This window comes from uncultured Halopseudomonas sp., assembly GCF_963977355.1.
Classification (GTDB): domain Bacteria; phylum Pseudomonadota; class Gammaproteobacteria; order Pseudomonadales; family Pseudomonadaceae; genus Halopseudomonas.
This window is the reverse complement of sequence record NZ_CAXBOV010000031.1, coordinates 1-44,693: the sequence shown is the minus strand read 5'-3', so window position 1 is coordinate 44,693 and position 44,693 is coordinate 1. Positions and strand designations below refer to the sequence as shown.

Annotated in this window: 38 protein-coding genes, 3 tRNA genes and 2 pseudogenes; 24 read left to right on the top strand and 19 right to left on the bottom strand. The window is 54.8% G+C overall.

The genetic code is table 11. The annotated features are described in order from the left end of the window. Positions 1-66 precede the first annotated feature (66 nt). Positions 67-3,387: pseudogene (locus AAC076_RS15405) on the top strand (LysM peptidoglycan-binding domain-containing protein); the annotation flags it as partial. Between the two features lie 26 nt (positions 3,388-3,413). Beyond that, positions 3,414-4,400, top strand: coding sequence for a sel1 repeat family protein (locus AAC076_RS15400; protein ID WP_339847349.1), 987 nt, complete (start codon positions 3,414-3,416; stop codon positions 4,398-4,400). A gap of 218 nt (positions 4,401-4,618) precedes the next feature. Here the strand turns inward: AAC076_RS15400 and AAC076_RS15395 are convergent, their stop codons facing one another. The 8 genes from AAC076_RS15395 to AAC076_RS15360 all read right to left on the bottom strand — a co-directional run bounded on the left by AAC076_RS15395 (position 4,619) and on the right by AAC076_RS15360 (position 12,406). Beyond that, entirely contained in the window at positions 4,619-5,188 is a 570-nt protein-coding gene (locus tag AAC076_RS15395; RefSeq protein ID WP_339847347.1) for a histidine phosphatase family protein, read from the bottom strand. A gap of 85 nt (positions 5,189-5,273) precedes the next feature. Further along, positions 5,274-6,326 (bottom strand): hypothetical protein, encoded by a 1,053-nt coding sequence (locus AAC076_RS15390; protein ID WP_339847346.1) that lies wholly within the window; start codon positions 6,324-6,326, stop codon positions 5,274-5,276. Positions 6,327-6,543: 217 nt separating this feature from the next. Further along, positions 6,544-7,008, bottom strand: coding sequence for a universal stress protein (locus tag AAC076_RS15385; RefSeq protein WP_339847344.1), 465 nt, complete (start codon positions 7,006-7,008; stop codon positions 6,544-6,546). Continuing rightward, positions 6,980-8,080, bottom strand: coding sequence for a BCCT family transporter (locus AAC076_RS15380; RefSeq protein ID WP_339847342.1), 1,101 nt, complete (start codon positions 8,078-8,080; stop codon positions 6,980-6,982). Before AAC076_RS15380 ends, AAC076_RS15385 begins: the two co-directional genes overlap by 29 nt. Continuing rightward, on the bottom strand, positions 8,005-8,604 hold the full coding sequence (locus AAC076_RS15375) for a BCCT family transporter (RefSeq protein ID WP_339847340.1): 600 nt from the start codon (positions 8,602-8,604) through the stop codon (positions 8,005-8,007). The genes AAC076_RS15380 and AAC076_RS15375 overlap by 76 nt, the downstream gene beginning before the upstream one ends. Before the next feature lie 315 nt (positions 8,605-8,919). Further along, complete coding sequence (locus AAC076_RS15370) at positions 8,920-10,296, bottom strand: autotransporter outer membrane beta-barrel domain-containing protein (protein WP_339847337.1); 1,377 nt, start codon at positions 10,294-10,296, stop codon at positions 8,920-8,922. A 263-nt stretch (positions 10,297-10,559) separates the two neighbouring features. Continuing rightward, complete coding sequence (locus AAC076_RS15365) at positions 10,560-11,885, bottom strand: Na+/H+ antiporter NhaC family protein (RefSeq protein ID WP_339847334.1); 1,326 nt, start codon at positions 11,883-11,885, stop codon at positions 10,560-10,562. A 98-nt stretch (positions 11,886-11,983) separates the two neighbouring features. After that, entirely contained in the window at positions 11,984-12,406 is a 423-nt protein-coding gene (locus AAC076_RS15360) for a hypothetical protein (protein ID WP_339847331.1), read from the bottom strand. 137 nt (positions 12,407-12,543) lie between these two features. Here AAC076_RS15360 and AAC076_RS15355 point away from each other — a divergent pair, with 137 nt between their 5' ends. The 7 genes from AAC076_RS15355 (at position 12,544) to AAC076_RS15325 (ending at position 18,912) form a co-directional block, all read left to right on the top strand. Then, positions 12,544-13,215 (top strand): glutathione S-transferase, encoded by a 672-nt coding sequence (locus AAC076_RS15355; RefSeq protein ID WP_339847329.1) that lies wholly within the window; start codon positions 12,544-12,546, stop codon positions 13,213-13,215. Between the two features lie 80 nt (positions 13,216-13,295). Next, the gene (locus AAC076_RS15350; protein ID WP_339847326.1) at positions 13,296-13,844 is read left to right on the top strand and encodes a hypothetical protein; all 549 of its coding nucleotides are present in this window, start codon (positions 13,296-13,298) and stop codon (positions 13,842-13,844) included. Continuing rightward, the gene (locus tag AAC076_RS15345) at positions 13,844-14,182 is read left to right on the top strand and encodes a transcriptional regulator (RefSeq protein ID WP_339847323.1); all 339 of its coding nucleotides are present in this window, start codon (positions 13,844-13,846) and stop codon (positions 14,180-14,182) included. Before AAC076_RS15350 ends, AAC076_RS15345 begins: the two co-directional genes overlap by 1 nt. An 11-nt stretch (positions 14,183-14,193) precedes the next feature. After that, positions 14,194-15,111, top strand: a complete 918-nt coding sequence (locus tag AAC076_RS15340; RefSeq protein WP_339847321.1) for a MotA/TolQ/ExbB proton channel family protein — start codon at positions 14,194-14,196, stop codon at positions 15,109-15,111. Between the two features lie 2 nt (positions 15,112-15,113). Beyond that, positions 15,114-15,548, top strand: a complete 435-nt coding sequence (gene exbD, locus AAC076_RS15335) for a TonB system transport protein ExbD (protein ID WP_339847318.1) — start codon at positions 15,114-15,116, stop codon at positions 15,546-15,548. Further along, a complete protein-coding gene (locus AAC076_RS15330; protein ID WP_339847315.1) occupies positions 15,548-16,282 on the top strand; it encodes a TonB C-terminal domain-containing protein in 735 nt (244 codons plus the stop codon). The genes exbD and AAC076_RS15330 overlap by 1 nt, the downstream gene beginning before the upstream one ends. 14 nt (positions 16,283-16,296) lie before the next feature. Further along, on the top strand, positions 16,297-18,912 hold the full coding sequence (locus AAC076_RS15325; RefSeq protein WP_339847312.1) for an ankyrin repeat domain-containing protein: 2,616 nt from the start codon (positions 16,297-16,299) through the stop codon (positions 18,910-18,912). 71 nt (positions 18,913-18,983) lie between these two features. Here the strand turns inward: AAC076_RS15325 and AAC076_RS15320 are convergent, their stop codons facing one another. Together AAC076_RS15320 and cls are read right to left on the bottom strand one after the other, a co-directional pair. Next, complete coding sequence (locus AAC076_RS15320) at positions 18,984-19,352, bottom strand: DUF6746 family protein (protein WP_339847310.1); 369 nt, start codon at positions 19,350-19,352, stop codon at positions 18,984-18,986. Positions 19,353-19,504: 152 nt separating this feature from the next. After that, complete coding sequence (cls, locus tag AAC076_RS15315; RefSeq protein ID WP_339847308.1) at positions 19,505-20,947, bottom strand: cardiolipin synthase; 1,443 nt, start codon at positions 20,945-20,947, stop codon at positions 19,505-19,507. Positions 20,948-21,042: 95 nt separating this feature from the next. Here cls and AAC076_RS15310 point away from each other — a divergent pair, with 95 nt between their 5' ends. Continuing rightward, positions 21,043-23,013 (top strand): ion channel DMI1, encoded by a 1,971-nt coding sequence (locus AAC076_RS15310; RefSeq protein WP_339847306.1) that lies wholly within the window; start codon positions 21,043-21,045, stop codon positions 23,011-23,013. 30 nt (positions 23,014-23,043) lie between these two features. Here AAC076_RS15310 and AAC076_RS15305 read toward each other — a convergent pair whose 3' ends face one another. The 5 genes from AAC076_RS15305 to AAC076_RS15285 all read right to left on the bottom strand — a co-directional run bounded on the left by AAC076_RS15305 (position 23,044) and on the right by AAC076_RS15285 (position 25,164). Continuing rightward, positions 23,044-23,382: a TusE/DsrC/DsvC family sulfur relay protein gene (locus tag AAC076_RS15305; RefSeq protein WP_339847303.1), complete on the bottom strand. Its 339-nt coding sequence runs from the start codon at positions 23,380-23,382 to the stop codon at positions 23,044-23,046. Continuing rightward, the gene (tusB, locus tag AAC076_RS15300) at positions 23,379-23,690 is read right to left on the bottom strand and encodes a sulfurtransferase complex subunit TusB (RefSeq protein WP_339847301.1); all 312 of its coding nucleotides are present in this window, start codon (positions 23,688-23,690) and stop codon (positions 23,379-23,381) included. Before tusB ends, AAC076_RS15305 begins: the two co-directional genes overlap by 4 nt. Then, positions 23,687-24,040 carry a sulfurtransferase complex subunit TusC gene (gene tusC / locus AAC076_RS15295; protein WP_339847300.1) on the bottom strand — a complete coding sequence of 118 codons (354 nt, stop codon included), beginning with the start codon at positions 24,038-24,040 and terminating at the stop codon, positions 23,687-23,689. The genes tusB and tusC overlap by 4 nt, the downstream gene beginning before the upstream one ends. Position 24,041: 1 nt before the next feature. Further along, positions 24,042-24,431, bottom strand: coding sequence for a sulfurtransferase complex subunit TusD (gene tusD, locus AAC076_RS15290; RefSeq protein WP_339847297.1), 390 nt, complete (start codon positions 24,429-24,431; stop codon positions 24,042-24,044). A 67-nt stretch (positions 24,432-24,498) separates the two neighbouring features. Then, positions 24,499-25,164, bottom strand: coding sequence for a Bax inhibitor-1/YccA family protein (locus AAC076_RS15285; protein ID WP_339847351.1), 666 nt, complete (start codon positions 25,162-25,164; stop codon positions 24,499-24,501). Between the two features lie 163 nt (positions 25,165-25,327). On the opposite strand from AAC076_RS15285, the gene AAC076_RS15280 reads away from it, so the two are divergent. Further along, positions 25,328-25,405: transfer RNA gene (locus AAC076_RS15280), tRNA-OTHER, on the top strand. Positions 25,406-25,711: 306 nt separating this feature from the next. Continuing rightward, positions 25,712-27,088 carry an NAD-dependent succinate-semialdehyde dehydrogenase gene (locus AAC076_RS15275; RefSeq protein ID WP_339847295.1) on the top strand — a complete coding sequence of 459 codons (1,377 nt, stop codon included), beginning with the start codon at positions 25,712-25,714 and terminating at the stop codon, positions 27,086-27,088. Between the two features lie 94 nt (positions 27,089-27,182). On the opposite strand, the pseudogene AAC076_RS15270 reads toward AAC076_RS15275, so the two are convergent. Further along, positions 27,183-27,485 (bottom strand): annotated as a pseudogene (locus AAC076_RS15270) (PAS domain-containing protein); the annotation flags it as partial. 334 nt (positions 27,486-27,819) lie between these two features. On the opposite strand from AAC076_RS15270, the gene AAC076_RS15265 reads away from it, so the two are divergent. From AAC076_RS15265 to AAC076_RS15255, 3 genes are all read left to right on the top strand, one after another. Continuing rightward, positions 27,820-29,316, top strand: coding sequence for an ATPase domain-containing protein (locus tag AAC076_RS15265; protein ID WP_339847294.1), 1,497 nt, complete (start codon positions 27,820-27,822; stop codon positions 29,314-29,316). Then, positions 29,306-31,387, top strand: coding sequence for an ATP-binding protein (locus AAC076_RS15260; RefSeq protein WP_339847291.1), 2,082 nt, complete (start codon positions 29,306-29,308; stop codon positions 31,385-31,387). The genes AAC076_RS15265 and AAC076_RS15260 overlap by 11 nt, the downstream gene beginning before the upstream one ends. Before the next feature lie 172 nt (positions 31,388-31,559). Beyond that, positions 31,560-31,823 (top strand): YebG family protein, encoded by a 264-nt coding sequence (locus AAC076_RS15255; RefSeq protein ID WP_339847288.1) that lies wholly within the window; start codon positions 31,560-31,562, stop codon positions 31,821-31,823. Between the two features lie 286 nt (positions 31,824-32,109). On the opposite strand, the gene AAC076_RS15250 is transcribed toward AAC076_RS15255, so the two are convergent. Continuing rightward, positions 32,110-32,826 carry a 3'-5' exonuclease gene (locus tag AAC076_RS15250; RefSeq protein WP_339847286.1) on the bottom strand — a complete coding sequence of 239 codons (717 nt, stop codon included), beginning with the start codon at positions 32,824-32,826 and terminating at the stop codon, positions 32,110-32,112. Next, positions 32,823-34,757, bottom strand: a complete 1,935-nt coding sequence (locus AAC076_RS15245) for a putative nucleotidyltransferase substrate binding domain-containing protein (protein ID WP_339847285.1) — start codon at positions 34,755-34,757, stop codon at positions 32,823-32,825. The genes AAC076_RS15250 and AAC076_RS15245 overlap by 4 nt, the downstream gene beginning before the upstream one ends. 153 nt (positions 34,758-34,910) lie before the next feature. Here AAC076_RS15245 and AAC076_RS15240 point away from each other — a divergent pair, with 153 nt between their 5' ends. The 9 genes from AAC076_RS15240 (at position 34,911) to AAC076_RS15200 (ending at position 43,271) form a co-directional block, all read left to right on the top strand. Next, the gene (locus AAC076_RS15240; RefSeq protein ID WP_339847283.1) at positions 34,911-36,818 is read left to right on the top strand and encodes a propionyl-CoA synthetase; all 1,908 of its coding nucleotides are present in this window, start codon (positions 34,911-34,913) and stop codon (positions 36,816-36,818) included. A gap of 135 nt (positions 36,819-36,953) precedes the next feature. Continuing rightward, the gene (gene uvrY / locus AAC076_RS15235) at positions 36,954-37,598 is read left to right on the top strand and encodes a UvrY/SirA/GacA family response regulator transcription factor (RefSeq protein WP_339847281.1); all 645 of its coding nucleotides are present in this window, start codon (positions 36,954-36,956) and stop codon (positions 37,596-37,598) included. A gap of 1 nt (position 37,599) precedes the next feature. After that, positions 37,600-39,429: an excinuclease ABC subunit UvrC gene (gene uvrC / locus AAC076_RS15230; protein ID WP_339847278.1), complete on the top strand. Its 1,830-nt coding sequence runs from the start codon at positions 37,600-37,602 to the stop codon at positions 39,427-39,429. A gap of 33 nt (positions 39,430-39,462) precedes the next feature. Beyond that, complete coding sequence (gene pgsA, locus AAC076_RS15225; RefSeq protein WP_339847276.1) at positions 39,463-40,032, top strand: CDP-diacylglycerol--glycerol-3-phosphate 3-phosphatidyltransferase; 570 nt, start codon at positions 39,463-39,465, stop codon at positions 40,030-40,032. Between the two features lie 62 nt (positions 40,033-40,094). Then, positions 40,095-40,170, top strand: a tRNA-Gly gene (locus AAC076_RS15220). Positions 40,171-40,383: 213 nt separating this feature from the next. After that, positions 40,384-40,641, top strand: coding sequence for a DUF4212 domain-containing protein (locus AAC076_RS15215; protein ID WP_335607283.1), 258 nt, complete (start codon positions 40,384-40,386; stop codon positions 40,639-40,641). A 5-nt stretch (positions 40,642-40,646) separates the two neighbouring features. Next, positions 40,647-42,410, top strand: a complete 1,764-nt coding sequence (locus AAC076_RS15210) for a sodium:solute symporter family protein (protein WP_339847274.1) — start codon at positions 40,647-40,649, stop codon at positions 42,408-42,410. A 98-nt stretch (positions 42,411-42,508) separates the two neighbouring features. Continuing rightward, on the top strand, positions 42,509-43,015 hold the full coding sequence (locus AAC076_RS15205; RefSeq protein ID WP_339847272.1) for a hypothetical protein: 507 nt from the start codon (positions 42,509-42,511) through the stop codon (positions 43,013-43,015). Positions 43,016-43,197: 182 nt separating this feature from the next. Further along, a tRNA-Cys gene (locus AAC076_RS15200) sits at positions 43,198-43,271 on the top strand. A gap of 652 nt (positions 43,272-43,923) precedes the next feature. Here AAC076_RS15200 and AAC076_RS15195 read toward each other — a convergent pair. Continuing rightward, the gene (locus AAC076_RS15195) at positions 43,924-44,568 is read right to left on the bottom strand and encodes a hypothetical protein (RefSeq protein ID WP_339847269.1); all 645 of its coding nucleotides are present in this window, start codon (positions 44,566-44,568) and stop codon (positions 43,924-43,926) included. Between the last annotated feature and the right edge of the window lie 125 nt (positions 44,569-44,693).

The window sequence follows — 44,693 nt, the reverse complement described above, 5'->3', positions numbered from 1 at the left end:
TTTGGCACATTGTGCCTCTTTTCAAGAGTGTCCGCAGTAACGGGGTAGAACCCGTCTGGTGATAACCTCAGCAAGATTGCTGCGCGATACAGTTCCAGCGTTGAGCAGTTGAGGCAACTCAATTCCTTTATCAAGGACCCGAATCATATTCAAATCGGTTGGAATCTGAGTGTTCCGGTACACGGCGGTGGCGGCTCAACTGGTGCCTCCTCAGTATCGATAAATGCAGCTGCCGATAAAGCAGATCAGCCAAGGTTAACCCTGGGACAGGAACAACTCCTGGAAGAGGAGACAGATGCTTCGTTTGTCGATGCTCCTTTGGGGTGTGCCAATTGTTTTCCAGGCATCGTGTATGCCACTGAAGAGAAGCAGTTCTGGCTATTAACTGAAGATGCCCTTGATGCTATCGAAGAAGCAAGCTCTGAGCTCTTCCAAAAAATTTCGCCTGAAAAGTCGCCCCAGGAGCGCAAGCAAGGGTTGGATGACATCGGGCTGCTTGAATACTTTTTACAACCTAAGCTGACCAACTTTCTGTCAGGCGAGGATTACGAGCGTGCCGACCGGATCGAGGCGGAAGTTCCCGATATCGATAACTGGTACTACTGGTGGTCGAAAAAGGCGGTTGAGCTAGAGTTGCCTCGGAACATGTTTGATCGGCCTCATATGGAATTCCCATCAAGTCCCGAAGCCCGCGAAGCAAATCGCGATCGCGAACTGCATATCCGTCAAGCCAGAGCAAGAGGAGCTGAGTTGGAGGCGCTGCACCGGGAGCGTACTCAACTACAAGCTCTTCATGATGAATGGAAAGTGCTGCAGGCAAAGGCGTTGGTCCTGGCTCAACAGGAGGGATACGTATACGAGAACGGTGCTCTGTTTTCTGCCGAGGCTATGGAGGCTCGTCGACGCGTACAGGCCTATCTGTCTGAGCGGGCGAGGGTCCTAAAAAGGGGGCTCAGTGCCAGCAGATTGGAAGAAGAGCTTGCGGAGGTCAAACAGCTCGAAGAGCAGCTTCATGAGTGCTTGATAGCCTGCATGGGTGATCTAGACGTCCTGACCATGGCTCGCATACACCACCACAGAAGGCGGGGTGTATATCAGAGTTATGTCGAATCCATCATGGCTTTAGCTGACTATGGCCTGGCAGTACCCGAATATGCACTGGCAAAAGCGCCCGCTGACGGCATCGCTGACGCCGAAACGGAGCTTCAGCGATATGTCGACAAGCAGCAGCAACAAGTTGTTCTCAGTGCCAGCATGCAGAAAAAGTATCGAGATTGGGTCCAGGCCACGGGGTCCAACGCACAACCGCCGGCCGGTCTTCTAGCGGAAGAAGAAGGGCAGTGGAAACAGTTACAGGGTGAGCTTGACGACCTATATGAGAAGGCGCAGCAGAATGTGGCTGCCAATCCGATACGTCGATACTTGCTGTGGGAGCCTGAACAGTATCAGCCCCGTCCAGCAGAGCGCATGGTGCGCGCCGACTTTCCTCTGCGAGAGCTGAGTGCACCGGGAGTAAAGGGGAAAGTTGTTCAGGCCCTCAGCCTGTTCAGCTTGAGCGGCATCAGCGATCAGTTGAGAACCAGTTACAAGGAGCATGTAGTTGAAGCGATGGGAAAGGCCGTAAAGCGGCTTCCTGCCGATGCTGGCGGTCCAGGCCAAGTGTCGAAGACTTCAACACTTTTTAAACGGTGGCTGGAGAGTCATGGAGCTGTGCCTATTGATGATCAAGCCGGAGATTGGTTTGACCAGCACGGCTGGTTTGATATTGAAGAGTTCTATAAGTATCTCTCAGAGCAATCAATTCAAGTCGAACAGCTTGACGATGCCGCGGTGCGCCAATCCTGGGGCAGGAATCTGCAACAAGTGCTTTTTCGTGCGGATATTCGTGACGGAATGCGACTGTTTGACCCAAGCCCCGCAGCCCAGCTAATTCGTTGCCTGACACCACCGCAAAGCTCCTTGCACGCGAGTATGGCCGTACAGGGGCCAACTTTAAGTTTGGCTGGAGGGTTTGAAAGCACGGTCGTAGCTAATGTGGGGATCGACCTGGCGCGGGGTATCGTTGAATTGTTCAGTGTTGACTTGCCAACCCAGGCCGCTGCGCAAGATATAGTTCTCACCTATCTCAACTATGAGGGCACGACTACGCCCGTCAGTATAGGTCGGTACTCGCTGCACCTCAGCGCCCTGGCCTGGGGATATGCCGGTGCATCCATGCTGCTGTCAGCTGAAATCAGTCTAACGCCCAACCACTTTCTTTGGGGTGGGCCTGGTCTTGACGCAAGTGAAAAAGCACAACGGCCAGGTAGTGGCATGGTCAGCTCCGCAAACCTTCAGGGCGGGGCAGGTGCTGAGTTCAGCGTCTTTGCGGGCATTCAAGCCGGTATCTCTCTGACAGGCGCACTGAATTGGGCACCTCCTCAGCATCTTGCAACTGTGCGCACTCGGCCAACGGGCATGCAGCAGGTGGACCAGAACAGATCCATGGCTAGCCAGTGGCTCAGCCTCGCGAAAATCACCACAGGTATGGATGTTGCTCTGGGCATCGGCAGCAATGCCAAGATGGCAATCCAGTTATCAGATGGTCGCTTGGTCTTGATTCTGGAAGCGGCAATCGTGGCTGGTCCAGGTCTTAAAGGCCATTACAGCTTCGAGGTCAGCTACGAAGGTGTAGTGGATATACTCAATATTTTCCGCCGTGAGCTTTACAGAAATCAGGGCATACCCTTGGAGTGGGTGTCGGAAGAAGCCGGGAGCTACATGTCCAAGCTCAATGCTCTCGGCGCCTGCGGCCTGAACGTATCCATGCTGTATCTGCTAGGCATAAATGCAGTTATGTCACTATATGAGGCTGTAAACGATGGTGGGCGGGGTGGGCCGATTGCGCTTGCCATTACTAGTTATAGAAAGCAGCACGAACTAGAAAAATGGTTTGTTGAAGCAACGCCTGCTGCGTTGGGACCGATGTTACTGACGCTGATCGCGGCACCGCGAAGTTTTGATGGGGCACCTACAGCAGCTGACGCGCTTTTTTTGCAGCAGCAAGCTATCGAGAAAGTACTTGGTTGGATAGCCGCTGCTGCGGAGCAGTCGTCAGAGCATCTTGAAAATGCTCAACACCAATTCGCCCAAGCGTGTATGCACATGAACCGATATGGCGTGGAAGAACACCACTCAGGGAGAGCGTACCGCGAGAGTAGACGCAAGCTGGATCTCTTTATGGAGCGAAAACCCGCAGTTAATAAAAATTTAGAAGGAGACAGAATCAGACGAAATTACGAAGGACATGCTGGCAAGCTAGGTGCGATATACGACACCCTACATAAATATGGCCGGTCGGCTTTTACTGATGAAGGATTTTGGAGTAATGGCTCAAGGTCTTTATGATAACTACTTGGGAGAAAGCAAAACGCATGTGGATTAAAGTGCCTGCCTGTCTTTTCACCTGTCTGCTGTTGTGGACTCTCAATGGATACTCAGCGTCTTTAACTTCAGAGCAAAAAGTAGCTAAAGAGCATGGTATGGTTCTTTACAATCAGTACCGAGTATCAAGTCCATACCTGTTAATTGCTGCAGAAGCAGGGGATGCAGAGGCGCAATTTTATCTCGCTGAAGAATTGAGGCAGCTGAAACGCTTCATGACTCCCGAAGCACAGCAGTGGCTCGAGGCTGCTGCGGACCAAGGTCATGTTTATTCCATGATTCGCCTGGCACGTAGTGGAAGTAACCTGTGCTCTGTTATCGGAACCTGCCCTCAGAGCAGCCGCTCTCCTGATGAGTGGTACCAGTATGCTTATGACGTCATTCTACCCTTGGCTGTGCAGGGTGACCCGGAAGCGATGTTCCAGATGTATAAGCTTAAACAGGATGCAGAGTGGCGAGCCAGAGCAGCCGAAGCAGGTCATTCCGAAGCTCAATATTGGCATGCTGCCTTTATTGAGGAGGGAGCCGCTTTCTTCTGGTGGCCAGGTAGTCGTCAGAAAGCGGTAGAGGCGTGGTTCAAAGCCTCTGCTGAAGGCGGGTATCCCCCCGGTATGATGCGTTATGCCGGAATATTGGCTGATAATGCCGACGAGGCAGGCTATCGTTATTGGATGAACAAGGCGGCAAAAACAGGCTATGCACGCGCTATATATGCATTAGCTGCGCTTTCCGGTCACGAACCCGAGGAGTATGGGGTTGAACTGGATCTTGTAAAGAGTTACGGCCTTCTGCACCTTCTTTTGGAGTTGGATGGTGGCGGAAGTACCGGGTCAGTTGCCAAATCAACTTTGCCCGATATTGAGAAAAAGATGGCACCTGAGCAAATCGAGAGAGCCCTGGAATTCGCCGAAGAGTGGAAAGCTGCACATCCCCCCCTGTCTTACTTCCCCCATATACTCTATGAGTTAGATATTTGAGTATTTTATGCAATACGCTGCTGGAAAGACAGGTGTGGGGCAGGGCCGCTTTGTGCTTGAGCACATTTCTGCTGAGATCGCCTGGTGGATATTTAACCGGGACAACGTTAGTACTGAACGGCAGTGCCAGTCAGAACATGCGTAAGGCAATTGGTCAAAATTAGCTGATTTAAGTAAATAAGCAGATCTGAAATTGGCAGAATAAGCGGTAATGCGCTTCAGTCTGGCGCTACCCGTGCCAACACATCAGGCGCTTTCGTTAGCGGTAGAGCCAGTATTACCCCCTCATTGGACGCTGGAAAAACCCCACTTAGCGCGGTTATGTTTACTTGGTGAGATACCATTATCACTGGTGGGCCGGGTTCTAGGCGGTTGACCAGTTCGATTGTCTCGATAGTCTGCGTTGAGCGTTTACCCCTGTTCTGAAAAAACGAATTCAATGCAGGCCACTCGGCTACGTCACCGATATTCATGCCTGTTGCCGTATCCTGGCTACGGCACCATTGACTGGTATAAACGCGCGCTTCGGCAATACCCCGCCGTTCAAGGTAGGGTTTCCAAGCGGATGCCTGTTGTCGGCCGCGGTCGTTCAGATTTCGCTGCGTAGAACAATCACCGAGCTCGAAATGGGCGGGGTCGTCCGTGCCGGGTGCAAGCGCGTGGCGCAAGATCAGGACGGCTTTGCCTTCACGCAGCGCTTCCCATGCTTGAGTTTCGCTCTGGGCGCTGACCTCGGTGGCGCCGATGAGCAGAATCAAGGCGGTAATCATTGAGAGCAAAGCTGACATGGCATTCAGTTCTCGTTTAGGATTCAGGGTTTGCAACATGCCTCATCATCATGACAGCCTTTCAGGTCTATAGGTTCGGCCTAGCCTATTCATCAGGACCAACCGCCAGGTTTGTCTGAAAGAACGACGTGATCACGCGACTGACCTCGTCAGTCACCTCGGAACGAGCGTAGCCGGGCGGATCGCCGATGAGTTCGGTGGTCAAGCCTTCCTCAAGGAGAGGCAGTGGAGCTAGAAGAGCACCGTGTCCCCCATTTTCAATGGACATCAGCACTTGGCATGAAGTGCAGGCATCAATTACCCGGTCGCTGTGAAAGGCGGGGGTCAGCCATTTGTCCTGATCGGCGACAATAAGACCCAGGGGAACGTTAGGGGTTTTCAGCGATTCAAGATCAAAGTCGGCAGCAAAGGGAACGCCTGCCACAATCGCGACAATGCGGGGATCGGTGTGTTCATACCAGGTCTGATCGGAAAATCTGTTGCCGATAACCCATTTGGCCATAGCTGTTTTGGCACCGTCAAAAACACCGCCAGTCAATTCAGTACTAAGGCCGACACAGGCTTGAAAGTCATCCTCGATGTATTCTTCACAATGGCGAACGAACTGACCAGGGGACCAGCGCCCGCCAGCCAACGTAAGTGCTGTATGGCCTCCAGCTGACATCCCGTACATTCCCACCCTTTGCAAGCCCAGTATGATCGACAGTTGCGGATCACGGGCAATGGCATCAATGGTTCGACTAATCTCGGCCGGACGTTGCTTCCAGCTTTCGGGGCCAGACGCACTGGTATCCCGGTAGTTGTCCTGAAAATGCTCTGGTAGGGCTACAACAAACCCGGCCTCAACCAGATCATGAGCCAACTCAAAATGAACCCAGGGAGAAGCGGCTGATCCATGGGAGATCACAATCAGGCGTCTATTACCTTCAATAGCATACGCTTCATGCGCGACGTTGAATTTGAAACCGGCCCGCTCGATTTCTGTTTCGGCACCCTCTGAAGGGTACAACACGGTTATCGGCCCCTGAAGTTCAGGCGACTGTATTTCCAGTAACCCGATTGAGGCGCTAGCGAGACTGTGTGCGATCAGGAGGATCGCACCTGCAAGATACTGACTGAACTGTCTGTGAACTGACATGGTGATTCCATTCCCTGGAGTGTCCTTGATAGCTTATTAATACCATAGGTTGGCCCTTTGCATAGGCTTCCTCATTCCTGAGCTCTCACTTTTTTCATATTCCGTCAGTTTGGACGCGCCGAAGGCTCATTATGGATATCAATCATCCGATGAGCGTCCATGACTTTTCTTCAGGTGGGATGCTTCTGCGTTGGCAACGCAGTAGCGCTTTATCTGGTCAACGACCCTCTGTGCCCGTCTTATGAGAATCAGTCTTGTCGAGCGACGGCAAAACCAGTACCGGACAAGGCGCATTGACCGAAACATACTCAACTGTCGCCTTGCGCAATGGCCAGAGGCCCGAGCTGCCGCGGGAAACCAACATCAACAGATCAGCGTTGATCTGACCCGCAAGGCCTACCAGTTTTTCACCAGCGCTGCCGGCTACCACATGCAGGCTGGCGGTTCGGTTCAAAGGTAAGTATTTATGCACAAGAAGATCTAGTGTTGCCTTGACCTCAGCTTCTTTCTGTTCTGGCCCGGCTTGCGTTACGTGGGGAAAGAACCCACCTCCGTCTGGGGTGTAAGCACTGGCAAGGTGAAGCTCCCCGTCTTCTGTCAGCAGGTTCATGGCGACTGCCAGAGCACATTTGCCCTCGCCGTCGTCCTCGGGATCAATGGCGATCAAAACCTTCCGATACATGGTTCTTCTCCTGTGTTGTTTCAGCCGCAGACACTACTTCCGGGAAAGCTCTTCCCTGGACCAGCTCATTCATACTGTAGCCTCGATAATCGGCACGCAGTGCCCTGAATAGAGCTACGGCCATAAAAATCAGAAGGATACAAAAGGGCAGTCCAAGGGATGTAATCACGTTCTGTAATGCATTCAGCCCCCCTGCCAGCAATAGTGAGGCTGCGATAACCCCCTGGGCCACTGTCCAAAAAATGCGCTGGCGCACCAGCGACGGTTGATCATCACGTCGGGTCAGCATGTCGATCACAAGAGAGGCCGAGTCGGATGAGGTGGTGAAGAAAATGACGATTATTACCACGCTCATCGCGGATGCCACCTGGGAAAGCGGGAGAGCTTGCAGAAAAGCGAAAATTGCCACGGAGGGATCTGTCTTCACTTGCTCTGCCAGATCTATCTGGCCGGTCATTTCGACCTGAATAGCAGACAGACCGAATATGCCAAACCACAACAGGGTAAAAGCAGTAGGAGCAAACAGTACACCGGCTATAAATTCGCGAATGGTCCGGCCCCGGGAGATTCGCGCTATAAAGATACCGACATAGGGCGCCCAGGAAATCGTCCAGGCCCAATAGAAAAGCGTCCACTGGCGTTGCCAGTCAGTATCCTCGAAGGTCTGGGTCCAGAATGCTAACCGGGGGAGGGCGCCGAGATACTCACCTATAGTCTGGACCATGCCCTCGGCAATAAATACGCTGGGGCCTACCACGAACACAAATGCCAGCAACACCATTGCCAGCAAGATATTCAGCTGGGAAAGCCGTCGTACGCCCTTGTCCAGTCCCAGCGCTACCGATACGGCGGCGATACTGGTAATGGTTGTAATCAGTATGACCTGAACCAGACCGCTGGATGGTGCGCCAAAGAGATAAACGAGGCCGCTGTTAAGCTGCAGTGTCCCCAGACCAAGTGAGGTCGCGACGCCAAACAGCGTGCCAACAACGGCAATCACATCAACCGCCCAGCCAATGGGTCCGAAGGCCCGGTCCCCGAGTAGGGGATAGAACAGGCTGCTGATTCGCATAGGCAAGTTGTGCCTGTACGAAAAATAGGCAATAGCCAGGCCTGGCATGGCATGGCGAAAATGGTCCAGGTATGCAGGCCAAAATGATAAAGCGCCATCGTCATTGCATCGCTGGCCGCCTGTCCCGACCCAGGATCGACGCCTTCATAAGGCGGATTTGCAAAGTGAGAGATCGGTTCCGCCACGCCCCAGAACATCAGAATAGTCCCGATACCAGCGGCGAAGAGCATGGTGAACCAGGTCAGATTGGAATAGTCCGGCCGGCTGTCATCCGCGCCCAGTCGTATATCGCCGTAGCGGCTGCAGGCCAGGCCCAGCAGAAAGATCAGAAGGGAACTCACCGAGAGGATATAGAACCATCCCAGGTTACGAGCTACCCAGCCTGTGAGCTGTCCAAAACCACCTGCAACAGCTTCGTCAAAGGGGATGGCAAGGGCTACGAAAAGAGCTGCTATTCCAGCCGAAGTAAAAAAGACTCCCGGTATGGTCTGCAGTCCTAGTCGACGTTGGAGGCGTTCGAGCAAGGGAGGCTCCGTTGGTTAAGAAAGCGTTACAAGATTCTCCACGCTAACACGGGGAACGACGAGTTGCCGAACACAGATCAATTCATTCGACCTTGGTTTTGCGCAAGGACTTGGACAGCACGGTCATCGCAATGCGAACGGCAAGTAATTTGATGTGGGAGGGGCAGCGATTGAACAGTGAGAGAGTGTTATATGTCTCTTGCTGCAGGGTCGCGCAGGCGACGAACTACTTTGAAGGTTATTGGCTAGAGCGATAAGAGAGGGAAAGAAAAGGCACTATTCTGTCCTCAGAATAGCGCCCATTAGAGAGGCGACTCAGAAACTGATTTGCACGCCAGCCACTGCTGAACTGAAATTGTCAGTAGCATCAATGCTGGTGTTGTAGTTCACATACGCAGAGATGGCTTCAGTAATGCCGGCCTCAAGACCCAAGCCAACGCTGAAGTAGTCGCGATCAGGATCGCTGGTCTCCAGGCGCGCGCCGCCAACATTGAGACTTCGAGCTTCATCACTGTACTCATGCTCCCAGGCCAGGCTCGCGCGTGGGGTCAGGACGGCAAACCCAGTCTGAATCTGCATGGATGTGTCGACACCGAACATGGAGCGCAATGATCTGGCGCGCTGATCGCTGACTTCATCTGCATTGTCATACTGGTAGGCATCAATATCACTGTAGACATACTGTACCCGTGCGAAGGGGTCCAGTGCGACAACACCCAACTGGTTGTGATAGCCCAGGCCCAACAGCAGTGACGTCTCGTCAGCGTCGGTTTCTGCGCTAGATGCAGTATCAAGCTCGTAGCTTGCCCGCGTATAGCCCAAAATTGCTTGTGCATGGATCTGGTCAGTCAACTGATAGCTACTGAACAGTGACAAGCTCGTAGCGGTACGGTTGATTTCGTCGATGGACGCATCGACGTTACTGTCTCCTTCCTCATGGCTTAACGCGGCGCCTACTAACATTGCTTCAGTCAGTTTGTGATCAAGGCCCGCGGTAATGCGATTGCTGCGGTAGTTGTAGCCCGGCTGAGTGTCGCTGGCATTGACGTCATTTTCGTCATAGGAGGTTTGCAGGAAAAAACCGTGTTGAGGAAAAGGTGATGACTCACGCAAGCTGCCGAGGCGCTGACCCAGGGTGCGTGCAAGGGATTTGTTGGCGCTGATGGACAGGTCTCCCAGCAAAACGTCAGCAGAGGTCAGCGGCAGGGTCATGAAATAGATTGCACCAGGTCCGGTGACCGTTGTGGTGAAGGTTCCCTGGTCACCTGCAGCGAAGCCTGTATCCACAATAATATAGCGAGTACCTGCAACCAGACTGATGTTCTCGATATCCGAGGTGCCGATGCCGCCGCTGCCGTCATCATCACCAGCAACAAAGTTGGCGGTCTGATCGAGCGGGTCGAAACTGTTTTGGTACAGTAACAGGTAACCGTCATACCCACTTTGCGCGGACGATAGTGAATAAAGGCCATCAGAGCCAACCTGTAGATCTTGCGCTAGGAACCTGACCGGCCCCAGGCCGGAGCAGCAGTTGCCGTCTGCAAAGGGTCTTGCCCAGGTTCCGGCGTCAACCGAGCTGAGGTCGCCGCTATAGCTGCCTGTGGCAGCCATGATTGGCGCGGAGATAGCTGCAGTTGCGAAGAGTGCAAGTCGAATGGCACTGCGTAAATTCGGGGCAGAAAGTGTTGTCATGTTTTTTCTCATTATTGGTGTTGGCACGAGTTTAGATTACTTCCAATAATATCAATTTGACAGCATATTCTGTCTCTATGTTGAGCCAGATTAACGGGCACTCTGAGGATCTCGCAGCTGCCCTGATTGCCCTCTGGTCGAAGGCACTTTGGGACTCTTTGACCAGGAAGAAAATCCGCTTTGGATCAGCGTAAGTGCTGATCCCGACATTAGAAATAAAGTGCTTTGCCGCGAATTTGAATTCAGCAGCGACAAACTCTTCTTCAGTCTGCCATTGGCCTGGTTTTGGGAAAGCCAAAGACAATCGCGGCTATGGCCATGAGGGCCAGCAGCCAGCAGTAGTACACTTGGCCGACCAGCACCAGCGGTGAGATCGAAGCGAGCGAGCCGGCCAGAAGGATCTGTGCGCCATAGGGGATAAGACCCTGAATAACGCAGGAGAAGATATCGAGCAGGCTTGCGCTGCGGCGGCGATCCACTGCGTAGTCTTCGGCCAGTTCACGGGCGACGCTGCCGCTGATAATGATGGCAACGGTATTGTTGGCTACGAACAGGTTGGTGACGCTGACCAGCGCAGCGATGGCTGACTCGCCAGTGCGTTTGCCGGTTTTGCCGAGGATGCCGGCGATACGCTGAATACGGTCACGTACCCAGGCAAGGCCGCCTTCGCGTTTCATGATGGCTGACAGGCCCCCGATGAACATCGACAGCACCATGATTTCCAGCATGCCCTCAAACCCGCGGTAGATATCGCCACCCCAGGTGGCAGCGCTGTAGCCTTCAGTTAGAAAGAGCCCTGTGATGCCGGACAGGAGGATGCCGGTCATGAGTACTGCGAGCACGTTCAGCCCGCTGAGTGCGAGCACCAGCACAGCGATATAAGGCAGCACCAGAAGCAACTGGTAGTCGGCCACAACAGGTTCTACGGCGCTGTTACCAAGTATGAACAGCAATACCAGCGTTAGCAGCATGGAGGGCAACGCAATCATAAGGTTGAGCTTGAACTTGTCACGCATCGAAACGCCCTGGGTGCGAGTCGCAGCAATGGTGGTGTCGGAAATGATCGACAGATTATCTCCGGCCATGGCGCCGCCGATGATGGCACCCATGGCAAGGGGTATGGACAACCCCGTAGCCTCGGCAAACCCGAGGGCGACGGGTGCCAACGCGCCAATGGTACCCATGGATGTACCCATGGCGGTCGAGATAAAGGCAGCAATCAGGAACAGGCCCGGCAGTACAAACGCAGAGGGAATGAAGCTCAAACCCATGTTTACTGTTGCAGCCACGCCACCAATGGCTTCGGTTACGGTAGCAAAGGCCCCAGCGAGCAAAAATACCAGCGCCATGGTGATGATATTACTGTCGCCCACGCCCGTAACGAATGCCTCTATCGTTTGGTTAAGCGAATCACGAGCCAGCAGCACGGCAAGAATGATCGCCGGCAGTATGGCGACCGGTGCCTTGATCTGATAGAACGCGAAGTCAGTGCCCAGAGCCGTGTAATAGAGGCCACTGCCGAGAAAAATCAGCAGAAACAGCACCAGTGGCAGCAGTGCAGCAGCCCGGGGTGAAAAGCGTTCAGTCATGGCCAGCGATCTCCGTGGGTGCATCCTGATGAATGCGGCAGCGGTATTGATAGAAGGCGCCGTATTCTACGCGAGTTGCAAGCAGAGTTCCTTTGTTGTCATTCAGCCTGAGCGAGCAGCGCTTCGACGTCAGCATAGGATTGCGGTAATACCGGTCCAGCTATCACCTGGCCCTCGGCATCCAGCAACACCAGATCACCGTCCCGGGAATCATGATCCCGGGCGAAGGCTCGGCCGTCCTCCTGCCCCTGATGAGCTACGCGCAGATATACGCGTTCACCATATTCCGGCAGGGCTGCGCGCAGCAGATCGAGGACCTCACCACCACCCACCAGATTATTATCCCTGGTCAGCACCAGGGCTGGTTTGTCTATGCCGATAACGGACAGATCGGTTGATACACCAGTACGGGGCAACTGCTGCCAGGCAACAAGACTGACGCAACCAAACAGTACCATGATGAACAGGGCTTTAATCCAGCCGGGAATTCGCTTGGCGTTGGGGGTTTTGCTTGTAGTCATTTGCTTCTCCTAATGTGCGGACGATATGTTCTCATGCCTTGAGAGCCCCTTGGGGAGAATCCTGCTACAAAGACTTTCATCGCTTTTTCATGGCATAGTCTGCCTCACTTCAAGCCACTTCTCAGGGAGATGAATCGATGATTACAGTCCACCACTTGGCCAATTCCCGTTCGCAACGCATTCTTTGGCTGCTCGAAGAGTTGGGCTTGGAATACGAGGTTAAACGTTACGAGCGAGACCCTGAAACCAGTCTGGCGCCGCCAGAACTGAAGAAGATTCACCCGCTGGGCAAGTCACCTGTGATTACTGATGGCGATCTGGTCGTGGCCGAGTCCGGCGTGATTATTGAATATCTGGTCGACAAGTACGGCAATGGCAAGCTTGCCCCCGAGCCGGGAACTCCAGAGCGCCTGCAATATACCTATTGGCTGCACTATGCCGAGGGTTCGGCGATGATGCCGTTATTGCTCAAGCTGGTTTTCAACAAGGTCGAGAATGCCAAAATGCCGTTCTTCGCCAAACCCTTTGCCAAGGGCATATCCAAGAACGTGCGCAGCAGTTTTATCGAGCCGCAGATTCGTCAGCATCTTGATTATATGGAAGCGGAGGTAGCGAAAACCGGTTACTTCGTCGGCGACCAACTTACGGCCGCTGATATTCAATTGAGCTTTCCGCTCGAAGCCGCTGCTGCGCGAGGCGGGCTGGATCAAACCTGGCCTAATCTGATGGCCTTTCTTGAGCGTATCCACGGCATGCCAAGCTACAAACGTGCCCTGGAGCGTGGTGGAGAGTACGACATAATCAGCTGATTAATTTTTTAGCACACCTCTTGTTTTTGTCTACTCTGTTCAATAGAGTGCTTTGCAAAGAATAAAACAAGAGAGTGTTCATGCCTCCTTCAGTTGAAGAAGCTGCCCGTGCGCTGCGCGAGATTGACGCCATCAAGGCTCGCGCTGCCGGGTTCCAGGATTATCGGGCAGAGTCCGATCAGCTTCTGCTGTGGGGTGTTGCTCACTCGGTTGGCTTTGCTCTCTCAGGGCTTTTCCCTGCACTCATATTATTGATCTGGCTCATAGTGGTTCCTGCTTCAATGGGTGCTGGCATGATCCTGGCACGCCGCGCAGCCACAGAAATCCCCGGCATCGGTTGGCGCTATCTGGTACTGATCGGTGCCATCTTCACCTTCATGATTCTAATCCATGTGGTCATGTGGCCGCTCACCCCCGAGCAGGGCTCCATGGTGGCACCGCTGTTTGTGTCTGCGCTTTATGTGATGCGAGGCGTTCAGATGCGGCCACGTTATCTGTTTATTGGTGGTTGGTTGGCAGTGTTGCTGATGATCGGCTTTATGTTCTTCCAGCCGGTTTTCTGGTGGTGGATGGCCGCGGTGTATGGCGGTAGCTTCGTTGCCTTCGGCCTCTGGTTGAGGCGCTTGTAATGCAGACGCCCAACGAGATCATTCACCAGCCTATTCGTCTGAAAATCATGGCAGCACTCAACACGCTGACAGCGGGCCAATGGCTTGAATTCGTTTCCCTCAAATCGATAGTCGACACCACCGACGGCAATCTTGGTGCGCACCTCAATACCCTTGAAGGCGCGCAATACGTTCTGATCAAGAAAGATTTTGCAGGCAAAAAACCGCGTACACGGGTTTGCCTGAGTGCCAAGGGTCGTGAGGCCTTTACCGGTTATATAGCGGCACTGCACGCCATTCTTGCGCTCGACACACTTGAACCTGATGTCCCCACTACCTCTCCCGATAACAATAGATAATGGAGCTTTCTATGCAGACCACCAATCCTTACGCCACAGCCAGCCGCTGGCAGACTCGCCTGCGTCTTGCGGCACTCGTGATTCTGATGGGCGTAACTGGCCTGACTGCCAACCTGGTGGTTGCCCAGGCAGAACAGGAGCAGGAGAGCGCAGCAGCTACCGCGGCCACACCCGCCGTGGCCAATGAGTCAGCGCAGCCGGTCGCTGCAGCACAGCCGATGCAGCCTGCGGCGGCCCCGATCCAGACTTCAATGGCCCCTGCTGAGCGGTTTGGGGTACGCGAGATGTTTTTCCAGGCCGATGTGGTGGTCAAGGCGGTGATGATCTTTCTGGTGATTTGCTCACTGGCGACCTGGGCGATCCTGTTCGAAAAACTGGTGGTCTTTGCCCGTGCAAAGCGTGCCAATCAGCGCTTTCTCAAAGCCTTTCGCGACGACGACAAGGGCGTTATGCATGAACAGGCAGACGCCAGCGCCATGGGTAGGATGTGGCAGGTAGCCCAGGGTGAGCTGCGCCGTTTTGGCAAGGATCGCAAGGCCGATGCGGATGAGATCAACCGGTTGCTGCAACGCATGTCATTGACCGCAAGTATTCCACAGGAGCGCGACATGGCACGCCTGGGTAGCATGATGGGTGTTCTCGCTACTATCGGTGCTACAGCTCCCTTCATCGGACTTTTCGGTACCGTATGGGGCATTCTGAACAGCTTTGCCAGCATCGCAACGATGAAAACTGCCAGCCTCGCGATTGTTGCTCCGGGTATTGCTGAAGCCCTCCTGGCCACGGCTCTGGGGCTTTTTGCGGCGATACCTGCAGTGATGATTTTCAACAAGTTTGCCCGTGACATTAATCACTTTGTGGGCAGCCTTGATAATTTCTCAGCCGAGATGTTGGCTGCCACCTCTCGCCAGCTGGACGAGGTGCGCTGATCATGTCGATCCAGTTTAATTCCGGGCCTACGGTAAAGAGGCACAATTACCAGCAGAATGCCGAGATGAATATCACGCCTTTTGTTGACGTGATGCTGGTACTGCTGATCATTTTCATGGTGGCTGCGCCATTGGCAACGGTTGATGTTCCGGTCGACCTGCCAAGTAACGCTGCAACGCCCAGCCCGCCGCCAGCTGATCCGGTCTATGTGAGTGTGCAGGCTGACGGGCTGCTGTTCGTGCAGGAACAGGAAGTAAAGCTCGACGGTTTACAGGCTCTGATCCTTGGTGTGACCTCGGGGCAACAGGATACGCGACTCTTTCTGCGTGGCGATCAGGCGGTTGATTACGGGACGCTCATGCGCGTCATGAATACGCTGCAGAAGGCCGGATACACACGTATCAGTCTTGTTGCATCGGAAGAGCTGGAACCCTGATGAGTCGCTCGTCGACAACACTGGGCTGGTCTGCGCGATTTCTGGTGATAGCTATTTCACTGGCCTTGCACGCTGCACTTGTGGCCTGGCTGGCGAGTGGGCGTCTTTCGCACCCGATGGTCATCGAGCCGGAACCGGTAGCCATAGAGCTGGTTCAGTTACCACCCGAGCCCGAACCGGAGCCAGAACCAGAGCCAGAGCCAGAACCCGAACCAGAGCCGGAGCCGGAGCCAGAACCCGAACCAGAGCCGGAACCCGAACCTCAACCCGAGCCCGAGCCGGTCAAACCGCGTCCTCAGCCGGTTGCCAAACCTGCGCCGCCTAAACCAGCGGGACCGCCGGTGCATTCCTTTGGGGCCAATACGGAGTGGAGCGCACCACCTGCGCCGCCGGCGAACGCTCCGACAAGGGCACGGATGGCGCCTTCAGGTTATGCCGAAACGGTAAAAAGTCGAGTCACGCAGAAGCTGGTGCGCCCGGCAGGCTCGTCATATAAGCCGCCACCTGGCTATAAGGGTGATCCGGACGACTTCAAGCGTCAGTGCCGCATCCCCTACGAGATCGTAGTCGATACGCAGGGAAAGATTGTCTCTTACAACATTGATCGTTGCGTCGATGCAGTTCTGAATCAGGCAGCCGAGCAGGCCATCGTGCAGTCGGCACCGTATCCGCCGCCGCCTAACGAGGGTGCAAGCCAATACACGATCTATGGCACGGCTATATTCATCGATTAAAAGGAGGTTGTTCGATGCTCTATTTGACACGTTCCAACGCTGCGCTACTGGCGACAGCGGTTTCGGTGGCCTTCCTCAGCGGCTGTGCCGGCGAACCGGTTGCCGGGCCGGTGGACTACAAGCCACCGCCACCCAGCCTGCCAACCGATCGCGCCACTACCAAGGCCAGCTTCGAGTGCGGTGGTGCGTTGCCTGCAGTTCATCGGCAGATCTGCGCCAGTGACGAGCTGTCGCGCCTGGATCGGCAACTGCTTGAACAATACCGAACGCGGGTGCAAGCCGCCGATATGGCCGGCGCATTACTGCTTGAAGCCAGCCATCGCCAGTGGCAGCTGGGCCGAGCAGGTCATTGCGGGCTAGGCCAGGAGAGCGGCACCGAGATCAGCGCAGATAGCCAGGCCATCGGTTGCCTGGAAGCCCTCTACCGCCAGCGTAGCCGTGAACTTGCGTCCTGGCCGGTAGCGCAGCCGCAGGCACAGAGCAAGGCGCATGCCTATGCTTCGTATGTCAGTTACAGGCTCGCAGACAGCCGTGATCCAGCCTTGTGTACTGCAATGACCGCGGATCTGAATGCAGACCTGGCGCGCCATGGCCGACCATCTGCAGCGCGTCTTCCGTCAGCGACCTTGCTGGCTGGCACACATGCCGACAAAACCAGCGCCACCGTTAACGGTAGCCAGGTGCAGGTAGACGTATACAACGCCGGCCCCTACGCGGGTTACGAGAATCGAACTCGGGTGTTGATTGTTAACGGACAGCCGGTACTTGGCCAACACACGATGCCGCAGTGGATCGCAGAGCAGCCCAATTACGGCGGGCGGTCCCACGCTTCCTCTTCACAGACCGGCGACTACGGCTCGATCGACGTGTTTAGCCGAAACGGGCGTACTCTGGTCATGGTCAACGAAACCTGGGGGTTCTATTCGCCTGCGGCTCGGGGCGAATCAGCTTTTAGTGGCTTGTATGAACTGCAAGGGCAGAGCGTACAGCCGTTGTGTCTGTTCCAGACCTACCTGACGCCGCCGCGCACCAACACGCTGGCGGGTATGCCTTCCTACGCTCAGCTACAGGCCGAGCTGGACAAGCTGGCCGGTGATCCTCTGCCAGGTTACGCGCAGCAAGAGCGTCGCGATAATTTCCAGACGTGGAAAGAGCGGCAATGGACCTTACTGAACCTGCCGCTGCTCGGCGCTGATGCACTAACCCGTTTTGGTCGTGAGGCGGCGGTGCGGCAACGCAATGATGCAGCAATGGACGCTTTTTTCAACTGGTCCGAGCGCAGTCTGAACAACAAGGCGATGTACCGACGGGTAATGCCCATGTTGCAACCGGCGCACAATGAGCTGGTGCAGATGTTCAGTGCCCAGGGACTGACGGATAGCGACGCACGCGCTTCTGCTGATCTGCTTTTCCACGAAACCTTCGCGCGGGCGACGGAGAATCTTTCGGCTCCTGATCAGGCGCCCGGTCTCCCGCTGCCTCCGGGAGCAAACTATCAGCCTCGCTATGCCATCGCACCGGTTGCGGGTGAGCTTGAACGTGGACGCAACTTCGCGACACTCTATAGCGTACTGATCAACAATGGGCCACAGAACGTAGTGCGCGATTTTATTGCGTATGAAACCGATACATTCGGTCGTCAGCGCGGTATCGGTCCTGATTCCAGTCCGGCCTTGTTGGCTGCACTGGAAACACCAGCCAATGTGCGGTTGCTGCTGGACTCGGGCTTTGATGTGAATGGTGCCAATGCCTGGGGAAAGACTCCGCTGATGGCTGCGGCGCAGCTCAACGAACTGGAAAGTGCTCGCTTGTTACTTGCCAACGGGGCTGATGTGCATCGCCAGACCACTCAATCTCCGGGCATGGGGGTAGGTGGTCCCGACAGGAAAGAAGCGGCAAGCGGACGCCAGACCGCACTGCTGATGGCAGCACGTGAAGCAGAGGCAGGCATGATCGCCACCTTGCTGGATGCCGGCGCTGCCCGCCAGTTGTGGAAGGGTTATCACCAACAGGTGTGCAACGCCCTTGATGCCAATTCCAGACTGGGCGAGGGCGAGCGTGCGGCTTTCAAGGAACCCCTGTGCAAGGAAGTCTACAAGCCGCTGCCGGTGACCCAGCAAAAGCCTGTAAATATCCGTGCCGGGGACGTTCTGCCTCTGCGCGATGATGGGGTGATATACGAGATCCGCCTTGTCGAACGTCCGGCGATGAATCTCTTTGGACGTGCATACAATATCTCGCCCAAGCGCCTGCGCAATGACATTGGCTCTATCGCCAGGACAGTCGGCACTGCTGCAACTCGACGCGGCAAGGTCAAGGTAGAGGGCCCTCTTACTCTGGTGTTCGCGGACTTGTCAGCCGTGACCCCGGACAACTTGCCGATCACCGTCAGCTTTCCGGTAGATGCCTCAGGGGTGCCTTCGGTGAGTGGCTTCGTAATGGATAAAGTCGATACACAGCAAGTGCTTAGCGTTGACTTTGATGCCCAGCGTAACGATGTGGAGGGCACCTGGCGTGCGCTCTACAGTGCTGCGCTAACCCAGGGTTTCACGCCAACTAGCCGGGGCTATGTGATTGTGCATACCCGCGGTGGACTGCGTACGGAATATCAGTTGGTCGTGACTGAATAGGGCGCTTCGATAGGGCAACCACCCATCAATTGAGGGCGCTGAACGCCCTGACAACATGGGGTGGTTGCTTCCTAGTTTATAAGCGTCTTGGCAGCACCAAGGTAAGCTTTACCATGCTTGCGCACAGCATCAGAGTCTGCGCGCTCGGATGCCAGATGGACTTCCTCAAGAGCTAAAGCCATTTCGCTGGCCTCGGCACGCATTTTTTCCAGCGCATTTTCCAGGGTATAGGTCAGTTCATGTACCTGTGCCAGATCGCTGCCATCCAGCTCTCCGGCCAATAAGGCTTCTAATCGTCCATTATATTCTTTGAAGTTGGCCACGGCCTGTTCATGGGAGTCAGCCGCTTTGGCCTGGTAATGACTTACGTCTCCTGCGTCAGCCATGGCAGGTGACATGAGTGCGGCGGTAAGGGTTAAGGGCAGCAGATAGATTCGCATCACATACCTCTAGATAACAATGATAATAAATCGCATCTAGAATGTAGCAGTCATCCTTTATGAGAACAAGTCTCATTAACTGTGTTTTTTAGAGTATTAATAGATCCCTACGTTCGCTACTGTCGAGGGGCATGCGCGAGCTCATGGTGAGTTCAGAGCAGCGGACTCATGAAGAACATAAGACGCTCAAGGACCCTTGCACCTCGGCTTCGTTCGCGCCACGAGGCCAGGGTCAGGAGCTCACTGCGCTCAAGGTAGGAATCAATCAAGTGCCCGACTGCGGCAGTGCTATCGCCGTCAAAGAGAGTGACGGTCAACTCGAAGTTGAGTTGCAGGCTGCGTATATCCAGGTTGACGCTACCAACCAGCGCTATTGCGTCATCAATCAGCATTGCTTTGCTGTGCAACAAGCCACCATCGAAGCGATGAATTCTGGCTCCTGATTCCAATAACAGCTCAAAGTATGAGCGGCTGGCCCAACCCACCATGATCGAGTCATTTTTCTTGGGCAACAGAACATTCACGTCGACACCACGCCTTGCTGCCTGGCGTAGTGCATCAAATATGGCTTCGGATGGCACGAAGTAGGGCGTACAGATGGTGATACTGGTATTGGCACGGTAGATAGCAGAAAGCGCCGCTTGGCCAATCAGGTCTTCGCCAACGCCCGGTCCCGATGGAATGATGGAAACCCAGTTAGGCCAGTTCTCTGCAGCCGGGTAGTGTTTTGGAAGGTCACGCAGGCCGGTTTCCACTTCCCAGTCCCAGGCAAAGACCTTGGATAATCCCGGGGCAGCCTGACCGTCAAAGCGCAGCATAAGGTCGACCCATTGACCAACACCAGCCCCCTGTTTGAAACTCAGTGGGTCGGCCATGTTCATCGAGCCTGTATAGGCAATACGGTCGTCAATGACCCACAGTTTACGATGCATACGCAGGTCTATGCGGCGAGCCAGGGCACGAAATAACTTTACCGGCAAAGCCGGAACCACCTCTATGCCGGCTTCGACCATTTTCTTGCGCCATTTTGAACGGAAGAATTTACGACTGCCCGCATGATCGATCAGCAGCGAGACCCTTACGCCGCGTTGGCTTGCAGCGATCAGTGCCTGGGAAATATCATCAACTCTGCCTCCGGGATGCCATATGTAGGTCACTACCCGAATACTTTCCCTGGCCTGTTGAATATCGCCCAGCCATTGCTGAAAAATCGCCTCTGGCGTGGCCAGCAACTGCATATTCGAATATCCCAGTGCACTGACGCCGTTGCGTGCAATCAGCATTTGATGAATGCCCTGGGCCAATGCGCCACCGGGTAAAACGGCCTCAGGGCGACCAAAACGATGATTTATGTTGTGCAGGTATGGGTCGATCATGGCGTTGGTGCGTTCCCCGTGCCGGCGGCCAAGGTTCATCTCACCAATCATCAGATAAAGAACTGCCCCTATCAGAGGGATGACATATATAACCAGAAGCCAAGCGAGGGTGCCGCTTACCGGCCTGCGGCGAGTGATGACACGGACAGTCACTGCAGCTGAAAAAAGCCAGTAAAAAGCTATGGCGAATAGCGCGAAGATGTTTTGCAGGTTATCCATCAATGACCGCTGTTATATTCAGTCCGCAGGCTTGCAGATAGTCAATCTAGCAGGCTTTAGGTACGCTTGTAAGGTTTTGACCAACTGGAATTCATATGCTGCCCTTCACACTGGTAGACCGTCTGCGATATATCCTCGAACGCCAGTTGATCAAGGGCGTGCACTACCAACTTCTCGTTGTGGCGCTTTTTATCGCGTTGATTTCACTGATCGGCGGATGGTTGGCCTGGCCCTCTTCGCAGGCTGATGTTCCGCTGGCTGATTCTGTGTGGTGGGCATTTCTCCGGCTTACCGACCCGGGGTATCTTGGGGACGACTCAGGCACCTGGCGCAGGGTGATATCCACGGTGCTGACTGTTGTCGGGTATGTGCTTTTCATGGGCACACTAGTGGCCATCATGACCCGCTGGCTGATCAGCAAGATGGGCGTACTGGAGCAAGGCCTGACACCGGTTACGATCAACAATCATGTTGTGATCCTGGGTTGGACGAACCGGACTATCCCGCTAGTGCAGGAAATCATGGATAACGCTGGTGGTATTCAACGCCTACTCAAATCTCTCGATACTCGCCGTCTGCGTCTGGTGATCTTGTCAGACATAGTAGATACAGAGCGAAGTCAGGAGCTGCGCGACACTCCCGGTGTTGGTCGTCGGGTCAAGGACATCATCTTGCGCTCGGGCACGCCATTGCACCCCGAGGCATTGCACCGGGTTGCTTGCCTGCAGGCCGCGGTGGTCATGATCCCCGGTCGCTCCCAGGGCGGTAGCACGTTGGTTACCGGTGATATGGAAACCATCAAGGCTTTGCTGACCCTGCACGCCCAGGGTCAACATAGTGGTCAACCTCTGCCTTATGTGGTGGCCGAGATCGAGGATGTGCGCAAGCTGAACGTGATGCGCAGGGCCTATCCCGGCCCGCTGGAAATCATTGCCAGTGATGCGATAGTCAGTCGACTGATGGCGCAGGCCATCCTGCACCCTGGGCTCCCGGAGTTCTACGGCGAAGTCATGTCGGTACACGATGGCAATGAAATTTATCTGCGTTCAACTGTAGGCTGTGAAGGTCAGACACTGGCCGCAATTGCTGCGCGATGCCCTCATGCTGTGCTTCTCGGTCTGGTCCGCAGGGCAGGGGACATATCGACCACGATGCTCAACGCGCCGACCAGCGAGCGGGTGCAGACCGGCGACAGCCTGGTAATGCTGGCCCGCGAATACGAGGATGCAGATCCAACACAAGACAATGAGCTTCTAGCCAGGACGTGGGAGCGTAAAAGCCAGGTCAATACGTCATTGATTGGAGCTGACTTCAGCAAGAAGTCGGTACTCATTCTTGGCTGGAATCGACGCCTGCCAGCGCTTGTGCATGAGCTGGCAACCTATGGTGAACAGAACTTCCGCCTCATGATGGTTTCAACCCTCGAAGCGGACGCCCAGCGTGAGGAACTGGTGCAGTACAGTGAAAAGGCCCAGAGCGTGCCCTGTGATCATCTGCAAGCCGATTTCATGGCAGAGACAACCTTGAGAAAGATCCTGCAAACCCAGTGGGACAGTATTCTGCTGGTATCCAGTGACCGGCTGGACTCGGGTGAAGAGGCTGATGCCCGTGCGATGGTTGGATACATGGCAGTGGATGAGTTGTTGAAGGAGCGTAAGCATCGACCGCAGCTGCTGCTGGAGCTGAGTGACCCGGCAAATGAAGAGTTGGTGGTGCGTAACCGCAGTGAAAGTATCATCAGTCCGATGATTCTGAGCCACCTGATGGCGCAAATTGCACAACGCCGTGAACTCGGCCTGGTGTTTGAGGAGCTCTTTACCGTGGGTGGGGCCGAGATTCTCTATAGGGACCTGAGTGAATACCCCATGCAGAGCGTCAATACCTTTGCCGACCTGGAAGCAGTGGCTGGTTTGCAGGGTGAGACGGCTCTGGGGCTCTATCGGCTAACGCCGGATGCCGAAGGCAGGCGATTGCAGCTCAACCCCGCCAGGGATGTCCCGCTCAAGCTCCAGACGGGAGATGAACTGGTGATTCTGACCACGTTGCCAATCGGACCCGGATTATAAAGTCTGGCGAAGCGAGTCCTAATGGCGGTTTTACAGACAATTATCCGGCTTGGGCAGGCCTGCAATTTTGCTCGCGAGCTTGGCCGGACTACCGGGAAACAGCTTCAGCAAATAGATGCTTTTGCCTTTTTCCGGACCAAGCTCCTGACCTACGTATTTTACCAAAGGCCGCATAGCCGGCGAGAGTTGATAGCGTTGATAAAACTGGCGGAGCAAAAGAATCACTTCCAGATGCTTGTCGGTAAACTCGATGCCTTCGATACGCGCGAGCTCCGCGGCCAGGGGTTGCGACCAGTCGTTCAGATCGGTCAGGAAGCCTTCCTGGTCAAGTGCAATACGCTTTGATCCAACCTGTATTGTCTGCGTCACCAGCTGACCACCTTGCCGCTTTGCTCGCAGAGTTGCACAATGCCTTTGTAGTCTATGGATTGAACACGCGCGGGCAGATCGTCCAGGGCCAGCCCACGGGCAAGCAGGTCTGCCTCCAGTACATGCAAACGCACATCACCGGGAAGAAGTTTGATACTGCCCAGGGATGCAGAGCCTGGCAGTAGCGCGTAGACAGCATCCTCGATGAGAAGAACGCTCTGCTTGTTCGCCAATACACGCATGCAATTGGCCAGCGAGCTGCTTCCGGTTGGCGAGTGGCGGAGAATATGAAGAGTGGGTGCGCTCACAGGCATACCACCTCCGAGAAGTGTTCCAGCAAAATAGCAATTTGGTTGCTATCTACGCAGTCTGCCGGCAATGAACATTGATTTATGTTCAATCCGCGTTCGGCAAGCGAATGCCGACAGACCATGACGTCTTCTATGCCATACATATCCAGGGCATCAAGATTCGCCGACAGTGATTTTTGCTGCAGCAAACCTGCATCCTGCCCCTTGCGCAACTGCAGAACCCCGTCACCCATGAACAGGAGACCTGTCGGCACACCGAAGGCAGCAGCAGCCAGCGCCAGGTCTAGAGCCTCCCGGGCCGCCAGGTGGGTAGGCGGCCGACTGGTAATAATCAACAGACTTTTCATGTCAGGTACCAAACGTCACTGTGCGGTCGGCCGTTTGCAGGCTGTCGACCCATTGCCCAAGGCCCGATAATGCCCAAGGTGCTCCGCTGTTTGCTACTGGTCGCTTCCACCGGGTTGCTTCCGCGCTGTCTAGCACACCGCGGCGCAGCGCCGCTGCAATGCAGACAACCGCATCAAGCTGGTTGTCGCTGATAAAAGCCCGCCAGTCGGCGTAAATGTCCGCCTCATCCTGGGGCTGTACACCCAACGAGCTGGCCAGATGGACCGCGTCACGATAGAAAAATAACCGGCTGATCTGGTGCCCCGCATCCAACGCTGCGCGGGCAAAGTTCAAAGCGCTGCGAGCAGCGGGATCCTGGGGGCCGGCAAGAAGGATAATGGCAAAATTCATGGATATAACCGTTCATAAACAAAAAAGGCCCGCTATGGAGCGGGCCTCATTGTAACTAATCAAGCGATTAATCGTCGCCGAAGATGCCCAGAATGTGTAGCAGACTGAGGAAAATATTGTAGATAGATACAAACAGGGTGATGGTCGCCATGATGTAATTGTCTTCACCACCATGAATGATTGAGCTGGTCTGATACAGAATGATGGCCGAAGAAAACAATACGAAGCCAGCAGAAATCGCCAGGGCAAGGCCCGAGACATCAATGAAGATGCTGGCCACAACGGCGCAGAGCAACACCACAAAGCCGGCCATGATGAAGCCAGACAGGAAGCTGAAGTCTTTGCGGGTCAGAATCGCGTAGGCGGACAGACCGAGGAACACCATAGCAGTCATACCCAGAGCCATGGCCACAAGCGAGCCGCCGTTTGGCAAAGACAGGTAAGCATTCAATATGGGGCCGGTTGTGTATCCAAGGAAACCGGTAAACACGAAGGTCAGAACCAGACCCCAACCGGAATCACGAAACTTCGAGGTCAGAAACAGCAACCCGTAAAAGCCCACCAGCATGATAATGATATTGGGGCGGGGCAGATTCAACGCCATGGACACCATTGCAACAATGGAGCTGAACGCCAACGTCATGGCTAGGAGAGCGTAAGTATTGCGGAAAAGCTTACTGACCTCGGCCTCGTTGACACCCGTATGCTGCAGGGTGCTTTGTTGATCTTGCATGTTCATAGTCGATCTCCAGGAGTAGCTAGTAGGTTGATCCTTTAATATTCACTGATCATACCCGTTCGATGTTGCAAATCAAGGCCTTGAAAACGTAAAAGCGTTTCATTTCGATACCTTGGGCATTGACTAGCGCGCGGTTTCCGGTAGTATTGCCGGCCGTGGAGGGATGGCAGAGCGGTTGAATGCACCGGCGTAGGTTAATAGCCTACCCAGGGTTCGAATCCCTGTCCCTCCGCCACTATTTGAATTGAAAAGCCCCAGTAAACCGTCATTGGTTCTGGGGCTTTTTTGCGTCTGCTCCACATTCAAAGAATCAGAAGATCGCGGGCTCTATCTGCGCACCTTGCGCAGGAACTTAAGGTGATCATCCAGAGTCAGTTATGACAGGCAGGGACGGATGTTCTGTGTTCTTCATGAACCGAATATCACTAACGCCACGCAATGTCCGGCCTCGGCCTATCGCGGCGATTACGCTGCGCTGGGGCAGGGACACAGCGTTAGACCCAACTCCTGCGCTCACCCAACACATCTGGAAGGAGCGATCATGTCGACCATCACCACCATTAACCCGACCACTGAAGAAGTACTTCAGTCTTACAACGTCATGTCTGAAAAAGAAGCAACGGACCGCCTGGAGGCTTGCCACGCAGCTTTTCTGGAGTGGCGTGAACTCACTCCTCAGGATCGCGCTCCCTATCTCAACAAGATCGCACAAAAATTACGCGACAACGCTGAGGAACTCGCAGCGCTGATGACCAGCGAAACTGGAAAGCTACTTAAAGATGGGCGGGTAGAGGTCGAGCTTTGCGCGGCGCTTTTTGAATACAGCGCCAAAAATGGTCCCGAGATGCTGGCTGATGAGGAGCGCGTGCAGGCGCTCAGCGGTAAACGCGGTATTGTCAGCTATCAGCCAGTGGGTGTGATCTATTCGATCCAGCCATGGAACTTCCCCTGTTACCAAGTAGTGCGCGTGCTCGCTGCCAATCTGATGGCAGGCAACGGCTGCGTTCTGAAGCATGCCAGCATCTGCACCGGTTCGGGCTTGCGATTGCGCGAACTATGCATTGAGGCTGGCCTACCCGAAAACCTGTTTCAGGTTGTTGTAATCGACCATGACACCAGTGACAAGCTGATTGCCCACTCCAAGGTTCGTGGCGTTACACTCACGGGCAGCGATGGAGCCGGAAGACACGTTGGTGCCGTGGCAGCCAAGGCGCTCAAGAAAACCGTACTTGAGCTGGGATCGAACGACGCCTACCTCGTACTTGAAGACGCTGATATCAAAACCGCGGTGAAATATTCAGTGATGGGGCGGCTCTATAACAATGGAGAGACCTGCGTTTCTGCCAAGCGATTTATCGTGACCGACAAGGTCCATGACGCTTTTGTCCAAGCCTTTGTAGCCCAGATGGAAGCGATTACCATGGGCGACCCAACTCGCGAAGATACGCAGCTGGGACCGCTTTCCAGCCAGGATCAGTTTGACACGGTCAAAGGGCAGGTGGATGACAGCGTTGCCAAGGGCGCAAAAATCCTGTGCGGTGGAGAAGTACCCGATCGCAAAGGCGCCTATTACCCTGCGACAGTGCTGACCGAGGTTACACCTGGAATGCCGGCCTACGATGATGAAATCTTCGGGCCAGTTGCGGCGATCATCCGTGCAAAGGACGACAAGGACGCCATGCGACTGGCAAATGACAGTCGCTATGGGCTAGGTGGCGGTATCTTTTGCAAAGATGAGGAGCACGCCATCAAGCTGGCTCGCGACCACTTTGATACGGGTATGATTCGTATCAACTCCTTCGGCGCAGCCGATCCGAACATGCCTTTCGGCGGCGTCAAGGACTCGGGCTACGGACGCGAGCACGGCGGTTTCGGAATAAAGGAGTTCGTCAACGTCAAATCCATCTTCCTTCCATGACATCAAGCTGAAGAAAGAGAGTATTCGGGCAAATGGTATTGATCCCCCCATTGCTGTTTTCCCGGATACTCCGGCCTGCTCAGGCGCCAGGCTTTCGGATCACCTGTCCTCGGTCAAGGACCTCTGCATAGGTGCGGTCTGCTCTGCGAAAGCGATACTCTTCGCTCCAGGCCGCGTCGTCGCCGTCAATCACAGCGTGTATAGATGCATCAACGCGATCCTGATCATCAGGATGGATCTGGGCTATCCACCAATTTCCGGTCGGGATGATGGTTTCTGCGGTGTAGCCATAGGTGTGCATCAGTGCCTCATTCCAAAGCACGTAATTAGTTGTCAGGTCCCAATCCCATAAGGCGTCATTGGTTGCCTTGGCAACCAGTCGATAACGCTCGTGCATAGCCTGCTCCGCACTTTGATTCCAGTTGCCGAGTGCTCTACTACTTTCTTCGCCCAGATCATTCCTCAAGATGTTGCTCCGTAATAAGTAATAGATTTACCTGTAAAGACTGGGTCGTACGCCTTATTGGAGGGGATGCGAGGGACAATCATATTTTGAATTTTCATTCCGTTCTGTTGTCGCAAAAGCTGGATGGCCACATGTTTAAACATATAGAAACATTTGCATACAGGTTAGCAATATTAACTATATGGGCTGCTAAAATGTGACGGAAATTTGGTTTGAATGGTTTTGGAGTCGCTATCAAGCGCGACTTCTATTGCGAGGATAAAGAATGGCAGAAACAAACCCGATCATATCCACTGGCAACAACGGATTCGATGCAATCCTGAAAGGCGGGCTGCCCCCCAATCGGCTCTACTTGCTTGAAGGTACACCCGGAGCGGGCAAGACAACTTTGGGGTTACAGTTTCTGCTTGAAGGCTTAGCCGCAGGGGAGCCGGTACTCTATATCACTCTTTCAGAAACCGGCGAAGAGCTCCTGAGTGTTGCGCATTCGCATGGCTGGACATTGGACGGTATTGACCTGTTCGAGTTTTCTTCGACGGCCGATGTGCTGGGCGAGGGTTACGAGCAATCCATCCTGCACCCATGGGAAGCCGAGCTGGGAAATGCCATCCGCTTGATTGAGGAAAGGGTGGAGAAACTCAGGCCGAAGCGACTGGTTTTCGACAGTCTGTCGGAGATGCGGCTGCTTGCTCAGGATCCGTTACGCTACCGTCGCCAGGTTCTAGCACTTAAACAATACTTCTCCGGCCAGAACATCACTGTTCTGCTTGTGGACGACATGACGGCGTCCAATGGCGAACGTGATAATCATCTGCACAGCCTCTGCCATGGTGTGGTTACCCTTGAAAGACTTACGCTGGATTTCGGTGCCGCGCGCAGGCGAATGCAGATTCAGAAACTGCGCGGGGTAGATTTTGTAGCGGGCTTTCATGATTTCACGATCAAAAAAGGAGGTCTGGAGATATATCCTCGGCTGATAGCTGCCAAGCATCATGTGAAGTTCAGTAATGAATCAGTTCACAGCGGAATAAAAGAGCTTGATGACCTGTTGGTTGGCGGGCCCTTGCGGGGGACAACCACTCTGGTTACAGGGCCGGCCGGTTCAGGAAAAACCACGTTGGCATTGGTGTACTTGGCTGCAGCCTGCCGCAGGGGGGAAAACTGCACTATCTACGAGTTCGACGAACGCGTGGCAACCCTTATTAATCGTGCCGACAGCATGGGCTTGCAGTTGAGCAAGTATGTAGAAAATGGTCAGCTGGTTATTCAACAAATAGATCCTGCTGAAATTTCCCCTGGCGAATTCACCTGGCGGGTTCGTACCGAAGTAGAAGAACGCAATAGCAGAATGATCGTGGTGGATAGCCTTAACGGCTACATGGCGGCCATGCCCCAGGAGCAACAGTTGATCCTGCAGATGCATGAGATGTTGTCCTACTTGAGCCAACTGGGTGTTGTTACTTTCCTGATTAATCCGCAGCATGGACTTCTTGGTTCAATGTCTACCAGTCTCAACATTTCTTACATTGCAGATTCAGTCATATTGATACGTTACTTCGAGGCCCAGGGCAGACTCCGCAAGGCAATCTCCATTTTGAAACATCGCACGGGCGCCCATGAAGATGCTATCCGCGAGCTGCGAATAGATTCCAAAGGTGTGCGCGTCGGTGATCCGTTGGTGACCTTTCGGGGGGTGCTGACGGGCACTCCAGAATACTTTGGCGATGAAAACCTCATGGAAGAGCGAAAGAGTGATTTCTGACAGACGACCTGAAGCGAAGACTCTGTCGATTGTTGCCCCCTTCAAAGGTGACGCACAAAGTCTGAGCAAGCTCTTTGCTGGAAAATATTACGTCCAGGTGCATTCCAGCCTCAATTCGCTTTCCGCAGAATTGGGCGCAGGAACCGGTCTGGTCATTCTGACTGAGGAATCACTTCTAGGGGGAGTTGCAGCCCTGGAAGAAGCATTGAGCCGACAACCCAGTTGGTCTGATATTCCAATCATTCTGCTGGCATCGAACAACGGTCGGTTTGGACGCGACACTGATGTGGCAAGACGAAGATTGCCTCCTTCGGCCGGCTACGTGATCGTACTTGAGCGACCGCTAAGCTCCGCATCTCTTTTAAGCGCGGTCGATGCAGCCTGGGGTTCACGTGAGCGTCAGTTCGAGATGCGCGATCGTTTGGCCGAATTGGCGGAAGAACGCGGTAGGCTTAGTACGCTTCTGGAAAATGTACCAGTGGGCATCAGCTTTATGGATAGCCAAGGTAAATCGGTTATCAGTAATCCGCTATTCCGGGAATATCTGCCCAGCGGAATAATACCGTCCAGAGATCCGGGAAAGGCATCGCGCTGGATAGCCCATGATGCCGAGGGCAGGAGGCTGGAGCCCAATATGTTTCCTGGTGCCAGAGCGTTGAAAGGGGAGCCGGCGACCGGAGTTGAGTTTTGCCATAAACAGGATGGCGACAAGGAATCCTGGATGCGCGTTAGCGCAGTGCCACTGTATGACGAGCATCGCAATATCCTCGGGGCAGCGTCGGTAATTCTCGATATCAACGAGGAAAAACAGTCTGAGTTATCCCTACGCCGCTTTAACGAAGAGCTTGAGATTCAGGTTCAGGCTAGAACAAGCGAGCTCAACGCAGCTATCGAGCAACTCCGAAAAGAGAGTGATGAGCGGGCGCGAGCCGAGGACCAATTGCGCCAGGCGCTGAAGATGGAGGCGGTAGGACAGCTGACAGGTGGGATAGCCCATGACTTCAACAATATGCTTACGGGTGTTATCAGCGCACTCGATCTAATCAGGATCCGTATGGCCAAGGGTCAAACCAGCGACATTGGCCGTTTCATGGACGCGGCCCACAGCTCTGCACAGCGCGCCGCATCCTTGACCCAGCGACTGCTCGCATTCTCCAGACGGCAGCCCCTGGATGCCAAGCCCCTGCCCATCAACCGTCTGGTTTTTACCCTCAAGGATTTATTGCAAAGAACGGTATCCGAGCAGATTGCTCTGAGACTTGAGTTATGTAGTGAGGATCCATGGATCCATGTCGATGGTAATCAACTGGAAAACGCGATCCTTAATTTGGTGATTAATGCCAGAGACGCCATGCCTGCAGGTGGAAACCTGACTATCCGTACCCGGCTTGTCAAATCAAACGACGCTGAGCCGGGTCATGTCTGTATTGATGTACAAGATACTGGATATGGCATCCCCCGCAACGTCCAGGACAAGGTTATGGAGCCGTTCTTTACGACCAAGCCAATCGGTCAGGGAACAGGCCTGGGTCTTTCAATGGTGTACGGTTTTGCCCAGCAAAGTCATGGCGAACTTACGATTGAAAGCGCGCCAAGCAAAGGTACAAGCGTCACCATCTGCCTTCCAGAAAACCCCGGAATACTTTCGGATTCCGTCCCGGTCGAAGCAACGGCCACCACTGGCGGCGGTCAGTCTATTCTGATGGTCGAGGACGATGATTCGGTACGTTTGATCAATAAGGAAGTGCTTGAGGAGCTCGGCTATCAGGTAACCGTAGCCCGTAATAGCGATGAGGCTCTCGAGTCCTTCCATGCTATGGACCACATTGATCTGTTATTGACTGACGTAGGGCTGCCAGGCATGAACGGTCGACAATTGGCAGAGGTGATTCAGCAACTGCAGCCAAGTCTGCCAGTACTTTTTCTGACCGGTTATGCGGAAAGCGCAATGAACCAGACTGATTTTCTTGGGCCGCACATGCAGTTGCTGACCAAGCCTTTCACTCTGGATTTGTTGGCCAGTCGTGTGGCAATCATGTTGGCGAAAGAACCATTCGGCGCTAACGCCTGAGCTGCACCAATATTGTAAGGTCCCGAATGCGCCTGACTGCCCAATTGTTCTCATAACTCAAAAAAGCGGCATCATAAAAACGATGATAACTGTACGAACATACAGTAGACTCTGCTGGTCGGCCTGATCAGAGCGACAGACCGCAAATTACTATCAAGCCAGAGGTATGAGTATGGCCGTTGAAGTTGTTTATCGTAGCAGTAGAGACCCGGAGCAGCTGTTCATGGATAAAGCCGAAGCCGATCGTCACGACAAAATGCTGGAGCTGGCTGAAGCGCTCGGTGAAGTGCTGCAGACTGCGGTACCGTCATTGACCGAGCAGACCGCCGAGGAAGTCAGCCTTTACCTGGCGCAAAATCGTGATGTGTTTGCCAAGGCCTTCAAGAACAATTTGGGCGCGCTAGCTGATCTACTTCCCGCCGGCAACCCGTCCTGATAGGTCGTCCGCTCTAAAGGTGCCCGCCGAGAGGAGGTGTGGTGCATTACAGCCCAGACGCTCCCTTTGTTGGCGCACCGAAGTTCGAGGTTGAATGAAAACGCCCTGACTGGTTCGGGATGTTTTTGTGTGCGCTATTGATTAATAGCTATAGGTCGCCCGGGCTGACAGGCCATGGGCGCTGTTGCGGTAATCGGCGCTGTAGGACATGGGAATCGAGGCCGTGGCTTCATGGTTCACCTCAGCTTCGTCCGTCCAACCTTGGGGTTCAGTTTTTTCGATAAGGCTAGATTCCGCCCGAACGGGCGTGCTTGAGTTTGCGCCAGTGGCCGAGGCGACTCTCCAAGGCGGCCAGATCGGGGATGCCCTGGGCGCGCGCCTTGCTCAACAGGATCAAGGCGATTTCAGCGGTGGCTAGTGCATCAGCTGCCGCATTATGCCGCTGAGTGTTATTGAGACGAAAATGGGCCTGCCAGTCATCAAGACCGCCGCGGCCAACTTGCGCGTCAGGGCAGAGCATGGGAGCCATTTCGGCGATATCAATAAACACATGCTGAAGTCGATGCCCCAGGTCTTCGCGCAAGCTGCGCCGCAGCATGCGTTGATCGAAGCGAGCGTGAAAGGCCATGAATACGCATTGGCCGGAGAACTCCATGAAGTCCAGCAGCGCATCGGCGGCGTCTCGGCCCTCGGCTATCTCGCTGGGCGCGATACCGTGGATCAGAATGGCTTCGGTTACCTTGTGGTTTTCACGGTAGAGCGTGCATTCGTACTGGGTGCCCATGTCGATGGCATCCTGTTCGATAACCACTGCACCGATCGATAAGACCTTGTCGCGTCGGGTATCCAGGCCGCTGGTTTCCAGATCCATGACGACCAACCGCGCTTTCCTCAGGGGAGTGTCATTCAGCGGTTGCGCTGGGGGGAGATGTTCCCTGCGGGCCTGCTGAGCTTCGGTCAGTTGAGCGCCACTCTTGCGTGAGAGCCAGTCAAACGGATTCATAGCTGGTAACGGATGGCCAGGCTGGCCTGCAGGCGCTTGGCCTGGCGAAAGGATTCGCGGAGGATGCGCCGGTCAAGATGGTTGAGGGTGTCCGGGTCAATTCTATTGCTGAAAGGCAGATTTTGCCGATCCTGCAACTGGAGTTGCTGCATGCGTATCAGTTGAATGAAGTGATAGGCCTCTTCGTAGGCGGCGGCATCCTTGTTATCAATCACCTTGAGTGCACTCAGTTGCTGAAAGCGCTGGAGCGTATTGCAGTCGGTAATGCCATGGGCCAGTGCCAGTAGTCGCGCGCCGTCCACAAAGGGCATCAATCCCTGTTTCTTCAGATCCAGTGTGTCTTTTTCCGCGCCGCTGCGAGCCACCACGAAGTCACGGAAGCGCCCGATAGGCGGCCGTTGTGTCAAGGCATTCTGGGCCAGCATATGCTGGAACAGCGAGTTGTCGCGGATCTTGTCGAGCACCCGGGCGAATATCCTTCGTGTGCCTTCAGGCTCGCCCCAGATAACCCGCAGGTCGAAGTAGATCGAGGAGTCCATCAGGTTCTTTGGGGTGGTAGTACGGATCAGCTGATCGAAGCGCTTCTCCCACTCCTGTTCCGACAGACACAGTTCGGGGTTGCTGGCCATGATATTGCCCTTGCACAGCGTGAAACTGCATTCAGCCAGCGCATCGTTTATATGTCGGGCCAGCGGAAGCAAACGTTCACGGTAACTGGCTGCCTGTGCGGGACTGTTGGCCTGAAAGAGAATGCCGTTGTCCTGATCGGTATGCAGCGTCTGTTCGCGACGACCCTCGCTACCAAAACACATCCAGGTGAAGGGGAAGCCCGGATCGCCATACTGTTGAATGCAGAGTTCAATTACCCTGCACACCGTATGGTCGTTGAGCAGGGTGATGATGTGGGTGATTTGGGTTGACGAGGCGCCATGGGCCATCATGCTCTCTACCAACTGGCGTACGTCTGTGCGCAGGGCGGCCAGAGTGCTGACCTTCGCGGCTTGGCGGATGGTTCTGGCCAGATGCACCAGGTCTACGCGCTGCAAGGAGAACAGGTCGCGCTCGGACACCACGCCGATGAGCTTTTCTTTCTCAACCACGCATATATGCGCGATATGCTGACTGGTCATGGCAATGGCGGCATCAAAGGCCGAAGCACCAGGAGCCAGGTAGTGGGGCGATGGAGTCATGACGCCGCTTACCGGGTCGTCCAGATCTATATCGATCTGGGCGATTACCCGGCGCAGGTCGCGCAGGGTAAAAATGCCTAGGGGTTTGTGCGCGTCATCAACGATCACGATGCTGCCCACGCTGGCATCATCCATGGCTTTAACCGCGGCACGGATGGACAGTTCGGCGGCGCAACAGACCGGGCTGCGCACGGCCAGGTCGCCAAGACGGGTATCCAGCGAATATTGTGCACCAAGGTTTTCAGCAGCCTGCTGCTGCGCCTGCTGGTTTACCTGATCAAGCAGGCTACTGACACCGCGCAGGGCAAAATCACGAAAACTGGCCGAAATACCGAACAGCTTGACGAACTCCGTACGGGGCAGCGTCAGACAAAAGGTGTCTTCACCCGCGATATGCTCGGTGCGCGTGCCGCGCTCTCCGATCAGTGCAGCCAGGGGGAAACATTCGCCCATGCTGATCTCGAAGGTGGTTTCCGGGGTCTCCTGGCCGGCAAGAAGCCGTTCTCCGCGCACCAGACCCTGCTTGACGATATAGAAATGCTGCACCGCCCCCTGCTGGGGGCTGATGATCGTGTCGCCCTGGGCGTAAAACCGCAGTTGACAGTGCTCAACCAGATAGGCGAGATGATTGGACTCCATCTGGTTGAAGGGGGGATAGGCAAGCAGGAACGTCATGGTGCCGTGGATGTTCTGCATGACCGCCGTCTTGCCTGCCTCGGCGAAAATAGTGTCTTTGGTCACGGGCGGTTAGTCACGGGCGGATTCATCATCAAAACCCTCTTTTATGTGTGGCTATTGTGGGCGAGGGGAGCGCCCACGCCCATCCGACGTAAGTCTAGTTCCCCTTACCGGCCCAGGAGCGAATCATGGCGACAAACAAGAGGAATAGTCACCATGTCCGCACAAAACTACCAGCAAGCCTACCATCAGGCCAGTGAGAACCCGGAAGCTTTTTGGGCTGACCAGGCAGCAAAACTGGAATGGCATACCCGGCCAACCACCATTCTCGCGCAGGATGCCGAAGGTAACCACCAGTGGTTTGCGGATGGCAGGCTGAATACGTCATGGCTGGCCCTGGATGCCCATGTGCAGGCCGGCCGCGGTGAACAGACAGCAATCATTTACGATTCGCCTGTGACCTCCACCAAGGCAAAAATCACCTACGCAGATCTGACCCGCAGAGTTGCACAGTGCGCCGGCATGCTGCGCAAGCTTGGTGTGGAAAAAGGAGATCGGGTCATCATCTACATGCCGATGATTCCTGAAACGGTTATTGCCATGCTGGCCTGCGCACGTCTGGGAGCGGTACATTGCGTAGTATTCGGCGGCTTCGCCGCACCGGAGCTGGCGGTACGTATTGACGATGCCCGGGCCGACGTAGTCCTGACCGCATCCTGCGGCATCGAGATTGACAGAATTATCGCCTACAAGCCGCTGGTGGACGCCGCGATCGATCAGGCCCGGCATCCGGTTCGCCATTGCGTGGTCCTGCAGCGTCCTCAGTGCAACGCCGAGCTGTATACCGACCGCGATCTGGACTGGCACCAGGCTCTGGCCAATGCCGAGCCTGCCGATGCCGTTCCGGTAATGGCAACCGACCCTCTTTACATTCTCTATACCTCCGGTACCACCGGTAAACCCAAGGGTGTGATCCGCGACCATGGCGGCCATGCTGTAGCCATGCGCTATAGCATGCAGACGGTCTACGACGTGGGCATAGGGGATGTGTTCTGGGCCGCATCGGATGTGGGCTGGGTGGTAGGGCACTCCTACATCGTGTACGGCCCGCTCCTGGCGGGCTGTACCACAGTGATCTACGAGGGCAAGCCGATACGTACTCCGGATGCCGGTGCATTCTGGCGAGTCTGCAGCGAGTACGGCGTGAAGGCCCTGTTTGCCGCGCCGACCGCTTTCCGCGCGGTTCGCAAGGAGGATCCTGATGCCGATCTGGCCAGGCAGTTTGATCTGACACGTCTTGAGCGGCTGTACCTGGCGGGTGAGCGTCTGGATCCACCCACCTGGGCGTGGCTGCAAGAGCACTTCGATCGGCCGATCATCGACCACTGGTGGCAAACCGAAACAGGTTGGGCGATTGCCGCAAACCCCGCGGGCTACGAACTTCAGGCGCCGAGGATGGGGTCTGCCACATGGCCGATGCCCGGTTATACGCTGGGCATTCTCGATGACGAAGGTCTGCCGGTAGCCTCCGGCGTGAAGGGCAATATAGCCATTCGCCTGCCACTGCCGCCAGGCTGTCTGACCGGGATCTGGGGCAATCCAGCACGTTTTCGTGAGGGGTATCTGAATACTTTCCCAGGGTTTTATGTATCCGGCGATGCCGGCTACGTCGACAAGGACGGCTACGTCTTCGTGATGGGTCGCACGGACGATATTATCAACGTGGCTGGACACAGGTTATCCACCGGTGAAATGGAGGAAGTGCTTGGTGCGCATCCGGCGGTAGCCGAGTGCGCGGTAATCGGTATCCCCGACGCGCTCAAGGGCGAATTGCCCCTGGGCTTGGTAGTGCTCAAAAATGGCGTGCAGATTGATCCTCAGCAGCTCGCGAGTGAACTGGTGGCCATGGTGCGCAAGGAAATCGGCGCTCTGGCGTGCTTTCAGCAAAACCTGATAGTGCAGCGCCTGCCCAAAACACGTTCAGGCAAGATTCTTCGCAGGATCATGCGTCAGATTGCATGCGGTGAAGCCTTTGTGACCCCGTCGACCATTGATGATCCGGCCTGCCTGGAGGAGCTGAAGGGCCAATTGGCACCTCAAATAGAGGTCGGTCGTACCGGCTGAGAATCGTTCCACTCTGCGCGTCGATTTGCTATGGTAGCGGCTACTGAATAGCGGCAGGAAACACTGCCAAAGCTGCCCGGAGACGGAAACCCGGCAGGCATAAACGCCGACCGTCAATTGCGCAAGGGGTGGGATTTGATCAAGGTATTGGTTGTTGACGACCATGATCTGGTACGCATGGGCATCAGCCGTATGCTCGCCGATGTCCCCGGCTTGAGTGTAGTGGGGGAGGCCAACTGCGGTGAGAGCGCTGTGACCCAGGCTCGTGCGCTGAAGCCCGATGTGGTGCTGATGGATGTGCGCATGCCTGGCATAGGCGGACTTGAAGCGACTCGAAAACTGCTGTTGCACGACAAGAACCTGCGAATCATCGCCGTCACGGTCTGCCACGAGGAACCCTTTCCCACCCGCCTGATGCAGGCCGGCGCCGCTGGCTATGTGACCAAGGGCGCTGCGTTGGATGAAATGGTCGCGGCCATTCGTCAGGTCAGTAGTGGTCAACGTTATATCAGCCCGGAAATCGCCCAGCAGTTGGCACTCAAGTCCTTTGCACCGGCGAGTGAGTCGCCCTTCGACAGCCTGTCCGAGCGCGAGATGCAGATCGCCTTCATGATTGTCAGCTGCGAAAAGGTTTTGGCCATTGCAGACAAGCTGTGTCTGAGCCCCAAAACCGTCAATACCTACCGCTACCGCCTGTTCGAGAAACTCGGCATAACCAGCGACGTTGAGCTCACCTTGCTGGCAGTACGCCACGGCATGATCGACGCAATGCCCCGCTAGCATGCAGCCAACCGAGTTCGATCCCAGCGCCTTTTTGGCCACCGCGAGTAACAAGCCCGGCGTCTATCGCATGTTCGATGCGAAGGGTGAATTGTTGTACGTGGGCAAGGCAAAAAGCCTGAAGAAACGCCTGGCCAGTTACTTTCGCAAGACCGGATTGAGTCCCAAGACCGCGGCGCTTGTGGCGCGCATCCAGCAGATCGACACCACCATCACTGCGAACGAGACAGAGGCACTGCTACTCGAGCAGAGCCTGATCAAGGGCTCTCGGCCGCCCTATAATATCCTGCTGCGTGACGACAAATCCTACCCCTATGTGTTTCTGTCGAGCCAGGACAGCTTTCCACGACTTGGTCTGCACCGCGGCACAAAGAAAATCAAGGGCCGGTATTTTGGTCCCTACCCGAGCGCAGGTGCTATCCGCGAGAGCCTCAGCCTGCTGCAGAAGACGTTCAAGATTCGCCAGTGCGAAGACAGTTATTACCGTAACCGCAGCCGCCCATGCCTGCAGCATCAGATCAATCGTTGCAAGGCTCCGTGCGTTGGCCTGGTGGACGAGCAGGAATATGCCGAAGACGTGCGTCACTCGGTGATGTTCCTGGAGGGCCGGAGCAACGCCCTCACCGACGAACTCAACAGGGCCATGGAACAGGCTGCGCAGGATCTGGACTTCGAACGCGCTGCCGAGCTGCGCGATCAGGTCGGCATGCTGAGACGGGTTCAGGACCAACAGAGCATGGATACCGAGCAGGGTAACGTCGATGTGGTCGCTGCGGCCGTATCCCCCGGCGGCGCCTGCGTGCATGTCATCATGGTGCGCCAGGGGAGGGTGTTGGGCAGCAAGAACCACTTCCCGCGGGTACCCATTGAACAAACACCAGGTGAAGTACTGGCAGCGTTCCTCCCTCAGTTCTACCTTGGCGGAGCAGAACGCGAACTGCCCGGAGAGATCATCGTCAACGATGTACACGAGGACCTGCCGGTCATTGCCGAAGCACTGGCCCAGGCCCGCGGGCACAACCTGGTCATAAGCCATCGCGTTCGGGGCACCCGCAGTCGCTGGCAGACCATGGCAGTGAACAATGCCGACATGGCGCTGACCGGGATGCTGGCCAATCGGCAGAATATCCAGGTGCGCTTCGAAACCCTCCAGGAGGCACTCAAACTGGATGAAATGCCCACCCGGCTGGAGTGTTACGACATCAGCCATTCCAGCGGCGAGGCAACAGTTGCCTCCTGTGTGGTCTTTGGCCCGCAAGGGCCTATCAAGAGTGATTACAGGCGGTTCAATATCGAGGGCGTCACCGCTGGCGATGATTACGCGGCCATGCGTCAGGCACTCATTCGTCGTTTTAGCCGGATTCAGGACGGTGAGGGCAAGATGCCGGATATCCTGTTGGTAGATGGCGGCAAAGGTCAGATGTCGATGGCTCTGGAGGTACTAAAGGAGCTCGCTATCCATGACCTGACCTTGCTGGGTGTTGCCAAGGGCGTTACTCGCAAGGCCGGCATGGAAACGCTCTACCTGAACGACCCGCAGGTAGAGCTGGTATTGCCCGGACATTCACCGGCACTGCACCTGATTCAGCACATCCGCGATGAAGCCCACCGATTTGCTATCACTGGTCACCGTGCCCGGCGTGGCAAGGCACGCAACACCTCCCCACTTGAGGGTATTGAGGGCGTGGGGCCCAAGCGCCGGCGGGAATTGTTGCGACATTTTGGAGGCCTGCAGGAATTGCGTCGTGCGAGTGCTGCAGAAATGGCCAAGGTGCCGGGTATCAGCAAAAAACTTGCGGAACAGATTTATGCATCTCTGCATAGCGACTAGAATGCGTGATCAAGAGAGGGTCGCCGAGAGTTTATGAATATACCGAATATATTGACGTTGCTGCGGGTCGCCCTGATCCCCATCTTCATCCTGCTGTACTACCTGCCTCTGCATTGGAGCTATCTGGCCGCTGCTACAGTGTTTACTCTGGCGAGTCTGACGGACTGGCTGGACGGTTATCTGGCCCGAAAATGGCAGCAGAGCACGCCATTTGGCGCTTTCCTGGATCCGGTGGCGGACAAGCTGATGGTCGCCGTGGCCTTGGTCCTGCTAGTGCAAGCCCATGCCAATTTCTGGGTTACGGCTCCTGCAATGGTGATTATCGGCCGCGAGATCGTTATATCGGCGCTGCGCGAATGGATGGCAGAAATAGGCGCGCGGGCACAGGTAGCCGTCTCCAATCTGGGGAAATACAAGACTGCAGCTCAGATGGTCGCACTGATCGTACTGCTGGCCAATCCACCGACTTTTTCGAGCTGGGTGATCTTGGGCTATGTACTGCTGATGATCTCCGCCGTGCTTACTTTGTGGTCCATGTGCCTGTATTTAAAAGCCGCATGGCCTCATATGAGTATGCATTCTGATCAAAAAAGCGACAAATAACTTTTTCTGAATCAATGAGTTGACAGGCTGGCGCAGCAAGATAGAATAGGCGCCGTTGCAAAGCGGGAATAGCTCAGTTGGTAGAGCACGACCTTGCCAAGGTCGGGGTCGCGAGTTCGAGTCTCGTTTCCCGCTCCAGATTCAGATTAAAGCCACCTCCGGGTGGCTTTTTTCGTTGTTCCTCCGCTAAAGATCCCCATCCCCCTGGCACCTGTCTGTGCACGCAATCAAAGCCTAAGACTAATGTCGGGGATTTATTGTCAGGCCGAATTTTGCAGAATCGTTAGCACGGAACCCTTCCGAGCTAGTGGAATTCCCAAATCGGTAATAACAATAAAGTGGAGAGATACGATGGATGATAAAGAAAAAGCCAAGGCGTACTGGTCGGCGAATCTACGCCTGATCTACGGATGCCTGGCAGTCTGGGCTACGGTTTCATTCGGCTTCGGTATCTTGTTACGACCTGTGCTATCTGGCATTTCGGTCGGTGGCGCAGATCTTGGCTTCTGGTTTGCCCAGCAAGGCTCGATTCTGACGTTCGTTTTCCTGATCTTCTTCTATGCCTGGAAAATGAATCGTCTGGACCAAAAATTCGGCCTGGAGGAGTAACCGGAATGAGCCAATTCGTTATCAACCTCTTGTTCGTCGGCGGGTCTTTCGCTGTCTATATCTTCATTGCGATATGGGCACGTGCCGGATCAACCAAAGAATTCTATGTCGCAGGCGGGGGCGTGCATCCCGTCGCGAACGGCATGGCGACGGCTGCTGACTGGATGTCTGCGGCTTCCTTCATCTCAATGGCTGGCCTGATCTCGGTTGGCTATGTCAACTCGTCATTCCTGATGGGCTGGACCGGCGGCTTCGTGCTCCTGGCGATGTTGCTGGCTCCCTACCTGCGCAAATTCGGTAAATTCACCGTGCCGGATTTCGTCGGAGATCGGTTCAACAGCAATGCGGCGCGGGTAGTCGCAGTCATCTGTCTTCTGGTGATTTCCACCACCTACGTTATCGGACAGATGACCGGTGCCGGCGTGGCATTTGCGCGCTTTCTTGAAGTCGACAGCACCACCGGCCTGATTATCGCATCTGCAGTGGTATTCGCTTATGCGGTGCTGGGCGGCATGAAGGGTATTACCTACACCCAGGTAGCCCAGTACGTCGTGCTGATCATTGCCTACACCATTCCGGCGATCTTTATTTCGCTGCAAATGACCGGTCACGTGTTGCCGCAAACAGGCCTGTTCGGAACTCATCTGGAGTCCGGCATGCCCATGTTGCAGAAACTGGATCAAGTGGTTAATGAGCTTGGCTTTCAGGACTATACCGCTGACGTCTCCAACAAGCTGAACATGTTCCTGTTCACAGTGTCGTTGATGATCGGTACTGCTGGCCTGCCGCACGTCATCATCCGCTTCTTCACTGTGCCAAAGGTCGCCGATGCTCGCTGGACCGCAGGCTGGGCACTGGTATTCATCGCGATTCTGTATACCACTGCACCCGCTGTCGCCTCCATGGGGCGCTTGAACCTGATCAACACCATCTACCCTGAAGGTCCGACCGCCGAAGCACTGGAATACGAGGAACGGCCAGAATGGATCAGGACGTGGGAAGCAACCGGGCTTGTCAGCTATGAAGACAAGAATGATGACGGGCGTATCCAGATGTACAACGATGTGCCTGCATTCGCCGAAACAGCTGAAGCGCGTGGCTGGGAGGGCAGTGAACTGGTCGTCAATAACGACATTCTGGTACTGGCAAACCCTGAGATCGCCAACCTGCCGGGATGGGTCATCGGTCTGATTGCGGCGGGGGGCATTGCAGCGGCGCTTTCCACCGCTGCGGGTCTTCTGTTGGCGATTTCATCGGCAATCAGTCATGACCTGATCAAAAAGATCATAAAGCCCGATATCACGGATAAAGGAGAAATGCTGGCAGCCCGTATTTCCATGGCGGTGGCCATTGTCATTGCCACTTACCTAGGTATCAATCCACCCGGATTTGCTGCACAGGTGGTCGCACTGGCGTTCGGTATTGCCGCGGCGACCATCTTCCCGGTACTGATGATGGGTATTTTCTCCAAGCGCATCAACAGCAAGGGCGCGGTATTGGGCATGCTGGCCGGCTTGATCGCCACCACCGTGTACATCTTCATCTATCTGGGCTGGTTCTTCATTCCGGGTACCAACACCCTGGAAAACATTCCAGCGAACTGGGTGTTCGGCATCTCGCCTTTGGCCTTCGGGGCAGTTGGCGCACTGATCAACTTTGCCGTAGCCTTCGCGGTAGCCTATGCGACAGAGGCACCTCCGCAGGAAATTCAGGATCTGGTAGAAAGCGTCCGCTACCCGAAAGGAGCTGGCACCGCGCTGGATCACTGAGTACTATCCAGGCCAGACCTGCAGGGCTGCGCTCTGCAGCTGGCTGAACCTGAGCGGGCTTCCTTATGGAAGCCCGCCTTATTTGCGGAAATGAATTTATGATTTGGCATTTATTTGCATTGGCTGTAGCAGGCCTGGGTGCGGCGGGGATCGGTTTCCTGTTGCGTGGTTTGACCGGAAAGAAGCTGCCTACGTGGATCGTTCCAATATTTGCCGGCGCGGGAATGCTGGCTTACCAGATCTACTATGAGTATTCCTGGTTCGAGCACAAACAAAGCCAGTTACCTCCAGCGTCACAGGTGGTAGCTCTGGATCAGGAGGGCGTGTTCTGGCGACCCTGGACTTACCTGTTCCCGATGACAGTAGGCTTTACCGTTCTGGACACCGACAACATCATCCGGATTGACCGGGACGAGCAGCGTCTCCGTCAGTTCATACTCTACACATTCGACAAGGAATACGTGGACCTGGTGTCTCACCAGACCCACCTGCTCAATTGCGATACGCAGGAGCTTGTGCCTATGGCCGAGGACGGGGCATTGCGAGTGTCAGCTATGCGTAAGCTTGAGCTTAGCGACCCTTTGTATGAGCAGGCCTGCAACTAGAGATTATGGTGTGCTTGCCAAGCTCTCAAAATTAATACATAATGCAGCCCATCGAATGCGGCTATATTGAAAAATATCAGTCTTATCAACAAGATAAGTTAATATTTTCGATCTAAGTAGCGATTATCAGCATCGATCATAAGTTACGTTTGATTCACCCACTACGTAGCTGTTTTCCTTGAGGCCGGGTGGCAGAGTGGTCATGCAGCGGATTGCAAATCCGTGTACGCCGGTTCGATTCCGACCTCGGCCTCCATTATTCAGTAGCTGTATTCAGTACCTGCTAGCCCGGATGGCGAAACTGGTAGACGCAAGGGACTTAAAATCTCTAATGTCAACTATTTTTAGGAGGTGGCAATAGGGCTGAAAGCCACGCAGCATAAGGCTTTCAGCAGGATTTAAGCTTTACGGTTAATTTGAAAATGGCTCGCTAGGTGTCAAATAGGGGCCACTAGAACCAAAGAAGACGTAACAAGCCTGGTAAAACCAGGCAAATGTAAGACCACGCCCGAGTGGTGAAATTGGTAGACACAAGGGACTTAAACAATTTGAGCCCTCCAGGGGAAACCCTGAAGGTGAAGCCCGTCAAACTCGGCGAAAGCCCTGGATTTGATTAGAATCCGAGCCAACGCCGAGCCAAGCCCCAAGGCAGTTTCTTGGGGAAGGTGTAGAGAGCAGACGGCGGGCACCTAAGGCAAAGCGGTTAAACGTGGAGCTAGGGTGAAGGCGTGCTCCAGACCACGAACAGTAGTCTGCTTATGCAGGAAGCTGGCGGTGAAAACCGAAGTGGTAAGAAAATCCCTCGACTGGAAACGGTCGTGCCGGTTCGATTCCGGCCTCGGGCACCATCTATCCTGCCTCCTAGTCACTAATTTTTAATGATTAGTGCTGTGCCATAAACTCATTAATCATCCTTTACTGGCATACACAGCAAGTACATTCTGCACGAAACGAATTCCGGTTGACCTTGCTGCAAGTGCAGCAATCACATATTGCCCGAGGAACCAGGTGCCACTGATAAAAATTGCCGTGTTATCGACACGGAGGAAATACAGAACTATGGGCACTATGGGGATGAGCAGAACGGACATTGCTGCGATATCACGGAACAGTAAATAATTCTTGTGGCTATCAAGTACTGACGGCTCCGATTCAACCTGCTTATAGAGGCGATACCACGTTGAATTCTGGCAGCGCTCATCGACCGGAAATTCTCCGACCTGGCCTTTGAGTTTTTCCAGGTCGATTCGGTGGTCCGCTGGCGCATGTACTGAAAATGCGCGTGAACCGGGCAGGGGATGCTTCAAACGCCAGAAAACAAGACTGGCTTTAAGGTTTGCTGAAATTAACGAGGACAGGAGCAAGACGGGGATGGGTAGTAGAGCCGCCAAGCTGGCTCTAATGGCGGCGACCCGGTCTGGCGTTAGTGCTTCAATCGTCGTGTTAAAGGCCAAGACGAGGAGAACAAGGAAATCCAGAACAAGTGTTGCCACGAGCCACGCGAGGTTCCTACCTTTTAGCGTTTTACCGCTTTCGTTTTTGGTGTTATTCATCCGAAGTGCTCCGTAAGCAATGGGATGGACTCCTCCTCACCCTACCAATTCGGCGTCTTTGCGCCAGAATGGTAAGCATCCGGTAAGTACCGTCTTGACGAGCGGATTGCTATTCTAGTCGAGGC

Coding starts and splice junctions, on each gene's coding strand:
- AAC076_RS15400 (WP_339847349.1), top strand. CDS start 3,414: ATGTGGATTAAAGTGCCTGCCTGTCTTTTCACCTGTCTGCTGTTGTGG.
- AAC076_RS15250 (WP_339847286.1), bottom strand. CDS start 32,826: ATGAATCCGTTTGACTGGCTCTCACGCAAGAGTGGCGCTCAACTGACC.
- AAC076_RS15240 (WP_339847283.1), top strand. CDS start 34,911: ATGTCCGCACAAAACTACCAGCAAGCCTACCATCAGGCCAGTGAGAAC.
- AAC076_RS15255 (WP_339847288.1), top strand. CDS start 31,560: ATGGCCGTTGAAGTTGTTTATCGTAGCAGTAGAGACCCGGAGCAGCTG.
- AAC076_RS15285 (WP_339847351.1), bottom strand. CDS start 25,164: ATGCAAGATCAACAAAGCACCCTGCAGCATACGGGTGTCAACGAGGCC.
- AAC076_RS15395 (WP_339847347.1), bottom strand. CDS start 5,188: ATGTCAGCTTTGCTCTCAATGATTACCGCCTTGATTCTGCTCATCGGC.
- AAC076_RS15210 (WP_339847274.1), top strand. CDS start 40,647: ATGAGCCAATTCGTTATCAACCTCTTGTTCGTCGGCGGGTCTTTCGCT.
- AAC076_RS15355 (WP_339847329.1), top strand. CDS start 12,544: ATGATTACAGTCCACCACTTGGCCAATTCCCGTTCGCAACGCATTCTT.
- tusD (WP_339847297.1), bottom strand. CDS start 24,431: ATGAATTTTGCCATTATCCTTCTTGCCGGCCCCCAGGATCCCGCTGCT.
- exbD (WP_339847318.1), top strand. CDS start 15,114: ATGTCGATCCAGTTTAATTCCGGGCCTACGGTAAAGAGGCACAATTAC.
- AAC076_RS15345 (WP_339847323.1), top strand. CDS start 13,844: ATGCAGACGCCCAACGAGATCATTCACCAGCCTATTCGTCTGAAAATC.
- pgsA (WP_339847276.1), top strand. CDS start 39,463: ATGAATATACCGAATATATTGACGTTGCTGCGGGTCGCCCTGATCCCC.
- cls (WP_339847308.1), bottom strand. CDS start 20,947: ATGGATAACCTGCAAAACATCTTCGCGCTATTCGCCATAGCTTTTTAC.
- tusC (WP_339847300.1), bottom strand. CDS start 24,040: ATGAAAAGTCTGTTGATTATTACCAGTCGGCCGCCTACCCACCTGGCG.
- AAC076_RS15390 (WP_339847346.1), bottom strand. CDS start 6,326: ATGTCAGTTCACAGACAGTTCAGTCAGTATCTTGCAGGTGCGATCCTC.
- AAC076_RS15265 (WP_339847294.1), top strand. CDS start 27,820: ATGGCAGAAACAAACCCGATCATATCCACTGGCAACAACGGATTCGAT.
- AAC076_RS15310 (WP_339847306.1), top strand. CDS start 21,043: ATGCTGCCCTTCACACTGGTAGACCGTCTGCGATATATCCTCGAACGC.
- AAC076_RS15215 (WP_335607283.1), top strand. CDS start 40,384: ATGGATGATAAAGAAAAAGCCAAGGCGTACTGGTCGGCGAATCTACGC.
- AAC076_RS15365 (WP_339847334.1), bottom strand. CDS start 11,885: ATGACTGAACGCTTTTCACCCCGGGCTGCTGCACTGCTGCCACTGGTG.
- AAC076_RS15370 (WP_339847337.1), bottom strand. CDS start 10,296: ATGACAACACTTTCTGCCCCGAATTTACGCAGTGCCATTCGACTTGCA.
- AAC076_RS15360 (WP_339847331.1), bottom strand. CDS start 12,406: ATGACTACAAGCAAAACCCCCAACGCCAAGCGAATTCCCGGCTGGATT.
- AAC076_RS15380 (WP_339847342.1), bottom strand. CDS start 8,080: ATGCGAATCAGCAGCCTGTTCTATCCCCTACTCGGGGACCGGGCCTTC.
- AAC076_RS15325 (WP_339847312.1), top strand. CDS start 16,297: ATGCTCTATTTGACACGTTCCAACGCTGCGCTACTGGCGACAGCGGTT.
- AAC076_RS15350 (WP_339847326.1), top strand. CDS start 13,296: ATGCCTCCTTCAGTTGAAGAAGCTGCCCGTGCGCTGCGCGAGATTGAC.
- uvrC (WP_339847278.1), top strand. CDS start 37,600: ATGCAGCCAACCGAGTTCGATCCCAGCGCCTTTTTGGCCACCGCGAGT.
- AAC076_RS15385 (WP_339847344.1), bottom strand. CDS start 7,008: ATGTATCGGAAGGTTTTGATCGCCATTGATCCCGAGGACGACGGCGAG.
- AAC076_RS15195 (WP_339847269.1), bottom strand. CDS start 44,568: ATGAATAACACCAAAAACGAAAGCGGTAAAACGCTAAAAGGTAGGAAC.
- AAC076_RS15275 (WP_339847295.1), top strand. CDS start 25,712: ATGTCGACCATCACCACCATTAACCCGACCACTGAAGAAGTACTTCAG.
- AAC076_RS15320 (WP_339847310.1), bottom strand. CDS start 19,352: ATGCGAATCTATCTGCTGCCCTTAACCCTTACCGCCGCACTCATGTCA.
- AAC076_RS15205 (WP_339847272.1), top strand. CDS start 42,509: ATGATTTGGCATTTATTTGCATTGGCTGTAGCAGGCCTGGGTGCGGCG.
- AAC076_RS15330 (WP_339847315.1), top strand. CDS start 15,548: ATGAGTCGCTCGTCGACAACACTGGGCTGGTCTGCGCGATTTCTGGTG.
- AAC076_RS15340 (WP_339847321.1), top strand. CDS start 14,194: ATGCAGACCACCAATCCTTACGCCACAGCCAGCCGCTGGCAGACTCGC.